Origin of the sequence: Kitasatospora sp. NPDC088861, assembly GCF_044750105.1 — a bacterium.
Taxonomy (GTDB): domain Bacteria; phylum Actinomycetota; class Actinomycetes; order Streptomycetales; family Streptomycetaceae; genus Kitasatospora.
On the sequence record NZ_JBIVJF010000013.1, the window covers coordinates 129664 to 185551 of the forward strand.

The 55888-nt window shown below is 73.1% G+C and carries 53 protein-coding genes (2 of these 53 running past the window's edge); 25 read left to right on the top strand and 28 right to left on the bottom strand.

Annotated features, from left to right (window positions below):
- The 8 genes from ACIP37_RS22405 to ACIP37_RS22440 form a co-directional block, all read right to left on the bottom strand.
- Window positions 1–52, bottom strand: partial view of an antibiotic biosynthesis monooxygenase gene (locus tag ACIP37_RS22405; protein WP_363630900.1) — the beginning only. Its footprint begins 302 nt before the window's first position; only the first 52 of its 354 coding nucleotides appear in the window; its start codon is at window positions 50–52; the stop codon falls past the left edge of the window.
- A gap of 80 nt (window positions 53–132) precedes the next feature.
- A complete protein-coding gene (locus tag ACIP37_RS22410; RefSeq protein WP_400809323.1) occupies window positions 133–1377 on the bottom strand; it encodes a beta-ketoacyl-[acyl-carrier-protein] synthase family protein in 1245 nt (414 codons plus the stop codon).
- Window positions 1374–1694 (bottom strand): phosphopantetheine-binding protein, encoded by a 321-nt coding sequence (locus ACIP37_RS22415; protein WP_400809326.1) that lies wholly within the window; start codon window positions 1692–1694, stop codon window positions 1374–1376. Before ACIP37_RS22415 ends, ACIP37_RS22410 begins: the two co-directional genes overlap by 4 nt.
- Window positions 1691–2827 (bottom strand): beta-ketoacyl-ACP synthase 3, encoded by a 1137-nt coding sequence (locus ACIP37_RS22420; protein ID WP_400809328.1) that lies wholly within the window; start codon window positions 2825–2827, stop codon window positions 1691–1693. Before ACIP37_RS22420 ends, ACIP37_RS22415 begins: the two co-directional genes overlap by 4 nt.
- Window positions 2824–3663, bottom strand: coding sequence for an SDR family NAD(P)-dependent oxidoreductase (locus tag ACIP37_RS22425; RefSeq protein WP_400327734.1), 840 nt, complete (start codon window positions 3661–3663; stop codon window positions 2824–2826). The genes ACIP37_RS22420 and ACIP37_RS22425 overlap by 4 nt, the downstream gene beginning before the upstream one ends.
- 29 nt (window positions 3664–3692) lie before the next feature.
- Window positions 3693–4790: a 3-oxoacyl-ACP synthase III family protein gene (locus tag ACIP37_RS22430; protein ID WP_400809332.1), complete on the bottom strand. Its 1098-nt coding sequence runs from the start codon at window positions 4788–4790 to the stop codon at window positions 3693–3695.
- Window positions 4791–4807: 17 nt separating this feature from the next.
- Complete coding sequence (locus ACIP37_RS22435; protein ID WP_400809334.1) at window positions 4808–6745, bottom strand: hypothetical protein; 1938 nt, start codon at window positions 6743–6745, stop codon at window positions 4808–4810.
- On the bottom strand, window positions 6742–7821 hold the full coding sequence (locus ACIP37_RS22440; protein ID WP_363581125.1) for an acyltransferase domain-containing protein: 1080 nt from the start codon (window positions 7819–7821) through the stop codon (window positions 6742–6744). Before ACIP37_RS22440 ends, ACIP37_RS22435 begins: the two co-directional genes overlap by 4 nt.
- 336 nt (window positions 7822–8157) lie before the next feature.
- Between ACIP37_RS22440 and ACIP37_RS22445 the strand changes: the two genes are divergently transcribed.
- Window positions 8158–9510, top strand: a complete 1353-nt coding sequence (locus ACIP37_RS22445) for a hypothetical protein (protein WP_363581123.1) — start codon at window positions 8158–8160, stop codon at window positions 9508–9510.
- Between the two features lie 38 nt (window positions 9511–9548).
- Here ACIP37_RS22445 and ACIP37_RS22450 read toward each other — a convergent pair whose 3' ends face one another.
- Window positions 9549–10610 (bottom strand): hypothetical protein, encoded by a 1062-nt coding sequence (locus tag ACIP37_RS22450; protein WP_400844353.1) that lies wholly within the window; start codon window positions 10608–10610, stop codon window positions 9549–9551.
- A gap of 632 nt (window positions 10611–11242) precedes the next feature.
- On the opposite strand from ACIP37_RS22450, the gene ACIP37_RS22455 reads away from it, so the two are divergent.
- Both ACIP37_RS22455 and ACIP37_RS22460 read left to right on the top strand, forming a co-directional pair.
- The gene (locus ACIP37_RS22455; protein ID WP_400809340.1) at window positions 11243–12553 is read left to right on the top strand and encodes an MFS transporter; all 1311 of its coding nucleotides are present in this window, start codon (window positions 11243–11245) and stop codon (window positions 12551–12553) included.
- A 51-nt stretch (window positions 12554–12604) separates the two neighbouring features.
- The gene (locus ACIP37_RS22460; protein WP_400809341.1) at window positions 12605–13348 is read left to right on the top strand and encodes a hypothetical protein; all 744 of its coding nucleotides are present in this window, start codon (window positions 12605–12607) and stop codon (window positions 13346–13348) included.
- Window positions 13349–13554: 206 nt separating this feature from the next.
- Here ACIP37_RS22460 and ACIP37_RS22465 read toward each other — a convergent pair whose 3' ends face one another.
- A complete protein-coding gene (locus ACIP37_RS22465) occupies window positions 13555–14472 on the bottom strand; it encodes a hypothetical protein (protein WP_400809344.1) in 918 nt (305 codons plus the stop codon).
- A gap of 294 nt (window positions 14473–14766) precedes the next feature.
- Between ACIP37_RS22465 and ACIP37_RS22470 the strand changes: the two genes are divergently transcribed.
- The 3 genes from ACIP37_RS22470 (at window position 14767) to ACIP37_RS22480 (ending at window position 16269) form a co-directional block, all read left to right on the top strand.
- Window positions 14767–15327 carry a hypothetical protein gene (locus ACIP37_RS22470; RefSeq protein ID WP_400809345.1) on the top strand — a complete coding sequence of 187 codons (561 nt, stop codon included), beginning with the start codon at window positions 14767–14769 and terminating at the stop codon, window positions 15325–15327.
- Between the two features lie 382 nt (window positions 15328–15709).
- Window positions 15710–16135 carry a hypothetical protein gene (locus ACIP37_RS22475; RefSeq protein ID WP_400809346.1) on the top strand — a complete coding sequence of 142 codons (426 nt, stop codon included), beginning with the start codon at window positions 15710–15712 and terminating at the stop codon, window positions 16133–16135.
- Window positions 16135–16269: a hypothetical protein gene (locus ACIP37_RS22480; protein ID WP_400809349.1), complete on the top strand. Its 135-nt coding sequence runs from the start codon at window positions 16135–16137 to the stop codon at window positions 16267–16269. The genes ACIP37_RS22475 and ACIP37_RS22480 overlap by 1 nt, the downstream gene beginning before the upstream one ends.
- 124 nt (window positions 16270–16393) lie before the next feature.
- Here the strand turns inward: ACIP37_RS22480 and ACIP37_RS22485 are convergent, their stop codons facing one another.
- Genes ACIP37_RS22485 through ACIP37_RS22515 form a run of 7 tightly spaced genes read right to left on the bottom strand, consistent with a single transcriptional unit; the run spans window position 16394 to window position 24677 of the window.
- Entirely contained in the window at window positions 16394–18646 is a 2253-nt protein-coding gene (locus ACIP37_RS22485) for an MMPL family transporter (protein WP_400809350.1), read from the bottom strand.
- Window positions 18618–19841: a beta-ketoacyl-[acyl-carrier-protein] synthase family protein gene (locus ACIP37_RS22490; protein ID WP_400809353.1), complete on the bottom strand. Its 1224-nt coding sequence runs from the start codon at window positions 19839–19841 to the stop codon at window positions 18618–18620. The genes ACIP37_RS22485 and ACIP37_RS22490 overlap by 29 nt, the downstream gene beginning before the upstream one ends.
- On the bottom strand, window positions 19838–20110 hold the full coding sequence (locus ACIP37_RS22495) for a phosphopantetheine-binding protein (RefSeq protein WP_350876141.1): 273 nt from the start codon (window positions 20108–20110) through the stop codon (window positions 19838–19840). Before ACIP37_RS22495 ends, ACIP37_RS22490 begins: the two co-directional genes overlap by 4 nt.
- Window positions 20111–20144: 34 nt before the next feature.
- Window positions 20145–21140: an NAD-dependent epimerase/dehydratase family protein gene (locus tag ACIP37_RS22500; protein WP_363581103.1), complete on the bottom strand. Its 996-nt coding sequence runs from the start codon at window positions 21138–21140 to the stop codon at window positions 20145–20147.
- On the bottom strand, window positions 21137–22837 hold the full coding sequence (locus ACIP37_RS22505; protein WP_400809355.1) for an AMP-binding protein: 1701 nt from the start codon (window positions 22835–22837) through the stop codon (window positions 21137–21139). Before ACIP37_RS22505 ends, ACIP37_RS22500 begins: the two co-directional genes overlap by 4 nt.
- Window positions 22834–23799, bottom strand: a complete 966-nt coding sequence (locus tag ACIP37_RS22510) for a 3-oxoacyl-ACP synthase III family protein (RefSeq protein ID WP_400809357.1) — start codon at window positions 23797–23799, stop codon at window positions 22834–22836. The genes ACIP37_RS22505 and ACIP37_RS22510 overlap by 4 nt, the downstream gene beginning before the upstream one ends.
- A gap of 53 nt (window positions 23800–23852) precedes the next feature.
- Complete coding sequence (locus ACIP37_RS22515; protein WP_363581097.1) at window positions 23853–24677, bottom strand: alpha/beta fold hydrolase; 825 nt, start codon at window positions 24675–24677, stop codon at window positions 23853–23855.
- A 418-nt stretch (window positions 24678–25095) separates the two neighbouring features.
- Between ACIP37_RS22515 and ACIP37_RS22520 the strand changes: the two genes are divergently transcribed.
- Both ACIP37_RS22520 and ACIP37_RS22525 read left to right on the top strand, forming a co-directional pair.
- The gene (locus ACIP37_RS22520) at window positions 25096–25770 is read left to right on the top strand and encodes a hypothetical protein (RefSeq protein WP_363581095.1); all 675 of its coding nucleotides are present in this window, start codon (window positions 25096–25098) and stop codon (window positions 25768–25770) included.
- 35 nt (window positions 25771–25805) lie between these two features.
- Window positions 25806–26495 (top strand): hypothetical protein, encoded by a 690-nt coding sequence (locus ACIP37_RS22525; RefSeq protein WP_400809360.1) that lies wholly within the window; start codon window positions 25806–25808, stop codon window positions 26493–26495.
- A 225-nt stretch (window positions 26496–26720) separates the two neighbouring features.
- Here ACIP37_RS22525 and ACIP37_RS22530 read toward each other — a convergent pair whose 3' ends face one another.
- Both ACIP37_RS22530 and ACIP37_RS22535 read right to left on the bottom strand, forming a co-directional pair.
- On the bottom strand, window positions 26721–27779 hold the full coding sequence (locus tag ACIP37_RS22530) for a DUF4190 domain-containing protein (RefSeq protein ID WP_400809363.1): 1059 nt from the start codon (window positions 27777–27779) through the stop codon (window positions 26721–26723).
- A 631-nt stretch (window positions 27780–28410) separates the two neighbouring features.
- Window positions 28411–29547 carry an FAD-dependent oxidoreductase gene (locus tag ACIP37_RS22535; protein ID WP_400809365.1) on the bottom strand — a complete coding sequence of 379 codons (1137 nt, stop codon included), beginning with the start codon at window positions 29545–29547 and terminating at the stop codon, window positions 28411–28413.
- A gap of 125 nt (window positions 29548–29672) precedes the next feature.
- On the opposite strand from ACIP37_RS22535, the gene ACIP37_RS22540 reads away from it, so the two are divergent.
- Window positions 29673–30266, top strand: coding sequence for a helix-turn-helix domain-containing protein (locus tag ACIP37_RS22540; RefSeq protein WP_363622051.1), 594 nt, complete (start codon window positions 29673–29675; stop codon window positions 30264–30266).
- A 22-nt stretch (window positions 30267–30288) separates the two neighbouring features.
- Here ACIP37_RS22540 and ACIP37_RS22545 read toward each other — a convergent pair whose 3' ends face one another.
- Entirely contained in the window at window positions 30289–31680 is a 1392-nt protein-coding gene (locus ACIP37_RS22545; protein WP_400809368.1) for a sporulation protein, read from the bottom strand.
- 334 nt (window positions 31681–32014) lie between these two features.
- Between ACIP37_RS22545 and ACIP37_RS22550 the strand changes: the two genes are divergently transcribed.
- The 5 genes from ACIP37_RS22550 (at window position 32015) to ACIP37_RS22570 (ending at window position 37117) form a co-directional block, all read left to right on the top strand.
- Window positions 32015–33328: a UDP-glucose dehydrogenase family protein gene (locus tag ACIP37_RS22550; RefSeq protein WP_400809370.1), complete on the top strand. Its 1314-nt coding sequence runs from the start codon at window positions 32015–32017 to the stop codon at window positions 33326–33328.
- Window positions 33329–33784: 456 nt separating this feature from the next.
- Window positions 33785–34174, top strand: a complete 390-nt coding sequence (locus ACIP37_RS22555; RefSeq protein WP_363630863.1) for a hypothetical protein — start codon at window positions 33785–33787, stop codon at window positions 34172–34174.
- Window positions 34175–34573: 399 nt separating this feature from the next.
- Entirely contained in the window at window positions 34574–35872 is a 1299-nt protein-coding gene (locus ACIP37_RS22560) for a glycosyltransferase 87 family protein (protein ID WP_400809373.1), read from the top strand.
- A 157-nt stretch (window positions 35873–36029) separates the two neighbouring features.
- Window positions 36030–36212: a hypothetical protein gene (locus ACIP37_RS22565; protein ID WP_363581077.1), complete on the top strand. Its 183-nt coding sequence runs from the start codon at window positions 36030–36032 to the stop codon at window positions 36210–36212.
- A gap of 332 nt (window positions 36213–36544) precedes the next feature.
- A complete protein-coding gene (locus ACIP37_RS22570; protein ID WP_400809375.1) occupies window positions 36545–37117 on the top strand; it encodes a hypothetical protein in 573 nt (190 codons plus the stop codon).
- 46 nt (window positions 37118–37163) lie between these two features.
- Here the strand turns inward: ACIP37_RS22570 and ACIP37_RS22575 are convergent, their stop codons facing one another.
- Entirely contained in the window at window positions 37164–37796 is a 633-nt protein-coding gene (locus ACIP37_RS22575) for a peptidase inhibitor family I36 protein (protein WP_363622059.1), read from the bottom strand.
- Between the two features lie 394 nt (window positions 37797–38190).
- Here ACIP37_RS22575 and ACIP37_RS22580 point away from each other — a divergent pair, with 394 nt between their 5' ends.
- From ACIP37_RS22580 to ACIP37_RS22590, 3 genes are all read left to right on the top strand, one after another.
- Complete coding sequence (locus tag ACIP37_RS22580) at window positions 38191–39324, top strand: DUF4185 domain-containing protein (protein ID WP_400809377.1); 1134 nt, start codon at window positions 38191–38193, stop codon at window positions 39322–39324.
- Between the two features lie 192 nt (window positions 39325–39516).
- A complete protein-coding gene (locus ACIP37_RS22585) occupies window positions 39517–39897 on the top strand; it encodes a VOC family protein (RefSeq protein WP_363581071.1) in 381 nt (126 codons plus the stop codon).
- 66 nt (window positions 39898–39963) lie between these two features.
- On the top strand, window positions 39964–40518 hold the full coding sequence (locus ACIP37_RS22590) for a hypothetical protein (RefSeq protein ID WP_400809380.1): 555 nt from the start codon (window positions 39964–39966) through the stop codon (window positions 40516–40518).
- A 251-nt stretch (window positions 40519–40769) separates the two neighbouring features.
- Here the strand turns inward: ACIP37_RS22590 and ACIP37_RS22595 are convergent, their stop codons facing one another.
- The 3 genes from ACIP37_RS22595 to ACIP37_RS22605 form a co-directional block, all read right to left on the bottom strand.
- On the bottom strand, window positions 40770–41540 hold the full coding sequence (locus tag ACIP37_RS22595; RefSeq protein ID WP_400844356.1) for a hypothetical protein: 771 nt from the start codon (window positions 41538–41540) through the stop codon (window positions 40770–40772).
- 248 nt (window positions 41541–41788) lie between these two features.
- Window positions 41789–42817, bottom strand: a complete 1029-nt coding sequence (locus tag ACIP37_RS22600) for an SDR family NAD(P)-dependent oxidoreductase (RefSeq protein ID WP_363622064.1) — start codon at window positions 42815–42817, stop codon at window positions 41789–41791.
- A gap of 74 nt (window positions 42818–42891) precedes the next feature.
- Window positions 42892–44109 (bottom strand): UDP-N-acetylglucosamine--N-acetylmuramyl-(pentapeptide) pyrophosphoryl-undecaprenol N-acetylglucosamine transferase, encoded by a 1218-nt coding sequence (locus tag ACIP37_RS22605; protein ID WP_400844359.1) that lies wholly within the window; start codon window positions 44107–44109, stop codon window positions 42892–42894.
- A gap of 181 nt (window positions 44110–44290) precedes the next feature.
- Between ACIP37_RS22605 and ACIP37_RS22610 the strand changes: the two genes are divergently transcribed.
- The gene (locus ACIP37_RS22610) at window positions 44291–44977 is read left to right on the top strand and encodes a response regulator transcription factor (RefSeq protein WP_400844362.1); all 687 of its coding nucleotides are present in this window, start codon (window positions 44291–44293) and stop codon (window positions 44975–44977) included.
- Entirely contained in the window at window positions 44974–46374 is a 1401-nt protein-coding gene (locus ACIP37_RS22615) for a sensor histidine kinase (RefSeq protein ID WP_400844365.1), read from the top strand. The genes ACIP37_RS22610 and ACIP37_RS22615 overlap by 4 nt, the downstream gene beginning before the upstream one ends.
- 93 nt (window positions 46375–46467) lie before the next feature.
- Here the strand turns inward: ACIP37_RS22615 and ACIP37_RS22620 are convergent, their stop codons facing one another.
- A complete protein-coding gene (locus ACIP37_RS22620) occupies window positions 46468–46893 on the bottom strand; it encodes a hypothetical protein (RefSeq protein ID WP_363581061.1) in 426 nt (141 codons plus the stop codon).
- Window positions 46894–47196: 303 nt separating this feature from the next.
- On the opposite strand from ACIP37_RS22620, the gene ACIP37_RS22625 reads away from it, so the two are divergent.
- Complete coding sequence (locus ACIP37_RS22625; RefSeq protein WP_400844368.1) at window positions 47197–48120, top strand: hypothetical protein; 924 nt, start codon at window positions 47197–47199, stop codon at window positions 48118–48120.
- A 283-nt stretch (window positions 48121–48403) separates the two neighbouring features.
- Window positions 48404–49075, top strand: a complete 672-nt coding sequence (locus ACIP37_RS22630; protein WP_400809389.1) for a hypothetical protein — start codon at window positions 48404–48406, stop codon at window positions 49073–49075.
- A 73-nt stretch (window positions 49076–49148) separates the two neighbouring features.
- Here ACIP37_RS22630 and ACIP37_RS22635 read toward each other — a convergent pair whose 3' ends face one another.
- Window positions 49149–49475: a nuclear transport factor 2 family protein gene (locus tag ACIP37_RS22635; RefSeq protein WP_363581055.1), complete on the bottom strand. Its 327-nt coding sequence runs from the start codon at window positions 49473–49475 to the stop codon at window positions 49149–49151.
- Between the two features lie 56 nt (window positions 49476–49531).
- Complete coding sequence (locus ACIP37_RS22640; protein ID WP_363581053.1) at window positions 49532–50716, bottom strand: M20 family metallopeptidase; 1185 nt, start codon at window positions 50714–50716, stop codon at window positions 49532–49534.
- A 150-nt stretch (window positions 50717–50866) separates the two neighbouring features.
- Between ACIP37_RS22640 and ACIP37_RS22645 the strand changes: the two genes are divergently transcribed.
- The 3 genes from ACIP37_RS22645 to ACIP37_RS22655 all read left to right on the top strand — a co-directional run bounded on the left by ACIP37_RS22645 (window position 50867) and on the right by ACIP37_RS22655 (window position 54035).
- Window positions 50867–51928 carry an Lrp/AsnC family transcriptional regulator gene (locus tag ACIP37_RS22645; protein WP_400809392.1) on the top strand — a complete coding sequence of 354 codons (1062 nt, stop codon included), beginning with the start codon at window positions 50867–50869 and terminating at the stop codon, window positions 51926–51928.
- A gap of 232 nt (window positions 51929–52160) precedes the next feature.
- Window positions 52161–53003: a hypothetical protein gene (locus ACIP37_RS22650; RefSeq protein WP_400844371.1), complete on the top strand. Its 843-nt coding sequence runs from the start codon at window positions 52161–52163 to the stop codon at window positions 53001–53003.
- A gap of 177 nt (window positions 53004–53180) precedes the next feature.
- Entirely contained in the window at window positions 53181–54035 is an 855-nt protein-coding gene (locus ACIP37_RS22655; RefSeq protein WP_363581047.1) for a PIG-L family deacetylase, read from the top strand.
- A gap of 177 nt (window positions 54036–54212) precedes the next feature.
- Here the strand turns inward: ACIP37_RS22655 and ACIP37_RS22660 are convergent, their stop codons facing one another.
- Window positions 54213–54968, bottom strand: a complete 756-nt coding sequence (locus ACIP37_RS22660) for an SDR family oxidoreductase (protein WP_363581045.1) — start codon at window positions 54966–54968, stop codon at window positions 54213–54215.
- A gap of 376 nt (window positions 54969–55344) precedes the next feature.
- Between ACIP37_RS22660 and ACIP37_RS22665 the strand changes: the two genes are divergently transcribed.
- On the top strand, window positions 55345–55888 hold the 5' portion of the coding sequence (locus tag ACIP37_RS22665; RefSeq protein ID WP_363630850.1) for an oxidoreductase. The gene runs 335 nt beyond the window's last position; only the first 544 of its 879 coding nucleotides appear in the window; the start codon lies at window positions 55345–55347; its stop codon lies beyond the right edge, outside the window.

Below are 55888 nucleotides of genomic sequence, written 5' to 3' on the forward strand. Positions count from 1 at the left end.
GGGGTTCATAGGCCTCGACGGGCACGACAGGTGCTTCGGGGTGATCACTCATGGCGCCACCGTAAGGCGGGATGCGCCGAACGATCCAGCTCTTTCCTGAACGGCGACGCGCATGACGTCCTCGTCCCGGTGTCAGCTCCCGGGGGTGGCGGCGGGGGCGAAGGCGAGGGCGGTGTTGTGGCCGCCGAATCCGGCCGAGGTGCTCAGTGCGAGGTGGAGGCGCTGGCGGCGGGGGCCGCCGTGGACCAGGTCGATCGCGCCGGTGTCCCGGTCGGGGACGGCGAACCCCGCGGTGGCGGGGACGAGTTGGTGCTGCACGGTGAGCACCGTCAGGGCGGCTTCGATGGCACCGGCGGCGCCCATCGTGTGGCCGAGCGCGCCCTTGGCGGAGGTGACGGACGGGGGGCGCCGGGCGAAGAGCCGGTCGATCAGGCGGGCCTCCGCGGAGTCGTTGAGCGGGGTGCTCGTGCCGTGGGCGTTGACGTGGTCGACGTCGTCGGGGCAGGCGCCGGCCTCGGCGAGGGCCAGCCGGACGGCCGCTTCGAGTCCGCGGGCTTCCGGGTGCGGTGCGACGGGGTGGTAGGCGTCGGTGGCGGTTCCGGTACCGACCAGCAGGGCTCTGGGCGCGGCCTGCCGCAACGTCGCGTCCGGCCGGCGTTCCAGGACGAGGAAGCCCGCTCCCTCGCCGATGACGAAGCCGTCGCGGTCCGCGTCGAACGGGCGGGAGGCGCGGGCGGGGTCGGTGTTGCGGGAGAGGGCCTTCATCCGGGCGAATCCGGCGACGCAGACCGGAGTGATCATGGCGTCGGTGCCGCCGGCCAGGGCGATGTCGCAGGCTCCGGTGTGGAGCAGCAGGGCTGCGGTGTGGATGGCGGCGGCCCCGGAGGCGCAGGCGGTGGCGGTGTGCAGCACCGGGCCCGTCGTGCCGAGCTCGATGGCGAGTTGAGCTGCTGCCATGTTCGGCAGGAAGGCGGGGAGCGCCAGTGCGGACACGGCGGAGGGGCCCAGGGTGCGGAGTCGTTCCGCCGCGTGTTCGTAGCTGCCGACTCCTCCGGCGGCGGAGCCGAGGACCAGGGCGACCCGGGCGCCGTCCCAGCGCGCGGGTTCGAGGCCCGCGTCGGCGACGGCCTCCCGCGCGGCGGCGATGGCGAAGCGGGTGGCGCGGTCCAGCCGCCAGGGCTGGCGACCGCCGACCAGCGCGGCGGAGTCGCCGGGGACCCGGCAGGAGAGGGCGACGGGGAGCCCGGCGAGCGCCGGGTCGGGTGCTGCCGTGCTGCGGGCGTCGAGGACGCCTCGCCAGGTCGGCTCCGCCCCGTGACCGGCCGGGGTGGCCAGGCCGATCCCGGTGACGGCGAGCGGTGGGCGGGACGCGGTCATGCGGCCGGGCCGGCCGGCTGCTCGGGGTCGACAAACGGGTCGGGCTCGACGGGCTCGACGGAGGCGACGGGCCGGACGGGCTGCGCGAGCAGGGCGTGGATGCGGTCGACGAGTTGGCCCACCGTCACGTCGGCGGCGGAGTCGAGGTCGTCGTCCAGGGCGACGCCCCAGTGGTCCTGGAGGGTGACGACGAGTTCGATCCGGGCGAGGGAGTCGAGGTCGAGGTCGTCGAGGGCGGCGTCGTCGCCGATCGTGTCGGAGGGGGTGTCGAACTTCTCGGTGAGCAGGGTGACCAGGTGCTCGCGGACGGGGTTCACGGTGGGCTGACCTCCTCGTGGTCGTGGCCGTGGTCGTGGCGCGGGGGCCGGGGTTCCGGGGCGGCCGTCCGTACGGGTGCGTCCGGCCACAGCAGGGTGGCGGAGGCCCAGGTGAGACCGCCGCCGAAGGCGGTGAGCAGGGTCGGGGCGCCCGGGCGGCAGGCCCCTCGGGCGGCGGCGTCGGCGAGGGCGAGCGGTACGGAGGCGCCCGCCGTGTTGCCGACGTCGCGGATGTTGCCGAAGCGGTGCCGTGGCGGGATGCCGAGGCGGTCGGCGACGGCGTCCAGGATCCGCTGGTTGGCCTGGTGCCCGATGAAGGCCTGGACTTCGCGGGCCTGCCAGCCGGTCGCGACCAGGGCGGCCCCGGCGGAGGCGGCCATCCGGCGTACGGCGTGGGCGTAGACCTGGCGCCCGCGCATCCGGAAGTAGCGGTCATCGCGCCCGGGGGCTTCGGTGGCGGGGAGTCGGGAGCCGCCTGCGGCCACGGTGATCAGGTCGCTCTCGCCGCCGTCGCTGCCCCAGTCGGTCTCCAGCAGGGCACCGGGTTCGGTGGTGTCCCCGGGGCGGAGCACCACTGCGGCGGCGGCGTCGCCGAAGAGCGGTGCGGTGTCGCGGTCGAAGGGGTCGACGATGGCCGAGTACTTCTCGGCCGCGACCACCAGGGGGGTGCGGCAGGCGCCGCTGCGGAGCAGGGCGGAGGCCGTGGCCAGGCCGTAGAGGAAGCCCGAGCAGACGGCCGCGAGGTCGAACGCGGGGACCGGTCCGAGGCCGAGGCGGTGGGCGACCTCCGGTGCGGTGGCCGGGCAGGGGCGGTCCGGCGTGGTGGTGGCCAGCAGGAGCAGGTCCGGGCGCAGGCCCGGGGAGCCGGTGGAGTCGATCGCGGCGCGCGCGGCGGCCGTGGCCAGGTCCCCGGTGCTGACGCCGGGTCCGGCCAGCCGCCGGCGGTGGATGCCGGTCCGGCCGGTGATCCACTCGTCGGTGGTGTCCAGGCCGCCCCGGGCGATGACCTGGGTGTTGGTCACCTCCCGGGGCGGGAGGCTGGAACCGAGGCCGGCGATCACCGCCGTGGCACGGCGACCGGGGGCGGAGGCGAGGGCGAGGGTGGGGGCGGGGACGGGGGGTGGGGAGGTCATGCCGCGGCGAACGGGGAGGGCGGCTTGGGGGTGCCCGCAAGGCCGCCGTCGGGGACCGAGAGGCCGCCGTCCAGGGCGATCGCCTGCCCGGTGAGGAAGCCGGAGGCGGGCGAGGCCAGGAACAGCGCCGCCGCGGCGACCTCCTCCAGTTCGGCCCAGCGCCCCATCGGCACGTGGGCCAGCAGCCAGTCGGTGAGCGCGGCGTTGGTGTGGACGGCGGCCGTCATGTCGGTGCGCACCCAGCCGGGGCACAGCGCGTTGACCCGGATCCCGCTGCGGGCCCAGCCGACCGCGAGGCTGCGGGCGAGGGAGACCTGGGCGGCCTTGGTCGCGGCGTAGACCTCCATCATGGGCGTGCCGACCAGACCCGCGACCGAGGACATCAGCACCAGGCTGGCGCCGTCCGACTGCGCCAGGTACGGGTGGGCGTGCCGGCAGATCGCGGCGGTGGCGTTGAGGTTGACCGCGACCACCTCGTCCCAGACGTGCTGCGGGAGGTGCTGCAGCGGTGCGAGGAGTGTGCTGCCGTCGGGGTTGGTGGGCAGGATGCCGGCGTTGTGGACGACGATGTCGAGGCCACCCAGCGCCTGGGCGGCCTGGTCGACGATGGCGGCCTGCCCGGTGTCGGCGAGGTCGCCGGGCACCAGGACGGGGGTGCCCCCGTAGCGGGCCACCTGGTCGGCGGTGTGCTTCAGCGCGGGCCCGGTGCGGGCGGAGAGGGCGAGCCGGGCCCCGGCCTGGGCGAGCGCGACGGCGACGGCCTGGCCGATGCCGCGCGAGGAGCCGGTCACCAGGGCGCGGCGGCCGTCGAGGCGGAAGCGGTTGAGGATGGTCATGGGGGTGTTCCTCCGGTTCCGGCGGGGCGTCAGTCGGTGGCGTTCCGGGCGGGGGTGTCCCGGGCGGTGCTGTCCTGGGCAGCCCCATCCCGGGCGGTGCTGTCCAGGTCACTGCTGGACCGGACGGGCGCGCGCAGGGAGCGGGCGCCCGTCCAGGTGAGCAGGGCGCTGCCCCAGGTCAGGCCGGCGCCGAAGACGCAGACGAGCACGCGGGCCCGGTCGGCCAGCAGGCCGCGGGCGGCGGCGTCGGCCAGCGCGAAGGGGGCGGAGGCCGCGCCGATGTTGCCCGTGAGGTCTCCGGTGATGTGCAGGCGTTCGGCCGGGATGCCGATCCGGTCCGCGACGGCGCGCAGGAGCAGCGGGTTGGGCTGGTGGGTGATGAAGGCGTCGATGTCCTTGAGGGCGAGGCCGTGGTCGGTGAGGGCCTGGTCGACGAGGCGGGGGAAGATCTCGGCGATGAAGTCGCGCACGACCCGGCCGTCCATGTGGATGTGGTGCAGCCCGGCGTTCAGGCTCTCGGGGCCGGCGGGTATCCGGCTGCCACCGGCGGGGATCAGCACGTGGTGCGCGCCGCGGCCGTCCGAGCCGAGGCGGAAGCCCTGGAAGCCGGCGTCGTCGTGGACGGGGCCCAGGACGGCCGCGGCGGCGCCGTCGGCGAAGAGGACGGCGGTGCCGCGGTGGGCGGGGTCGACGAACTTCGAGTAGGCCTCGACGCCGACGACCGCCGCGTACCGGGCGCCGGGGGTCGTGGCCAGCCAGGCGTGCGCGATCTTGGCCGCGAACAGCCAGCCGGAGCAGGCCGCGCTGACGTCGAGTGCGACGGCGTTGCCGGCGCCGGTGAGGGCCTGGACGCGGCAGGCGGTGGCCGGCCCGAGTTCGTCGGGGGTGGAGGTCGCCGCGACGACGAGGTCGAGCCGGTCCGGCGGGATGCCGGCGGCCTCGCAGGCGGCCAGTACGGCGGCCGCTGCCAGGTCCGAGGCAGCCTCGTCGGGTGCGGCCCGATGCCGTTCGACCACGCCGGTGCGCTCGGTGATCCAGGTGGCCGAGACACCGGCGGGCGGGCCGACCTCGTGGTTGCCCCGGACCTCGGCGGGCAGGTACGTGCCCATGCCCAGGACGCCGGTCATGGGGGGCTTCCTTCGGTTCACGACGTGCTCCCGGTGCGGTCGGAGGAGCCGGTGGAGGAACTGGCGGGGGCGCCGGCAGGGGCGCCGTGGGCGGCCAGGAGCGCGGCGGCGTAGTCGGGCTCGTCGAGGGCGGTGCGGGCGAGGCCCGCCCCGGGGTCGAGGGCGGCCACGATGTCCGGCAGGGCCTGACGCAACCGGTCGCACAGGGCGTCCATGGCGGCGGGCAGGGCGCGTACGGCCGAGGGGGTGAGCACGCCGGTCGCCAGCAGGGGGCCGGCCAGGCGCCGGGCCTGGCACAGGCCGTCGAGCGCGGCGAGGTCGGCCGCCTGCGGAACGGGCCACCCGTGCGCGGCGGTCCCCTCCACCGCGGCCTCGGCCGCGAGCCGGCGGGCCTGGACGTCCCCCAGCTCCAGGGCGTCCTCCAGCAGCGGGTTCCACAGCTCCAGGTCTCGCTGGAGCGAGCCGTGGAGCGCCTCGGTACGGGCCGACGCCGCGGCGGCGAGGTCGTCGGCGAGCCGGTCCTGCAGCGCGGTGACGACCGCGGGCCACCACGCCGCGTCGGTCGGGTCGGCCGAAGACGGGCCCGGGTCGGCCGGGAACCGGCCCGGACCGGCCCTCCGCCGATCGGGGCGTGCCCGCTCCTCGGCGAGGGCGCGGCCGGCGTCGAGCAGGATGAGGGTGTTGTCGCCGCCGGCGTTGTCGAAGGCGCGGGCGAAGCCGAGGTAGCCCGGCAGCCGGTTATGGTCGAAGAGGCCCGACACCCCGCAGCGGTGCTGGAGGGAGTCGACGAGCTCCGCCACGGCCCGGGTGCTGTGCGCCTTGTGGAGGGCGAGCGAGCGGTCGACCGCGGCCCAGGGGGAGAAGGTCATCGCCGTGCCCGGCCCGTCGGAGGGCTTCGCGGCGCGCAGCCCCGCCCACGTGGACAGGGCCGCCCGGGCCGTGCAGCGCAGGGAGAAGGCGGCGGCCAGCGCTCCGACGACGGCGTGCTGCTGGGTGCGGTACTCCAGGACCGGGCTCCCGGGCGCCAGCCGGCCGTGCGAGCGGCGGCCCGCGCTGAACCGCCAGGCCATCGCCGCGCTGCGGCCCGCCAGGCCCGCCATCGCGGACGGCAGGGTGGCCCACAGCCCCTGGCCGCAGCTCAGGGTCCGCTGGAGGCGCGCGTCGGCGCTCGGCTGCGGGTCGTGCAGCACGCCCGTGGCGTCGATCCCGGCCCCGTCCGCCAGCCAGCGGTCGTACGGGATTCGGGCGCCGTGGAACCGGACGAGGCCGTAGGGCAGCGGGAGCGCGCCCACCGGGAGCGGGCCGGAGACGGACACGCCCGGTGCCGGGCGGCCGTCGACCCCCGTGATGTCGACGAGGAAGGAGAACACTCCCCCGTCCCGGGCGCCGGTCAGCAGCCGTGCGCAGACCACCGCCTGCTGGGGCAGGCCGAGCGCCGCGACGGAGGAGAACTTCGCGGCCCGGTGGTCCGGGGTGTGCAGCGTGAACGCGCGGCGGGCCGGGTCGAACCGGGCCTCGGTGCGGATCCCGAGGTGGCTGCCGGCGTCGCCGATCTCGGTGACCAGGAAGGATCCCTTGGTGCGTGCGTGTGCGAGGGCGCCGTCCGGGTCCGCGGCCTTGCCGCCCAGGAGGACCAGCGAGCCGACGCACAGGGTGTAGTGGGAGAGGAAGGTCTGGTAGAGCGATGGATCCGCCAGCGCCGTCGCCTCGCTGAGCGCGGCCAGCAGTTCCGCGTCGGCGACCACGTCGACCGCCGGCGGCAGCGAGGCCGCCAGGCGGGCCAGCCGCCGGTGCGCGCTGACGTCCGTGCGCAGGGCTGCCGCCCCGTGTTCGGCCCGGTGGTCCGCCAGGAGCTGTCCGAACTCCGAGGCCCGCCGGGGAGGGAGCAGCGCCGAGAGGCGGGTCAGGACGTCGATCGCGCCGGCCTCCTCGCCAGGCTTCCGTTCGGTGTTCAAGAGTCCCCCCGTGCGGCCGTCGTGGTCGGGTGGTGGTGGTGCGACGTGCCCTCCCCCGGCGCGGCGGGAGGCGGGCAGGAGCACGGGGGCGGCAGCGGCGTCTGGGGGCCGGTCGGCCACTGGCCGTCGGCGACCGGCGCGAGCGCGTCCTGCCGCGGGTCGATCCTGCGCACGCTGTTCGTCAGCGTGCTGCCGGTGCCCGCCTCGACGACCAGCGAGGCGTCCGCCATCGACGCGCCGAACACCGCAGGCAGGTCGAAAGGCCTGACCAGGCACGCGGACAGCGCGCTCGGCAGATCGCTGTCCGCGCGGTAGAACCGGCCGGCCACCGCCGAGTACACCGGTCGGCGCGGCGGGGACAGGCGCAGCCGCCGGGCGAAGTGCGCGAACGCACCGGCCTCGTGGACGAGAGCCGGGTGGTGGCTCATGAACGGGAGCCGCAGCCGCTGCGCCCCCACGCCGTGCGCCGTCGCCGACCGTTCGACGACGGCGAGCCCGTCGAGCGGGCCGGAGACCACCGTCTCCCCGCCGTGGTTGACGCAGGCCACGACCACGCCCGTGCCCGGCCCGGCGGCCGCGAGCAGCCGGCGGGTTGTGGCCGGGCCCGCGCCCAGCAGTGTCATGCCGCCGCCGTGGCCGGTCAGCAACTGCCCGAGCCGGCAGGCCAGACGGGCCCCGTCGGCGACCGAGCAGCATCCGGCCGCGGTCAGCGCGGGGATCTCGCCGAAGCTGACCGCCAGGAGACGGTGCGCCCGGCAGCCGTCGGCTTCGAGTGCGCGGTGCACCGCCAACGACACACCGAACAGCGCGAGTTGTACGGTCCCGGCCGGCTCGGCGGCCAGCGCGCCGGCACTGAGCGGGGAGTCGCCCGTCAGGTGGGAGCCGCCACCGGAACGGGAGTCGCCGGTCAGGTGGGAGCCGCCTGCCAGCCGGGGGCCGATCGGCGCCACCCCGAACTCGGCGGCGACCACGTCGGCCTCCTCGAAGACCTCGGCGACCGCGCGTGCCAGCGACCCGACGCGGGGAAGCGTCCGCAACAGCGGGGTCAGACTGAAATCCCCCTGCCCGGGGAACATGTGAACGAACTTTCCGGTGGCCGTGGGACTCTGCGGACGCTGCGGGCCGGACATCACGGATTCCGCCTCCACCCTGGGGCACGTTCGAAGGAAACGCCCCGACGCCACCGATGGTGGAGGCTGCGGCCGCCCTCGCGGGCCCTTTTCGACGGCCGGCCCGTCAAGCTTTTCCGGGCGTCAACTTCCCGGGAATTACATCGAGTTGAGAATCCCATTCGGGCATCCCGGCGGCGCTGCGAGCGGATAGCATGGCGGGATGTGCGCAGCGCGACCGCGTACCGCGGAGGCCGGACCGGGCCGCCGTGAGCGCGGCGTCGACGACCCGCCGGGAGAGACATGGCCGTCCGCCGTGTGCCGAACGCCCGCCTTCGCGAACTCCTCGAAGAAGCCCGATGGACCGGAGAGCAACTGGCCCGGGCCGTCAATCAGATCGGCGCCGAATCCGGATGGGCCCGGGCCTACGGGCGCGCCTCGGTGCACCAGTGGCTCACCGGAGCCGTTCCCCGCAAGCCCGCCCCCCACCTGGTCTGCGCGGCGCTGGGCCGTCGGCTCCGACGGCCCGTCACCCTGGCCGACGCCGGATTCGGAGATCCGCCGCCGGACACCCCGGCGCCGGATTCCCCGGCGGTGCTCGCGCGGCTCGCGGCGGCGGCCGTCGCACCCGATCGCCACGGGAACCTCCTCTCCTACCAGCCGCCGCCCGCACCGCCCGCAAGCCCGACCGGCCTGGCCGAAGCCCTGACCGGAGGCCGGACCGAAGCCCCGACCGGCGCGTCGGTACCCGCGGGCGCGAAGGCGCCCCCGCCCCAGCCGGACGCGCTCGCCCTGCTGCTGCCCGTCTTCTCCGCGATCGACCGCGTCCACGGCGGAGGCCAGGCCCGCACCGCACTCGCCGCGTTCCTCGCGACCACGGCGGCGCCCATGCTCGCCGCACCCGCCCCGCCCGTCCGGCACTTCGGCATCCTCGGAGCCACCGCCCGACTGTGCTACCTGTGCGCCTTCATGCACATCGACGACGACCTCAACGGCCTCGCCGGCCAGTACTACCGCCTCGCCCTCGACCTGGCCCGGCACGCCGGCGACACGGCCGCCCAGGCGATGACCCTGCGCGCCATGGCCACCCAGGCCTACGAACTCGGCCACCGGCGCCAGAGCCTGCGCCTGGCGCAGGCCGCCGCCGACTGCCGCATCAGTTCCTCGGCGCCGCGGCTGCGCGCCTCCGTCCTGGGGCAGCTCGCCCTGTCCGAGGCCGCCCTCGGCGATCGGACGGCCGCGCTGCGCCACATCGGCGACGCCCGCGACCTCCTCACGAACGCCACGGGCCCGCCACCGCCGATCGGCGACTACCACCGCGCCTCGTGGGACCACCAGCGGGCCCTCGTCGGAGTCGAACTCGGCGACCCCGCCGGGGCGATCAAGCTCCTGGAGGTGTCCGCCGCCCGCAGGCCCCGGGGCGAGTCCCGCTCCCGTGCCGTCGTCCTCAGCAGACTGGCCGAGCGCCAGCTGGCGGCCGGACACATCGAAGCCGCCTGCGCCACCTGGCACGAGTTCCTCGACGTCTACCCGCTACTGGCCTCCCGCCGAGCCCACCTGGCCAGGGCGCGGATGCCCGGGCTCCTGCTCCCCCACCGCCGGCGGCCGGCCGCGGACCACCTCATCCAACGGGCCACCGCCCTGGGGCGTGCCTGACGATTCGCGCACGCGGCAGCGGCCGAGCCTTCTCCCCGTCAGGGCCGGCGCGGAGTCCGCGCGAGGACGTCGGTCGCGACCTCCGTGACCGTACGGTGGTAGGCCACACTCACCGGCCCCAGGCCGCCGATCGCCCCGACCACGGCGTCCGTCGCGTCGACAGCGCCCTCGGCAGCCCGCAGCGGGGCGATCACACCGACGGTCGCCGCCGCCGCGATCTCCTCCGGCCGCAGGGCGTTCAGACCGTTGAACGCCACGAACGCGCCGGAGCGGATCGTCGCCGCCAGGGTGCTGCCGGCGGAGACCAGCACCAGGTCGCTGGACTCCGCCACCGCACGGACGGCGCGCCGCCGGTCGGAGGAGCGGTAGCACCACTGATCGGGGTGCTGGCCTCGAAGCAGCGGGAACCGCGCGCGCAGCACCCCGAGGATCTCCGCGACCTCCTCGACCGGTGAGCACGGGTGCTGGACGAAGGACAGCCGCTCGGGATCGACGGACCGCAGGGCCTGCGCCCCGGCCACGTCGGGCACCCGGACCCGCCCCGCCTGCTGCACGGCGGGGTCAGCCGCCGGGGCGAAACCGCCACCGCCGAGCACGAGGACCGTGTCCCCGCGAACCTCGTACTGCCGGACGGCGGCCCACGTCGCGGCCGCCCGAGGGCACTCGGCCTGCCCGGCGCCCCCTGCGGACGGGGGAAGCCGGTTCAGGGGCTGGGACGGGACGACCGGGGTCGGCCCGCACGCGGGCGCCGACGCGCAGACGATCAGCCGCCTGGTCCGCACCGTGGCCGACCAGACGCGGACGGCCTCCGCCGCCACCGCCTCCTGGCGGGCCGGAGCGATCACGGCGATCCCCACCACGGCCCCGTCCAGGTCGATGTAGGTCGTGGCGAACAGCCGCCCACCCCGGCCCGCCGGCAGGATCCCGCCGGCACCGATCCGAACGGCGAACCCGCGCTCGTGGAGCCACCCGGCCACGAGCGGGGCCGCCGGGCAGGTCACCGGTCCGCGCGTCGGATGGACGTAGCCGGACAATACGGTGATCGGACCGCCAGGGCCCGATGCCACGTCGGACTGCTCCGTCAACCGGGACCGGTTCATGCCGGCTCCTCCCCAGGGTGGATGGCCACGTCGTTCGGCTCCGGCGAAGGTCGCGGATGCCGTTGGTGATCTTCCGAGTGTGCCCGGTGGAGCCGCGTCGGCGAGCTGCGGACAGCGCCGTGGACAGAGGTGTCGCCGGCGGGTGTCCGGCGGGCGCAGCCGGCAGCGCTCCGGCGGGGGCGGCGGGGGCTGGAGCGGGCGACGGGCCGGATGTGAAAGTCGGATTCTCCATGAATCCGACCCGCTGGTTCGCCGTATACGAATGGAAGTCGCATTGTCCGGACGGCCGGACGGCCGGAATCCACCCCACACCACAATGGTTCACCAGCGACAGGATTAACCTGAACGCCACATTCGGACAAGAGGCCGAGTCGACCAAGTGGGCCGCGAACACCCTTGCAGTGGAGACGAGTTGAACGAAGGGCCGACCGGTCGCGCCGGGCGCCCGGGCGAGTCTCCGGAGTTCGGGGCGCAGGTACGGTGCGCACGCGAATAGTCCAGCCCGCGGCGGCCTGCGTGGCGCGATGCCACCGGCGCTGGAATATTGCTAGAAGTGACGACAGTCACACGCAATGGAGTTCGATGTGCGCTTCGCGACGCGCGATGTCCGCCGCTCGGTCATCGTCAGCCTCATGGGTACCACGCTCGTCTGGTACGACTTCTTCCTCTACGTCAACGCTTCCGTGCTGGTCTTCAAACACCAGTTCTTCCCCTACCTCTCCCCCTTCGCGGCGACCCTCACCGGCATCGGCCTCTACGGGGCCGCGCTGGTGGCACGGCCGGTCGGCGGGGCGCTCTTCGGGCACCTCGGCGACCGCCACGGCAGGCGCCCCGCCCTGGTCGGCGCGCTGCTGCTGACCGGGGCCTCCACCGGCCTGGTCGGGCTGCTGCCCGGATACGGCCAGATCGGCTTCGCCTCCCCGCTCCTGCTGGTCACGCTGCGCCTGCTCCAGGGGCTCGGCCTGGGCGGTGCGTGGGGAGCCGCCACCGTCGTCGCGCACGAGTGCGCCGAACCGGGGCGCCGGGGGCTGGTGTCGAGCTGGGCCCAGATCGGCGCACCGGCGGGCAACCTGCTGGCGTTCGGGGCCATGACGGCGGTCTCCGGTGCGCTGACACCCGCACAGTTCATGACCTGGGGCTGGCGACTGCCCTTCCTGCTCTCCGCCGTGCTGGTGGTGGTGGGGCTGTGGGCCCGGGCCCGGATCGAGGAGACCCCCGCCTTCCGGACGCTCACCCTCACCGGGGCCCGCAGCAGACGGCCGGTCGTCGAACTGATCGCCCGGCACCGCAGGCAGCTGCTCGTCACCACGGCGATCACCGCCGGAGCCGACGTCGTGCTCTTCGGCTTCTCGTTCAACTACGTCCTGACCCTGCTGCGCGTCGCCGGCCTGTCGCTCAACGCCCTGATCGCGCTCTCGCTCCTCGCCCCGCTCGCGCTGATCGCCCTGATCCCGTTCTTCGGCGCGCTGTCCGACCGCTACGGGAGACGACGGGTCTGCCTGGCCGGGACCATCACCATGGCACTCTGGGCCGCCGCGTTCGCGCCCCTGCTCCGCTTCGGCTCTCCCCCGGTCCTGGTGCTCGCCTACCTGCTGTCGCTGGTGGGATTCGCCGCGATGTACGCCCCCCAGGCGGCCCTGGTCTCCGAGCTCTTCCCGAGCCGCGTGCGCCTCAGCGGAGCCGCCGTCGGCTACCAACTGGGCGGACTCCTCGGCGGCACCCTCGCCACCTACCTGACCGCCGAGGCCGCCGACTGGTTCAAGTCCCCGGCCGTGACCCCGCTCTACGTCCTCGCCGTCCTGGTGGTCAGCGGTACGGCGCTCCTCACCCTCGCGCGCCACGGCGAGGACGACGGCTCCCCCGCAGCGGCCGGGCCGTCGGGCTCCGGGCTCCCCACCCCGTCGAGCCGTCCCCCAGCACCGGCCCCCGGACTCCCCGGGTGATCCGGCCCGCAGCACCACCGGGTTCCCCCACCCCGAGAAAGGCACGACCCCATGAAACACCCCATCGGTATCGCGGCCGCCGCCCTCACAGCCGGCACCCTGGTCGGCGGACTGCTCGTGTACGACACCTCCGCCGCCGGAGTGCCCCAGGTCATCACCTGTGAGGACAGCTTCACGATGACCTTCAGCTCCGGCCTCACGCTCGTCCCCCAGGACAACATCACGGCCACCCTCGGCAACCCCAAACTGCTCAACTGCACCGGTGACGCCCCCATCACCCAGGCCGACTACGTGGGGACAGGCCTCGGCAACGGCGTGACCTGCGCGGCCGGCAACTACCAGAACGCGCCCGGCACCCTGCAGCGCGTCACCTGGGAGACCGCGAACGGCCAGCCCACCACGGAGGACCCGGGCACCACCGACTTCACCTGGGACATGCAGCCGATCCAGGACCTGCTCAAGTCGAGCAACCCCCTCAGCGGCGGCATCACCGCGGGCCGCTACAAGGGCGCCACCTGGACGGTGGTCCTCGACCCGGTCAAGTCCGACATCGACCTCACGGCCTGCAACACCCCGACCGGCCTGAAGTCGATGACGCTGGACGGGACGGTCACCATCACGCTGCCCACCGGCACGCAGTCCCCCACACCGACACCGACCTCCACATCCAGCCCGACCTCCACCGCCACCCCCACGCCCACCCCCACCCCTACGCCTACGCCCACGGTCACCCCCACCGCCACCCCCACGGCCAGGCCCATGCCCGTCCCCTTCGTCCCCGCGCAGGACGCCTGATCCCGAACGGGCGCCCCACCGCCGCGCTCCCGCAAACCCCGCCCCTCGCTGCGGAGCGAGCGGTGCCCGGCAGGCTCGGGCCGGGCGGGACGAGTCTCCTGGACACGGCGGCCTGACGAAGTGCCGGGCCCCGACGCCGATCAAGCCGGCGTCGGGGCCCGGCCCGCTGGTCCAGGGCCTGTCCGGCAAGATCCGCCAGACAGGCCCTAATAGACGAGGGTGATGCAGCCGCTGCCGCCCTCGGTGCCCGCGGTGCCGTCCTCGCCGGGGGTCTGGGGGTCGTCGAAGTTGCCGACGTAGTCCTGGCCGTCGCCGCCGTCCCCGCCGTCCCCGCCGTCGCCGGTGCCCACGGGGCAGGCGGCCGGCACAGGAGCCCCCGCTGCACCGCCTTCGCCGCCCACGCCGCCCGTGCTGCCGGGGACGGTCTCGCCGACGGTGGCCGGTGTCACGTCGACGCCTTCCTCACCACCGGCGCCGAGGTCACCGTCGGATCCGCCTGTGCCGCTGGGCCCTCCGCCCTTGCAGGCGGAGGCGGGGACGCTCCCTCCGCCGTGGCCTCCCTCGCCCCGGGCGCCTCCGAGCACGCTGCCCGCGCCCCCGCCCCCGGGCCGTGACCCGCCGTCCACGGCTGCCAGGACGGCTGCGCCGCCGGTGAGAGTGGACCGGCCCCCGGCGCCCCCGGCACCGCCGTCGGCACCCGGGTCGGCCTCCTCACCGCTGGCGCCTCCCGCCCCACCGGCTCCGCCGGTGCCGACGGTGAGGGTCAGCACGTCGCCGGGGGTGACGGCCAGGGTGCAGGTGACCCGGGCGCCTCCCCCGCCGCCGCCTCCCGCCCCGCCCCCGCCGCCGCTCTTGAAGAGGCCGGTGCCACCTCCCCCGCCCCCGCCGCCTCCCCCGGAACCCGCCGCGACGAGGGTGACGGTGATGCCGGTGACACCGTCCGGGACGGTGAACGTGGCGTCGGTGGTGAAGGTCCGGGTGGTCGCGTCCCGGGCGGGCGCGGTGACGCCGGCCGGCAGGACCAGCGCCCCCGCGAGGCATCCGGAACCGAGGGCGGCACGCACCCTCCGGGGGCGGGCAGGCCTCACACGGGCTCCGGCCGTCACCCCATGGTCGTAGCTCATGCTCAAACAGTGCTGCGGCCGCGGTTCTCCCGCGACACCGGAGGGGAGATCGGGTGACCCGGCCCGCCCTCAGCGGGGCGCCGGCAACGGCCACCGGGCCCGCCCGCCCCGCTGCGCCCCGGGCTCGCGCACGTAGACGAACAGCCGAACGGCAGCAAGGCTTCTCGGTCGACTGGGTACGCCTGTCCGGATGAGACACGGAGTGCGCCGGCAGCGCGCATGTACCGGTTGATCGAGTACCGGGGATTCTTGGCGCCAAGGCACGACACCGACGAACAGGAAGAAGAGCACACGATGAGGCGTCTGATGGTGGCGGCGACCGCGGGCGGGTTGCTGGCCGTAGCGATCCCGGGGGCGGCCGGGTCCGCGCACGCGACGGAGGTACTGAAGGACCTGACCTGCTCAGGGCCGGTGACGCTGACGTTCAAGAACCCGGTGACCGACGCGGCGGCATCGAACTCGTACACGGTCGAAGGCAGCCTCGACGACTGTTACAGCGCCGCCGGAACCAACTCGAACGTCGACCACGGCACGATCTCCTCGGTCGGCACCGGGACGTTCTCCTGCGTGTCCTACCATCCCTTCTCCGGAACGGCGACCTTCACCTGGTACGACGTCAACAACAGGAACCTCGGCCGCACCACCGTCTCCTTCCAGGGCGGGGAGAAGGGCAACTCGGGTGGCAGCGAGGTGACCAACGACGAGACCGGCATCACGGACGTGACCAGCACCCTCCTGCCCCTCAACAGCTACCAGGGCAGCTTCGACCTGTCCGGCATCACCGGCTCCTGCGACACCGGAGTGACCGCCCTGACCGGGAAACACGAGGTGGACTTCAGCCTCGCCTCGCTCTGAGCGCACAGCACGCGCTCCCGCGCCCCCGGGCAACATCCGACGCCCGGGGGCGCGCCATTCCTGTGGCCACTGCTCGGAAGGCGTGCACCGTTGCCGCGTCGACTCCGGCACGGTGGCGGACCGGATGCCGTCAAGCGCGTTGACCGCCCTGCGACATGACCACATGTCAGAGTACGAACCACTGGGCTGGAAGCCCGCTTCACCGCTACGTGCCGATGGAGGCGCAGACATGGTCGATGGAATCCGCGAAGAGGACGAGTCCGGCGGGCCGGGGGCAGCACCGGTGGCACGCCGAAGCCTTCTCAGGGCCGCAGGACTGGGTGCCGCCGTGGTGGGCCTGGGCGCAGCCGTGCCCGCAGCAGCCGCAGCCGAGGACCGGTCCGTGGCCCCCGCAGGTGCCGCCCGTCGGCCGGACGCGCTCAACAGCGTGAACCTGTACTGCTCGGCGGACGCGGGCACCTACATGGGCGGCGGGACGGCCACCGTGCAGGTCACGATCGGCAACTTCAGCGGCACCGCGGCCACCGGACCGGTGTCGCTGAAGGTCATCACCCCGTTCTACGCCAACGTCGCGACGCTGCCGTCCGTCAGCGACGGCACCTCCCGAGAGCCCCGCGAACTTCACCTTCTCCATCCCCTTCTACACCCAGATCCCCACCACCGGCCGCCCACCCGGCCTCACCACGCTCTACGAGAACAACGACCCGCCGCCCCCTCCGTCTACCGGCTCTCCTACCGGCTCTCCGTCCCCCGGGGCTCGGCGCCCTCGGACCGCAGACCCCCGCCACCATCGGCATCCCCTACCTGATGCAGAGCGGCGGCCCGAGGGAGTACACCGTCTCCTCCGCCATGATCACCCCCACCGGCGGCGACACCCAGGGCGACCTCTCCATCGCCCACCACCACTTCGGCATGGTCTCCGTCATCAACACCCCCGTGTAGCCCGGTCGGATCACCGGTACTGCTCCTGGTGTCCTGCGCCGGATCTCCGGCGCAGGACACCAGTGCTCCGAGCCCGCTCCGCACGCCTCCCAGCGCCAGGCCCGCCCGGAACCCACTCGTACGCTCACTCCACCGCTTCCAGGCCCGGCAACGGCCCCGGACGGGGACCGCCCGGCGCCGCCGGCCGCCGCAAGCGCGGTGTCCACCAGTTGAGTTCGCCGAGCAGGCGCATGGTGGCGGGAACCAGCAGCATGCGTACCACGGTGGCATCGACGGCCACGGCCACCAGGACACCGAGGGCGATCTCCTTCACGGTGACGACGGGGCTGGTCGCGAAGGCCGCGGCGACCAGCACGATCAGGGCCGCCGCGGCCGAGATCAGCCCGCCGGTGCGCCCGAGGCCGGTCACCACGGCGCTCGCGTTGTCCATGCCGCCGCGGTGGAGCTCGCGGATCTGCGCGATCAGGAAGAGTTCGTAGTCGACGGAGAGCGCGAAGACGAACATCAGCATGATGGCGGCCTCCAACGCGCCGACGTACCCGGTGGGTTGAAGGCCGAGCAGCCGGGCGCCGTGGCCGTCCTGGACGGTCCAGGTGACGGCGGAGTAGGCGATGCCGAGGGACATCGTCGTGGTGATGACGGCCTTGACCGGGACCAGCAGCGACCGGAACGCCAGGAAGAGCAGGCCGAGCGTGACCACCAGCAGGTACCCGACCAGTGCCGGGAGCCTGGCCTTCAGGGTGTCCAGGACGTCGACGTTGGCCGCGGCCGGTCCGCCGACCAGGACCAGGCCGCCGTCGGGCGGGTCGAGCGCCCGCACGGCGCGCACCAGTTGCTCGGCGGCGGGAGCGTCCGGAGCCGCGTCGGTGGCGACGGTCAGCAGCGCGCTGTGTGCGGTGCCGACCCGCAGCCGGACGTCCTGGGCACCCGGCAGTCCGGCGAGCCGCTCCTGCCAGCGGGCCAGTTCGGCCTTGCCCGGCTCGCCGCCGATGTCGTCCCGCAGGTGGGCGACGACCTGGAGTTGGTCGAGCGCGGCCGCCGGGAAGTCCTCGTGCAGCAGTTCCTGGGCCCTGCGGCTGGCCGCCCCGGCGGGCAGGGTCCGCTGGTCGCTCGCCGCGAGGTGCAGCCCGACGACCGGGGCGCTCAGCACGGCGATCACCGCGACGGCGGCGGTGAGCCAGGCCCACGGGTGGGTGACGGCGCTCCGGCCCAGCCGGTACCAGAACCCCGTCTCCTGGTCCGCCGCCCAGGCCCGTCCGAGACCGGCCCGCCCGAAGCCCGGCAGCCGGACGCACCCGGCCTCGACGCCCGGGCCGAGCACGGCCAGTACGGCGGGCAGCATGGTGAGGCTGACGGCGCCGGCCAGCGCGACGGTGACGGCGGCGCCGATGCCGAGGGAGCGGGTGATGGGGAACGGAAGCAGGGTCAGGCCCAGGACGGCGAGCGAGATGGCCGTCGCGGAGTAGAGCACGGTGTGCCCGGCGGTGGCCATGGTCGCGGCCACGGCCCGGTGCGGGTCGCCCCGGTGGCGCAGCTCGCGCCGGAAGCGGACGACGACGAACAGGGCGTAGTCGACGGACAGCCCGAGAGCGATCATGACGACGACGTTGCGGGTGACGTAGCTGACCGGTACCAGTGGGGAGAGGAGCCGCAGCACCGCGAAGGACATCGCGAGGCTCGCGCCGGCCACGGCCAGCGGCAGCAGGGCCGCGGCGAGGCTGCCGAAGAAGAGCAGGAGCAGCAGGAACAGCAGGGGGAAGACGTAGAGTTCGGCCCGGGTGAGGTCGTCGTCGACGGTCCGGTCCAGGTCGGCCTCGAGCGGGACCTGCCCGGCGTAGGCGACGGTCAGTCCGTCGGCGTGCAGCAACCGGCGCAGCCGCTCGTAGGAGGCGGTCTTGGCCTGGTCGCCGGTGCCGGCCAGTCCGACGACCACGCAGGCCGCGTGCCCGTCGGTGGAGAGGAGTTCCCGCTTGCCGGTGTTCCAGTAGTGCTGGGCACCCGTCAGCACGGATCTGGGCACGGTGGCGAGCGCGGACCGCACGGCTTCGCCGAACTCCAGGTCGTCCACGGTGAGGGTTTCGCTGCGGAAGACCACGATCGTGCTGGTCCCGCCCGCGTTGTAGTGGTGTTCGATGACTTCGAGCGCCCGGCCGGACTCGGCCCCGGGGTTGGTGAAGCCGCCGTGGGACAGTCGCGCGGGCAGCCCGGCCCCGACGACCGCGGCGACGGCCAGTAGCAGGGCGGTGGTCCACAGCACCGCCCAGCGGTGGCGGGCGACGAGTGCGCCGAGCCTGGCCCCGCTGCCGTCGGGCGGCGCCGGGGTGGTTCGGACCGTGCCCGCCCGGGGGTCAGTCCCGGCGCAGGGCGAGGACGACATTGTGGCCTCCGAAGCCGAAGGAGTGGCTGAGCGCCGCGTCGATGCGCTGCCGGCGCGCCGTCCCGGTGACGCAGTCGATGTCGAACTCGGCGGTGTCGGGGGTGAGGTTGGCGATCGGTGGCACCAGTGCGCGTTCGATGGTCAGCACGGTGAGCGCCGCCTCGATCGCTCCGGCCGCGCCGAGGCTGTGGCCGAGCACGCCCTTGGGGGCGGTGACGCTGGGCCGGTGCGGCAGGGTGCGGGCGATCAGGCCGGCCTCGGCGGCGTCGTTGAGCGGGGTGGAGGTGCCGTGGGCGTTGACGTGGCCGATGTCGCCGGCGCCCAGGCCCGCGCTGCGCAGCGCCGTACGCAGCGCCTGTTCCGCACCGGCGGCGCCTTGGGGCGGCGCGGTCGGGTGGTGGGCGTCGTTGCTGGCGCCGTGTCCGGCGAGCACGGCGCGCGCCCGGGCACCGCGCGCCTTCGCGTCCGCGGCGCGCTCCAGGACGAGCACGGCGGCGCCCTCGGCCAGGACGAAGCCGTCCCGGTCGGCGGCGAACGGCCGGGAGGCGCCCGGCACGTCGTGCCCGCGCGCCGACAGGGTGCCCATCCGGTGGAACCCGGTCGCCACCAGCGGGCTGAGGGCGGCTTCGGCGCCACCGGCCAGGACGATGTCGCAGGACCCGGCGACCAGCAGGTCGTGGGCGATGGCCAGCGCCGTGGCACCGGAAGCGCAGGCGGTGGCGCAGGCGAGCGTGGGACCACGCGCGCCGAACTCCTGGGCCACCTCGCCCACGGCCATGTTTCCGATGACCATCGGGATCACCGTCGGCGAGACGTGGGCCGGCCCGCGCTGATGGAGTCGGCGCAGCTGGTCCTCCCAGTGCGGCGCGCCGCCGAAGCCCACCCCGAGCACGACGGCGACCCGGGCGCCGTCCCACCCACCGGTGTCCAGTCCCGCGTTCTGGACGGCCTCCCGGGCCGCGAGCAGCGCGAGCTTGCTGAACCGTCCGATCCGCCATGCCTTCTTGCGCCCGACCGCCGTGTCCAGGTCCATGGCGGGGATGCGGCAGGAGAACGTCACCGGGGCGGCGTCGAGGTCGGGGTCCGGTGACGCGGTGGGTGTGCCGGCGCAGACCCGCTGCCAGGTCTCCTCGGCGCCGAACCCGGCCGGGGTGACGAGCCCCAGGCCGGTGACGGCGATCTCGGGGCGGTTCACGCGACGGGTTCGGTCGCGTCGCCGAGTCGGGCCTGGACGATCCGGGCGACGTCGATGAGCGTGCTCTGCCGGTCGGCGTCCTCCTGGCTGATCAGGATGCCGAACTCGTCCTGGAGCACGAAGGCGAACTCGGCCAGCGCGAGCGAGTCGACGTCCATCTCCTCGAACGTGGCGTCGGGGCTGATGACGTCGGCGGATACGCCGAACCGCTCGACGAGCAGGGTCTGGGCGGTGTCGCAGACGTCGTCCACGGAGAGCGTCGTGTCCATCGTGGTTCCTTTCCGGAGTGTGAGGGGGGCGGGCTCAGCCGCCGGTGGTGCGGTGGTGACGGGTCAGTTCGGCCATGGCCTGGTCGAAGGTGGTGGGCGGCTCGAAGCCGAGGTCGCGCCGGGCCGCCGTGAGGTCGAACCAGTGCGGCCGGGTGAGCTGGTGGAGCAGGAACCGGCTGAGGCCGTGGTCGGTGTGGCGGCGGAGCACCGTCGTGGTGGCGTCGGCCAGTACGGCGGCGGCCAGGGCGACGGGGTAGGGCACTGGGCGCCAGCTCGCGCGGCGTCCGGCCGCGGTGAGGAGCCTGGCCACCACCTCGCGCAGCGGCCGCGGTTCGCCCTGGGCGATGAAGTAGGCCCGCCCTGCCGCCGGGTGGCCCGGTCGCAGCCGGTCCAGCGCGAGCAGGTGGGCGTGGGCCGCGGTGGCGAGGTGGCAGGTGTCGACGAGGTTGGTGCCGCGGCCCGGCATCAGCAGTCGCCCGGTTTCGGTCGCCCGCAGCAGGGCGGGCAGGAAGTGCGGGTCGCCGGGCCCCCAGATCAGGTGGGGCCGCAGCACCGTGGTCGCCAGGTCCGGGCCGTTGGCGGCGAGGACGGCCGCCTCCGCCTCGGCCTTGGTGCGGGGGTAGGCGGCCGAGTGGCTCCGGGGCCCGGGCAGGGACTCGTCCGCTCCCGTGACGCCCTCGGGGGTGAAGGCCACGCTCGCGGTGGAGGTATAGACCAGTTGGCGAATGCCGAGGGCGCGGCAGGCGGTCAGCACGTGCCGGGTGCCGTCGACGTTGACCGCGCGGTACGGCCGCTCGGGGCCCCGGACGCCGGCCAGGGCCGCGTTGTGGATCACCGCCTCGCACCCGTCGAGGGCTCGCCGGACCGTATCCGGGTCGGCGATGTCGCCCAGGTGCTGACGGACCCCGAGGCGCTCCAGCTCCGGACTCCAGCGGCGGTTCAGCGAGACCGCCACGTCGCCGCGCCCGGCGAGGCGGCGGCACAGCTCCAGGCCGAGGAAGCCGCTGCCCCCGGTGACCAGGATCCTCATCGCCCGCCTCCCAGCACGCCGCCCGGGCGTCGTCGGCGCAGCCGGCGGCGGGCCCAGCGGGCGAGGCGGTCACGGTCGACGCGCGAGTTGTGCCTCGGGTCGGTGGGCAGCCGGTGGTGGAGCAGGACGGTGGAAACCCGGTGGCCGCCCGGCACCGCCGACAGGGCGTGCCGAAGCCCCTGGAGGACGGCCGTCGCCGAGTTGGCCCCCGATGGCGCCAACTCCACGCACAGCACCGGCCGTTGACGGCCTGCGGGCCCGAGGCCGATCAGCGCGGTGCGGCCGATGCCGGGCACCGCGTCGGCGATCCGCTCGACCACGGCGGTGTCGAGCGCGAACCCGGCTCCGTGCACCCGGTGCGCGGAGCGCCCGAGGAACCACAGCCGGCCGCTCTCGTCGAGCCAGCCGAGATCGCCGGTGCGGTGCAGTACGTCCTCCCCGGTGCCGACCTTGGCGGCCGCGTTCGCTCCCGGGCGGGCATGGTAGGCCCGGCTGACCTGCGGGCCGCCGACCGTGATCTCCCCGTAACTCCCTTGCGGCACTGTCCGGTTGTACGACACGGGGCCGACCGGCACCAGGACGTGGGCCGCGATGCCGGGCACCGGGCGGCCCAGGCAGACCCCGCGGTGGGCGTGCAGCGGTTCCGCGTGCGCGGCGGCCAGTTCGGCGCTGTCGATCACGCTGACCGGCAGGCATTCGGTGGCGCCGTACGCGCTGAGCAGCGTCGCCTCCTCCGGCAGCGCCCGGCGCAGCGCACGCACCAGCCGTTCGGACGGCGGGGCGCCGAAGGAACAGGCCAGCCGCACCGGGGCGAGCGACAGCCGGCCGTGCTCGCACTCCCCGGCCAGGGCCCGCAGCACCGCCGGGGAGGCACACACCACCGAGGTGAAGTGTTCGGTGACGGCGCGCGCCAGGTCGGCGCCCCGGGTGCGGGCCGGTCTGAGGTGGTCGATGGCCGGGACGACGGTGGTGGCGCCGGTGGCGGGCCCGAACAGGGCGAAGGGCAGGAACCCGGCGAGCAGCACCTCGCCCGGGCCCAGCCCCAGCAGCCCGGTGAGGGAGCGGACCTGGGCGGCCAGCTGCCGGTGCTCGTACTCCACGCCCTTGGGCACTCCGGTGGAGCCGGAGGTGAAGGCGATCAGCGCGAGCGAGGCGGCGGGCGGCGGGCTCGGCCATGACGGTTCCGGCCGCTCCGTCTCCAGCTCCGTCTCCAGCTCCGGCCGACGCGCGCACCACGCGCGCCACGCGCGGCCCGTGAGCAGTGAGACGGTGACGTGCGGGCGGGCCCAGCCGAGCAGCAGCCGGGCCAGCTGGGCGAGCGGGTCGCCGATGAACACCTCGGGCCGCGTCTCGTCCAGACAGGCCCGCAGCGCCGGACGGGGCAGCGCCGGGTCGATCAGCACCGGCACCGCACCGAGGGCGAGCAGCCCGTACACGGTGGTCACCAGGTCGTACGGGTCGCGGGCCATCACCACGGCCTTCTGCCCGGCGCCGACGCCCGCCTCGCGCAGTTCGCGGATGCGCGCCCGGCAGGCGGCCTCCAGCGTCGCGAAGTCGACGGTGTGCCACCGGCCGCGCGGAGCGGGCCAGACGAGCGCGGTGCGGTCCGGCTGCAGGCCGGCCCAGCCGGCCAGGTGGGCGGCGAGCGTCTCCGGCCAGGCGTCCCGTTCCTCGGTCGCCCCGGGGACCGCGCTCACCACCGCAGGGCCATGACGCCGAGGCTGGTGCCGCTGGCCAGGCCGAGGATCCCCACCAGATCGCCCTCGTGCAGCCGGCCCCGCTCCTGCGCGAGGACCAGCTGCAGCGGGATGGTGGCGGTGGCGACGTTGCCGTAGTCGGGGAAGGTGGGGATCACGGCCTCGGCGGGGATGCCGGCGGATGAGCAGAGGTCGCGGGTCATGGCCGCCGAGGGCTGGTGGACGCAGAACAGCGCACAGTCGGCCACGGAATCGATCAGTTCGCCCGCGGCCTTGAAGGCCTGTCCCCGCAGCTCCGCGAAGGAGGCCGTCAACGCGGCGTCGTCGACCTCCAACTCGTGCATCCGGCCGGTGGCGTACGGGCTGCGCAGTACCGCGCTCGGCCACGCGGCCGGATTGGCGAAGAAGCGGCTGCCGAGGATGCCGGGCCGTTCGCTCGCCTCCACCAGCACGGCCGCCCCCATGTCGCCCAGCGTGAGACTGGCCAGCGCCGATGCGAGCCGACCGCGGTCCGGAATGCGCCAGCGGGTCATCCGGCTGGGCACCTCCCCGGTGACCACCAGCACCCGCCGGTAGGAGCCGAGCCTGATCAGCGCATCCACGCTCTCCAAGGCGCTGAGCACGCCGTTGCAGGCGTTCATCAGATCGAAGACCGGTGCCGTGACACCGAGCTTGGCGGCCACCACGTTCGCGGTCGCCGGCTCGTCGAGGTCCTTGCTGATCCCGGTGTAGACGAGCAGGTCGACCGCCTCGGGCGGGAGGCCGGCGTCGCGCAGGGCGGCGGCGCCCGCCCGGGCCGCCAGGTCCGAGGGCATTTCCTCCGGCGCCGCCACGCACCGCTCGCGCAGCCCGAACATGTGCTCCAGCAGTCCCGCCGGCAGCGCGGCCCCGGGGCTCTGCCGGCGCAGCTCCTCCTCGATCTCGCGGGAACTCTGGCGGGCCTCGGGGACATGGACCCGCACGAGACTGATCCTGCTGTGGGGCGAGGGCATGGGCACCTTTCCGTGATGGTTCGTCATCGTGTGGACAGGAAGCGCCGAAGCGGCCTGATCAGGGAATCGCCGGCGTCCTCCAGGACGAAGTGGCCCGCGTCGGCGAAGGCGTGCACCTCGGCGTGCGGGAGTCTGCGCCGCCACTCCCGCAGGACGAGCGGGGTGAACACCGGGTCCCGCAGGCCCCAGCCGATGAACACCGGCAGCCCGGCGAGGTCGGCGCTGTCGTCACCGGGATCGACCAGGGACCAGGCGGGGTCCGCGCCGCTGCGCGGGATCTGCCGCAGGAAGTCCCGTACCGCGCGGCGCTGCCACGCGCCGCGGTACGGCCGCAGGTAGGCGGAGCGGACCTCGGCGGGCAGCGGCCGGACCACTCCGGCGCGCAGCGCCGCCCGGGGGAAGACGTTCAGCAGGTGCGCCGCCTCGCCGAGCGGTCGGACGTCGCGCAGCAGGGCCAGCGAGCGCGGCAGCCGGTAGCCCTCGGGCCAGCGGAAACCCACGCTGTTCAGCACGACCAGCTTCGTGACCAACCCGGGATGCCGCCTCGCCCACGCCAGGCCGATCGGCCCTCCCCAGTCGTGTACCGCCAGGGTCCAGCCCGCCGACGGCGCCCGGCCCTGCTCGATCAGGTGGGCCGCCAGCGCGTCGAGGTGCTCCAGCCGCTCCGCGAGCGGAATCGGACCGGCACCGGTCCTGCGCTGAGAGAGCCCCATGCCCAACTGGTCCGGCACGATGCAACGGAAGTCCTCGGCCAGCGCGGTGATAAGACGCCGCCACAGATATCCCCACGTCGGGTTTCCGTGCAGCATGAGCACGACGTCGCCGGATCCGTGGTCGACGTAGTGCAATCCGGATTCCGCCTCGCGCCGCCAGTGCTCCGCACCCGGAAAACCGGGCAGCCGATCCACGGCCGGAATCCGGGGGCCGCCGGGCGGAAGAGGTGGACTGGGCGGCATTGATGTCTCCCCTCATCCGTCGGGCGACCCGGCGGGCCGACTCTGAAAAGGTCTGCCGCAGAACGTAGCCCGACACCGGCGGAAGACCCGGCAGGCACACGCCGCTATCCCTCGACTGCCGGACATTAAAGGTCGTTCACGATCTTCAGTAGCAAAAAGGAAGCTCCATAGGAGCCCGAGGGCGCACTGCGGCAGTCGGGTCAATGTCGCACCGCAAAGACGAATCCGGCTCCGCCCGGATCGCACAGCGCCCCACTGGCGGTGATTCTGACAGCAGCAGTTCGTATACATAAACAGAAGGAGAGCAACTATGGGCGCTCAGCCCACCGCCCCGGGCACGCCGTCGGGGCCGCACACCAGAAATCTCTCGGTCCGGCGGTGGCGTCTCGCCACCGTTCCGCTCGCCCTGGTCGCCACGGCCGCCGGTGCCGGCCTGCTCTTCCAGCAGGCCGCCCCCACCCGGGCCGCCGCCAGCGAGTCCACCGGCCACCGCGACACTCTCCTGACCAAGCTCACCTGCTCCGGGCAGGCCGTCGGCACCAGCAGCGCGCCGATCACGAACACCGCCGGGACCGTGTCCCTCTCCTGGGTCGGCACGTTCGACGAGTGTTTCGCCGAGAACGGCGGGCCCACGGACGTACTGTCGGCGACGTTGACCTTCGCCGGCACCGGCACGCTCTCGTGTTCCTCCCCCAGTACGTTCAGCGGCACCGAGACCATCACCTGGTACAGCGGACTGAACCAGACCGGCAGCGTCGTCGGAACCTCCACCGTGACCACCAACGGCGCACAGGACGTCGAAGGCGACCCCGCGCGCGGGGACATCCTCAACTCGAGCGACGGCACGGTGTCCCTCGGCAGCAAGGTCCTGCCGCTCGCCGGCGTCCTCGCGACCTTCGAGCCCACCAGCGACATCAGCCACTGCTCCAACGGCCTGAGCAGCCTCACCGCGAAGCACGACGCCCAGTTCTCCGAACTCCTCTGACCCTCAGCCGCCCGACTTCACAGAACAGGAACACCATGCCCTTGCACTCCTGGGACTCCGACCCCGTGCCGACGCGTGAAGCAGCGCCGTCCAGGCCCCGCCGGTGGCGCCTGGCCGCCGTCCCGCTCGCCCTGGCCGCCGTGGCCGCCACCTCGGCCGTGCTCCTCCAGCAGCCCGCCCCCGCCTCGGCCGCCGACACGCCGGTCGTGACCGACGGGGCCAACGGGGTCGCCGAAACCCGGGCCAACCCGCTGCTCCGGGTCCTGTGCGCCGCAGAGGGTACGGTCAACAGCACCACGCCGATCACGGACACCCCCGCCGCGGTCGACCTGTCCATGAACAACGGCACCATCACCAGGTGCCTGACGAAGAACGGCGGCCCCAACCTGTCCGCCGGATCGATCACCCTCACCGGGTCGGCGACCCTCGCCTGCAAGCAGCTCGGCCAGCTCACCGGCACCATCGTCGTCGACTGGGCCGACGCGAACGGCAACCCGGCCGGCACCTCCACCATCAACGCCGCGGGCATGCAGGACGTCGAGGGCGACCCCTCGAAGAACGAGATCTCCAACAGCCTCAACGGCACGGTGTCCCTCAACAGCTCCGTCCTGCCCGGCGCCACCGTCACCGGCACCCTCTTCCCGGGGGCCGACATCACGGACTGCAGCAGCGGAACCATCTCCAGCCTCCCGGGAAGTCGCATGGTCATGCGCTTCAACCTCTGAGGCTCCCTCGACACCCGGCCGGGGCGCGGCACGTGCCGCGCCCCGGCCTCGGATCATCCGGATCAGGAGTCCCGCCCGAAGCAGTCGCCGATCACCGCCGGACGCCCGGCCCGACGCTCTCGACGCCGTTGGTGGACGGGGTGAAACGAGCCAGGTGACGGCGGTGGCAGGGTGGTGGCAGGTCATGCCTCCTGCGCAACAGGCTTCGGGGGGAGCGGCCCCGGGTCAGCTCGGAGAGCCGGACCAGATGACGTCCTTGCGCAGCCGCCCGAGACCGTAGTCGAACTGGACGGAGAACCGGTCGGCCGCGCTGCCCGGCAGGGCGTACGCCGTCAGACCGGTGGCCTCCTCGCCCGGGGCCAGCGAGCCCTTGAGGATCTTCATCCGTCCGCTTCCGTCGATCAGCGTGAAGACGAGGTTGCCCTTGGCGTCCCTGATGGTGGGCAGCCCCGACCCGTTGAGCGAGACCTCCTCCGACCCGGTGTTGACGACGGTGATGCGGACCTGGATGATCTTGGCGTTCTTGGGGGTGTCCGACACGCTGTCACTCGGAACGTAGGGCGTCGGCGCGGCCATCGTGACCTTCAGGCCGTCCCCGTACGTGTAGGACTGGCCGAACGACAGACGCCGGGCCCTCTCGTCCGCGGCCGCCTTCTCCTGCTCGGCCTCGAACCTCTTCCGCTCGGCCCCGATCCGCTCCCGCTCCTTCGCCGCCCGCTCGTTGGCGGCCTGAGTCGCGGCATCGGCGCGAGCGCGCGCGGCGTTCTCATCCGCCCGCCGCTCCTCGTCGGCCGCCTGCACCCGCGTCACGACGAACACCCCGGCGCCGACCGAGACCAGCAGACCGGAAATGCCCAGGATCACACCCGCGAGCGCCATCGCCCGGTTGGTCGCCAGGCCCTTGCGGACGTAGCCCAGCCCGATGGCACCGAAGACCACGGCGAGCAGGGCCGGCAGCCAGGACAGCCAGAAGAAGATGACGGCCAGGCTGAGGACGCCACCGACGATCCCGAGCACCATGGCCGCGGTGCCCAGCCCGTTGCGAGGCTGCGGCGCCGGCATCGGATACGCGTACGGCGGCCAGTACGGGACGTTCGGAGCCGCGACTGGGGGCGCGGCGGGGGGCGCAGCAGGGGCGGGGGTGGCGGTCGGGGCAGGCACCGTGGCCTCGCCCTGAACCCGGGCCTCGTCCTCACCCTGACCCGGGCTCGGTGCCGCCCATGCGTTGGTGTCGGCCGGCTCCTCGGCGGACTGCGGGCTGTCAGGCGGGGCAGGAACGGTCATGCAAAATCCTTCAAGCGCTTGAGACGATGAGCGGCTGTTCAGCCTCGACGCCAAAGGATCACCTGATCCCCCGACGACAGCGACCGGATTTCCGCGAAGCGATCACCACCCCAGGCCGGACCCGCACGTCGACACCCCGGGACGGGACACCGACAGGGTCGGCGGGTGATCAACATACAGGTGCCCGGTGACAGCTCCGACGTCGCGGTCCAAGCTCAAACCAGGAACGGCCGAGCCACCTGAAAGGGCAACACCCGCCATGGCCGTCAGGACCGCACTCCTCACCGGGACCAGCCGCCCGGCCGGACTCGGCTTCGCCGTCGCCCGCGAGCTCGCCGAACAGGGCTACCACGTCATCCTCACCGCCCGTGACCACTCCACGGCGGAGTCGCCGGCCGCCCGACCGCGCCGGGACGGGCACGCGGCCCGAGCGACAACGTGCACCCAATCCCCAGTCTCAGTCGCTTCAGTCCCTGCCGCTGCCCTGACCTGCGTGAATACGCAGCGACCAAAGGGCCCGGACAGCCCGTGGAAGCCGACAGTCGCTCGACCCGCCCCGGACGACTCCAGCTGTGAGCGCCCGAACAGCCGGTGCCTGAGCTGAGACAGTCAGAGCCCGAGTGGAGTCGGTTCAGGGGGCCGTCGCGGGAACGAGGTGGTCGAGTCCCTGCGCGCTGCCCGTCGCGGCCTTGATCGAGCGCGGCAGCATGATGCTCTCGTAGGCGCGGACGGCGTCGTCGACGCTGGGTTCGGTGGCGAGGGCGTGGGCGAGGTCGGAACCGTCGAGCATGGCGAGATTGGCACCCAGTCCGACCGGGGGCATCAGGTGCGCGGCATCGCCGAGCAGCGTGACGCCGGGGACGTGCTGCCAGGTGTGCGAGGCGGGCAGGACGAACAGGGGCCGGTTGACGAGCCCGCTGTCGCTGTCGCGCAGGACGTGGCGCAGGCTCTCGTCCCAGCCGTCGAACGCCCTCAGCAGGTGCGTCCGCACGGCCCGCTGGTCGCCGAGGTCGATACCGGCGGCCGTGTGCCAGTCCTCCGGCACGCGCAGCGCGATGTAGGCGCGGATGTGGCCGTTGCTGTTGCGCTGGGCGACCAGGGACCTGCCGACGCCCTTCGCCAGCATCGATCCGCTGCCGACCAGCCGCGCGAGGTCGGGGTGACGGGTGTCGCAGTGGTCGAATCCGGTCTCGACGAAGGTGACACCGGTGTAGCCCGGTACGGCGGGCGACAGGGCCGGGCGGACGCGCGACCAGGCGCCGTCGGCACCGACCACCAAGTCGAAGTCCTCGGCGGTACCGTCGCCGAAGCACAGCCGGCAGGTGCCGTCCGCCAGCGGGGTGACCCCGCTGACGGCGCGGTCCCATCGCACCGTGCCCTCGGCGATCGACTCCAGGAGCAGGCCGCGCAGTTGGCCCCGGTCGATCTCCGGCCGGCCGCCGTCGGCGGAAGGCCCCTGCTGCGCCAGGAGCGCGGCGGTGGCGAAGTCGAGCACGCGCCACGCGTCTCCTTCGGGGCGGGCGAGGGCGTGGAACCGGTCGAGGAGCCCCGCCGCGCGCAGGGCGGCCTGGCCGGTGTCGGCGTGCAGGTCGAGGGTGCCGCCCTGCGGGCGGGCGCCGGCGGATGCCTCGCGTTCGAAGACGGTGACGGAGCGACCGTGCTGCTGCAGGACCCGGGCGCAGGTGAGGCCGCCGAGGCCGGCGCCGACGATCGCGATGCGGGGACGGCGGGGATCACGGGGATTGCGGGGATTGCGGGCAGAGTTCATGGGAGTGCCCCTCGGGAGGTGGGTGGGCCGTTGGGAGGCCCGGCACCACCAAGAAATCACACTCGCTAAATAAGCGCAACGACTAAACTTTTGCAGCGGATGCACTATGTCGGTATGGTGGGCACGTGACCGAACCGACCGGGCGCCGCGAGCGCAAGAAGGCCCAGACCCGCCAGTCCCTGGCCGACGCCGCACTCGACCTCTTCCTCGAACACGGCTACGACCAGGTCGGCGTCAAGGACGTCGCCGAGGCCGCCGACGTCTCGGTGACCACCCTGTTCAAGCACTTCTCCGGCAAGGAAGCCCTGGTCTTCGACCAGGAGGACGACATCGAAGCAGCACTCGTCGCCGCCGTACGCGAACGCACCCCCGGCACGTCGATCCCGCAGGCGCTGCGCGAGCACCTCCTGCTGACGCAGACCCAGTTCGCCGTCCACACCGCGGACCCGCGGTTCGCCGACTTCACGCGCATGGTGCAGGAGACCCCCGCGCTGCGCGACTACGCCCACCGCATGTGGACGCGCCACGAAACCGCCCTGGCACGAGCCATCGCCGAGGCCGTCAACGCCCCCGAGGACGACGTCAGCTGCGCCGCCCTCGCCCGTTTCGCCCTTGAGAGCCGCAGCCTCATCCTGCGGCACGCCGAACCGCGCCGAGCCGCCGACGAGGCCTTCGCCCTGCTCGAACACGGCTGGGCAGCCTCCCACCCGGGCACCTGACCCGGCCGCGCGGCCTCTCGCCCTATGCCGCGACGCCGAGTTCCCTGCCGGTCCGCCGGAGGAACTCGACGACCCGCGGCTCGCGACGCCAAGGGGTGAGCGCGGTGTTGAACTCGCGGACGTAGTCCTTGGCCCGGCTGGACTGGACACGGGCGAGGATGTCGACGGCCTGGTGGCCGAGCGCGAGGCCCTGGTCCAGGTCCTTGCTCTGGAGGTGGGCGGTTCCGACGATGGCCAGCCGCATCCCGACCGAGCGGGTGAACACCCCGGGCGGCATGGCGGCGGCCTGCGCGTTCCACGCGAGGGCGGCCTCGGGGTGCTTCAGGTCGCGGAAGATCTCGGCGGCGTCGGCCGAGAGCCGCGCGTGGTGGTAGAAGTCGATCCACGCCGGCTCCTCGGCGCCGTCGCGGGCCTGGTCGAGCAGGCTCTCGGAGGCGGCGAGCGCGGCGGAGGCGGCCCGGGCGTCGCCGTCCCGGGCGTGGGCCCGGGCCTCGATGAGCTTGGTGAACGCGAGCACCCTGGGGGCTGCCCGGCCCTTGGCCCGCTCGAAGGCGCCCTGGGTCATGTCGATGGCCTCGCCGGCGAATCCCCTCAGCAGGGTCTGCATGGCCATCGTGGTCAGGACATAGCAGCCGAGCTGGACGTCGCCGCCGGCCCGGGCCAGGCGGAGGGCCTGGATGAAGTGCCGTTGAGCGACCTCGTGTTGGCCGACGTCGAAGGCGGTCCAGCCCGCCAGGCGGGACAACTCGGCCGTCGCGGAGAACAGTTGGCGGCCGACCTCGTCGCCGAAGGAGCCGTTCAGGAGCGGGACCTCGCGTTCCCGGAGGCAGGCGGTGACGGAGTCGGCCTTCCAGTTCCCGCCGCCGTATCTGGAGTCCCAGCGCCGGGCGTCGTCTGCGGCGTCCCGCAGTTCGGCGAGGTCGGCGGCGCCGACCCGGCCGCGGCCGCGGTGGGCGGCGGTGTCGTCGGCGGGGGTGACCAGCCAGCGGGTGACCGGGGTGGTGAACGCGGAGACGGCGAAGCCCGCACCGGTGAGGAAGTCTCGGCGGTTCACGCTGCTCCAGAACGAAGTGGCCGTGCGCACGGCCTCGGCGGGGTCCCTCGGGAAATCCCACCCCATCGCGGCGTCCGGTGTCCCGGCATCGGCCATACCGATCTCGCCGAGTTCCACGGGCCGGCCGAGCCGCTCGCCGATCGCCCGGGCCAGCAGCTTCGGCACGGGCCAGTCCGGCACCATGCCGCGCGCCGTCCAGTTCACAACGGAGGTGTGCGTGTAGGTCGTGGTCAGCCCGGCTTCGTGGGCGAGCTGGTTCACCCGGTGGGCCAGCGATTTGTGGCTGGCGCCCTCGCACTTGTCGATCATCCGGGCCAGTGCGTCGTTCGGCGGCTTGGTCCGGCGGGTGGTCGGCGCCACAACGTCCCCCTCAGTCGGTCCCCGCACGGGCACGGGGAAGTCGTACGCGGCCGGCCACGAGAAGTCGCGTGTCCGGCACCCGAGGCCGGATCACCGAAGGTAGGGCATCCGTCGCTCATGGTGAATCGGATGCACGATGTGTGAGCCCCCCTGCGAGCCCTCCCCGCACCGGCTGCCAGGCGGTTGCCTGGTGCTCCGGGCCTCCGCCGGGACCTGCGGAAACCTCCTCCCGTCGGGGCCACCACCGATTCACGCTCAGGGGTGACAACCGGATGCGCGGAATCGCAGGACCGGCCGGCGCGGACGCCGCCCGCCCCTTCGGAAGGACACGTTCGTGAAACTCACCGTGATCGGCTGCGGCTACCTCGGCGCGACCCACGCCGCCGCGATGGCCGAGCTCGGCCACCAGGTCCTCGGCATGGACACCGACACCGACAAGGTCGACGCGCTGAACAAGGGCCAGGCCCCGTTCGTCGAGCGCGGCCTGGACGACCTGCTCGCCGAGCACACCGCCACCGGACGGCTCCGTTTCACCGCCTCCTACGCGGAGGCCGCCGACTTCGCCGACGTCCACTTCCTGGGCGTCGGCACCCCGCAGCGGGACGGCAGCGGCGCCTACGACCTCACCCACCTCCACACCGCCGTCCGGCGCCTGGCCCCCCGGCTCGGCGACGGCGCGGTCATCATCGGCAAATCGACCGTCCCGGTCGGCACGGCCGCAGAGCTGCGGCAGACCCTGGACGAGCACCTCCGCGCCGGGGTGAGCGTCGGCCTGGCCTGGTCGCCGGAGTTCCTGCGCGAGTCGTTCGCCCTCCTGGACACCCTGGAGCCGAACCGGATCGTGCTCGGCGTCGAGGACGGTGACACCGGCAGCGAGGCAGCCTTCCGGCAGGTCTACGCCGACATCCTGGCCGCCGGCTCCCCGCTGATCGTCACCGGCATCGCGACGGCCGAGCTGATCAAGGGCGCCGCGAACGCCTTCCTCGCCACCAAGATCTCTTTCATCAACGCGATGGCCGAGCTCTGCGAGCTGGCCGGCGCCGACGTCCGGCAGATCGTCCTCGCCCTGGGCTACGACCACCGGATCGGCGCCGAGGGCATGCGGCCCGGCCTCGGGTTCGGCGGCGGCTGCCTGCCCAAGGACCTGGCCGGGTTCACCTACCGCGCCGAAGAGCTCGGCGCCGACACCGGCCTGCTCCGCCAGGTCGCGGCGATCAACCGGCGCCGGCGCGAGCACACCGTCGAACTCGCCCGCGAAGTCCTCGGCAACGCCGTGACCGGCCAGCGGATCGCGGTCTGGGGCGCCGCGTTCAAGGCCCACACCGACGACATCCGCGACTCCCCGGCCCTGGCCGTCGCCGACGCCCTCCAGCGGGCCGGCGCCGAGGTCACCGTCCACGACCCCGCCGCCATGGACAACGCCCGCAGGGCCTACCCCCGGCTCGACTACGCCGACGACCCCACCCAGGCCGTCACCGGCGCCGAACTGCTGCTGCACCTGACCGACTGGCCCCAGTACTCCGACGCCGACCCGGCCGACCTCGCCCGACACGTCGCCGTCCCCCAGGTCATCGACGCCCGCGGCACCCTCGACGCCGCTCGCTGGCGTGCGGCCGGCTGGACCTTCCGCGCCCTCGGCCGCCCCTGAGCAGCTCGGACGACCCGCACGGAGCCCCGGCAGCCACGTGTATCCCGTCCGACTCTCGCGAACCTGCCTTTTGAGCACGGCCGCAAGCACCGCCCCACCCCATGGCCATCACTCACAGCCGACGGCCATGGCGGGCCGACGCCGCACCCGGCAGGATGGGCCCGTGCCGAAGAACCCACCGAAATCGATGCAGCACCACCTGCGTCGGTGCCTGAAGGGCCACGCCCGTGAACGCCGGCCCCACGTGAACGCCGTCACGGTCCGCCTCCGAGCCGGATTCGCCTACGTAGCAGCCGAATTGCCCACCCAGGAGCCCCAGCCTCCGTGGTGCCGGTGCTTCACCACCGGACTGCCCACCGGTTCCCCCGAAGAGGCACTCGGCTGCGCCTGCGGTGTGCACCCGGGCGACCCCGCCGGTCCGCCCCCGTTCGACACGGCAGCCCGGACGACGCGGGCATGATTCCTCTCCCTGCGCTGCCCCCGGGGGCCACGTGGCGCGGCACCGGCACAGGTGTCTTCTACTACGCGGCCCGGGTCGAAGGGCACTGGTGGGTCCTGCGACTCAACGACTTTCCCGAGCATCCCCTCTACACCTTGTTCATCGACGCACGGGTCATCGGTGACGTGGCCGATGATCCGGCCGTCTGGCAGCAGTCGCCGCCTTCTGCGACGCTCCCCGTTCTCTCCGCGCCGGAGCGCACGGAGGTACTCCACCTCATGGCCGGTCTCGGCCCCTACGGCGCCGAGGCCGGCGCCCCGTGCACAAGCGACTGGTGCACCTGCAGCATCCTCACCGACGAATACGCGGCCCAGCTCAACACCCCTCCACCGACTTCTGCGGAGTAGCAGTAGGAGGATCGGCGGCCGCAGGCGCTGTGGGCCGGCGTCGAAGGGTCCGCCCCGGGGCCGGTGTCGTCCGTGCCGCCCGGGTCGGCTCTTCTCCGTGTCCTGACGATCCGGGGCCAGCAGAGTGCCCGTGGACACGGGCGCCTATGATCGGCCGGGGGCGGATCCGCCCGTTCGCGCACCACCCGCCGGATGCCACCGTCGGGGCCGGCTCACGGGAACGGATCACGGGAACGGGCCACGGGGGCGGACCAAGGGGTGGGGCACAGAGGGCTTTCGGGTCCGGCTGCCGCCTGCGGACGGGGCTCCCCCGCGGAGGGCCGCGGTACCGGCCTCGCCGTCCGACCCACGACACGCACCCCGGCCGGCCCACCGCACCGCCGACCCGAATGGAGACCGATGTCCGAGATAACCGCCGAGGAGCCGCGTCAGAGCACGGCCGACCCGACGGTCCTGATTCTGGCCGCGATGGCGGCGGTGATGGCCGCACTCTCGGTCCGCATCCTGATGCTGGACAACGAGTCGACGGACTTCTACTACTTCCTCGGGCCCTGGTACCAGTACATCGCGAACAACGGCGGGTTCCACGCTCTCAGCGGCACCGGCTTCTCGGACTACAACGTCCCCTACCTGTACCTGATGGCCGCGCTCACCTACCTTCCGGTGGCCGCGCTGACGGGTATCAAGTGCGTCTCGATCCTGTTCGACCTGGCACTGGCGTACTACACGTTCCGCATCGTCTCCCTGCGGTCGCCGCAGCAGCCCTGGCGGGCCCTCGGCGCGGCGGTGATCGTCCTCTTCCTCCCCACGGTCGTGACCAACAGCGGCTGGTGGGGCCAGGCCGACGCGATCTTCACGACCTTCCTGGTCGGCGGCGTCTACCACATCCTGCGCGACCGGCCGTGGTGGGCCTGCTCGTTCTTCGGGATCGCGCTGGCGTTCAAGCTCCAGGCGGTCTTCCTGTTCCCGCTCCTGCTCGTCCTGGTGCTGGCGCGACGGATCCCGTGGCGAAGCCTGCTGGCCCTTCCGGCGGTGTACGTGGCGCTCGACATCCCCGCCGTCCTGCTCGGCTCCGACCCCTGGCAGCTGCTGACGGTGTACGCCCGGCAGCCGGACACGTACAAGGACCTCACGCTCAACGCGCCGTCGGTCTACCAGTTCGTCTCGGTGCCGTTCGAGGAGCAGGACGCCGTACGGCACGCAGGTGTGCTGGTCGCGGGCGCGCTGGTGCTGGTGCTGATCGGGCTGGCGGTCTGGGCCATCCACCGCGCCGGCGGGGCGGCGGCGCTGAAGGCCAGGGACGGGCGGGAGGCACCGGCGGTACGGGAGGGGCGGCCCGAGCTCACGGACACGGGGATCCTGCTGCTGGCCGCCGTCTTCGCGATCGCGGTGCCGTTCCTGCTGCCGTCCATGCACGAGCGCTACTTCTACGTCGCGGACGTGATCAGCGTGATCATCGCCTTCCAGCTGCCCCGGCGGCTCTGGTACGTGCCGGTCCTGGTCCAGCTGTCGTCCTTCGGCAGTTACCTCAAGTTCATCGCCCCCAGCGTGTCGCCGTACCTGTCGATGCCGGCCCACGGCGCGCTGATGCTGCTGGCGCTGATAGCCGTACTCCGGGCCACCATCGGGGAGTTCCGGCGCTCGTGGACTCCGGGCGACCTCGAACCGGCCGCAGGGGCGGCGGCGCTGACCGCGTAGGTTCGCCGGATCGCCCGGTCACACGGCTTCGGACAGTGACCTTCCTCCCTCCCACGGCATGATGGCCACCTCTCGCGTCAACCACGCTTGACGCGAGAGGTGGCCATCATGCCGTGGCGGCACGGGAGTTGACCACGGGCGCTCTACCCTTGGGGCCATGAAACAGCAGTACGTCACCATGGTCCTCGCAGGCCTCCTGATCGGAATCCTCGCGTTCGGCGCCGGCTGGTACACGGCCCGCGCCCGGGAGACCGCTCCGGCCCCGACCTACATCACGGTCACGCCGGAGCCGGTCACCGCGGGCACGATCTCCCCTCCCGCCTCGGAAAGTGTTCGGTAACCGATCAACATCGTGGCGTGATGCGCTGGCGGCGATCTTCGCGGCGGGGTGTCCGCGAAGATCACCGCCATGTGTGTCCCTTCGTGCAGACCTTCCTATGACTCGTCGTGGGCGGACGCCCAGTGGGCGGTGATCGAAGCGCCGCTGCCGGTGCGCGATCCGCGGCGGGGCCGCCGGCTGCTGTGATGCGGAAGGAACCGGCCAGCACTGGCCGCGCCTGGCGCCCACGCGGCGACGGCTCCCGCGATCTTCGACTCGCCGCACCAGGACGACGAGGCGATCGGGCTCGCCGGTTCGATCCTGGAGCACAAGGCCTCCGGGCGACCGGTCTCGTGCTGGTGACCCGGGGCGAGAACGGCGGGCTCGCCCAGTACATGAATCAGGGCGCATGCCAGAGCCTGGGCAACAACTGCTCCGCCCCTGGGCACTACCACCCCCTCGGCTGGGCCGAGACCTGGCCGACCCCTGAGGTCGTCGTCGGCCGTACGGCCGAGTTCAAGCTCTCCGCCAAGGCCCTGGGCGTCGACAAGGTCATCAACTTCGACCTCTCCGACGAGGCGAACGGCGACTTCGACGGCTTCGTGCAGAAGGTCATCGCCAAGGTCCGCTCGCTCGCCAAGCAGTACCCGGGCGCCTCGCACAAGTTCGCCGCGGGCCGACTCGACGGGAACCGCACGCACAAGGCATGCAGCGACGCCGCCTCCTCCTACGTCCTCGACATCCCGGACGCCCACATGGCGAAGAAGCGTGCCTCGATCCTCGCCTCCAACACATGGGACCCCAAGCGGAACCTCTACGCCCTCGGCTACCGCAGCGTGCCCGTCTGGATGGAACAGTCGCACTCCGACCCGCGGGAGTTCGTCCACACGCTCCCCTCGGACTACAAGCCGGGGCCGGTGGCGTAGCCGAGTAGCCGGTCGGGGCCACGAGCTCAGCCGGCGCGCGGTAGGGCTACTGACGAACGGCCCAGAAACGGTCGGCCATGTTGTCGAAGCCGACCGACGCGGACAGGGACTCCGGCGGCTCCTTCCAGAGCATCTGCCACTGGCCGTCGCCCGGGTCGTTGTCCACGATCACCTCCAGGCCGCGGGCGGTGTTGACCCAGCTGCTGGTCTGGTCGCGGAACCCGTAGTCGGCGAAGTACACCGGCCTGTCCTCGTGGAAGAGGTTGAACTGCAGCCTCCTACCGCCCCAGTTCTTGTCGGCGTAGAAGCAGTAGTAGGAGGGTTCGCTGGTCGGGGCCGGGCACTTCTTCCAGTCCGCGCCCCTGGCGGACCGACGGTGGTGGTCCCCGCTCCACGGCGGAGCCTGCGCCTCGCCCGGCAGCGGCAGGACCACCACCGCCCCGTCCGGGTACGTGATCTCGTTGGCGGCGGTCTGCTTACCGTCCTTGCTCGCGGCGAGTTGGGCGTCCACCGCCTGCTGCAGCAGGTCGCGGTCACCGCGGGCCAGGTTTCTGATGGCGGGCCGCGCGTCCTCACCCGTACTGGGCGCGGCTGCGGCCCGCGCCCCGAGGGGCGCAGCCAGGAGCACGAAGGCCACGACCCCACGAACGAGGAGACTGCGGACTTGAGAGTGCGTCATATTCCAACGGTAGCGATACGCATACGATATGTGATGCTCGCGTCTCGATCAGGGGGCGTGAAACGGCACGCACGCGCTGATCGATCGAAACCTGCGCCCGGGAGAGCACTTGCTGCTCACCGCGCCCGTCCGGGATCGTCCGGGATCGGGTCACGGAGCGGCCGGTGGTGGGCGGGCCGTCCGGCTGTGGACGTTCGGCCCCACCTCCCGTCGGCTGGTCCACGTCCGGATGCGGAACTTCCGTGTGGCATAGCCAATTTGGGTGAAGGTTTGCCCACCGGTCGACGGGAGGGCGACGGGGCGCCGTAGCCTCGGTGGCGACCCGTCGCCGCCGAGGTGCGCGATCCGTTCGGAGCCACGGGAATTCGTCGACTCGGAAAGGCCATCGACAGAAATGACACTCTCATCGGGCTCATCGGGCGGGACCGACGCGACGGCCGGCGGGCCCTCCCGCCGGAAGCTCCTCAAGATCGGCATCGGCGTCGCCGTGGGGGCGGGGGCCATCGGCTCGGGTGCCCCAGCGGCGGTCGCCGGCGGCCCGAACGACCCTCCGAGCCCGACGGTCGCGACCAAGGTGAAGAACCTCAGCGGACCGGTCGAGACCGGGCCGTTCGCCTCGCCGTGGACCGACCTCGGCATCCCGGTGCTGTGTCCGGACGGCACCATGCTCTTCGTCTGCGGCGACACCTTCGACGGCGCCCAGGTGGGCGCCGCCGACTGGCGTGCCCCGGTCGGTCTGCGCTCCAGCAGCGCCGACCTGAACAACCTGCGCATCGACGGCAGCGTCGGCGGCAGCCACGCCAACAGCCTGGTCGACGAGCCGCACAACCCGGTCGGCGACAAGGCCACGACGGCGATCCCGTCCGACGTGTTCGTCGTCGACGGCGTGATGTACATGCACCTCATGCGCGGCGTCATCTACGACACCCACCACACCGACTTCTGGCGCTCCACCGACAACGGTGAGACCTGGCAGTACCTGTGCCAGTGGCCGGGCGACCTGTACGGCGGCCAGTTCCAGCAGAAGACGTACGCCGTGGCCGACGACGGCTACTGCTACGTCCTGTCCACGGTCTTCAACCGCGACGTGGAATCGGGAATGCTGCTGCACCGGGTACGGAAGGAGAGCCTCGGCAATCCGGACGCCTACGAGCCGTGGGGCTACGCCGACGGCGGGTGGCGGTGGAACGCGCCCGCCCCGACGACCGTCTTCGGCACCCGCAAGTGGGGCGAGATGTGCTTCCGCGCGATGGACGGCAAGTACGTCCTCACGTGGCTGAACATGGACCAGTTGTCGATCAGGGCGATGGTCTTCGCCCTTCCGACCTCGGACCTGACCACGACGCTGGAGCAGGCCATGATCCTCCCCTGCGCCCCGGGCCAGGAGGTCGCCAACCTCGTCGCCAGCCCGTACGGCGGTTTCGTCATCCCCGGCTCGACGTTCGGCAACTTCCACATCGTCGTCAGCCAGTGGTACGACCCGACGAACTACCGGATCATGCAGTACCGGATCAACATGCTGTCCTGAGCCCGCTCCGGCTTCGGGCCCGATGCCGCCGGCCCCGCGTCGGCCCGGCGTCGGCCCGGTGTCGGCCCGGAAATCATGTCGACCGCGCTCGCCTCGTCCGGTACGGTCGCGGGGTTGTTTTCGCTGCCGGGAGCCCGTGCGGTTCGCATGCGGTCTCCCCGGCGGTTCCCCGGCTGAGAGCAGGTATTCGTCATGGCGTGTCGTATCGGTGAGCTGGTGCTCGGTTGCCGCGACCCCGAGGTGCTGGCACGGTTCTGGTGCGAGGTCCTGGACTTCGTCGTACTCGGTCGCGAGGACGACGGCTCGATGGAGATCGGGCCGCGCGAAGGGTTCGGCGGTGCGCAGCCGACGATCTTCCTCAGCCGTCGGGACGAGCCCGAGAAGGGCAAGTCCCGCCTGCACATCGACGTGAATCCCACCGACCGCGATCAGGACGCCGAGCTCGAACGCCTTCTGGCGCTCGGCGCGCGCCCGGCCGACATCGGCCAGACCGGGCAGGAGCAGTGGCATGTCCTGACCGACCCCGAAGGCAATGAGTTCTGCCTGCTCAAGGCCCGCATCGACCCGCTCTGATGCCCATTCTGACGTGGCAAAAGGACTGTGCAGAGACGTTCAACCGAGAAGGTCAGGGACGAACCCGTGAAACGTACGCCGGTGAAGGTGAAGCCGCGAACGGGCAGCGCTCGGAACCTGCTGGTGATCCCCGCCGCAGCGCTACTCGCTTCTGGCTGCACGTCGGCACCGGAGACGAGCTCCGCCGGGCAAGGTGAGGACCGCCGCCTGACCGCCGCCGCGACGACCCCGGCGCAGGTGCGGACGGACGTCGAGCCGTTGAAGCGTCGCTTCCCGCAGCTGGGCGAGCTGTCCGCGACGAAGTGGGTCGGCCGGGTGCTGACGAAGAACTCGGTGCCGGAGATTCCCGGTCCGACCGACGTGAGCCTGGACGGGGTGGCGCAGGTCGATCCGGCGACGCTGACGGCGATCACGGGCAGCGGGACGTGGCGGGAGGGCTCCATCGGGTGCGGTGTCCCGCAGGAGATCGCACCCAAGGTCGGGGACACGACGGTGTGGCTCCACAGTGAGGCCTTCGACAAGTCGGTCACACAGACCCAGTACACGGGGAGCTTCTACTTCGACAAGCAGACCAACCGCGTGTATTTCTGCACGGTGAACCCGAAGGAACGAACCAGCTGATTCCGCCGCCCGGTGGTTCGCTGCTCGCAGGCCATCGGATGCGAGGGCTTCGAGGGGCGGGTGCCCCGGCGGCAGACGATCCACGCGCGTCCGGTGACGAGCGCGGGAGGGAACGGCCGATCCCCCGGAGCCATCGGGCGACGGAGCCGACACCCGTCCCCCGTGTCCTGCGACAGCACTCCAACGCCCCGCTCGCCACCCCGAACGGACACGGTGAGTGTGGCCGAGCCACCCGAGCCGTGGGCCGGCTGTCAGACGCAGCGGGCTTGCAGGTCCGCGGCGGAGTACCGCTTGCTGATCCTGCGCCCGGAGTCGTCGCGCAGGAAGAAGTACCACTGCTGATCCCTGTGGTGCCAGATCTTGTCCCGGACGGTGCCGCAGTGGGGGGTGCGGTTACGGTCATCGAGCACCACCTGCGCTCGTTGGCCGTCGTGGAAGGCGGGCGCGGGTATCTCGGCACCGCCCGGACTCAGCACGGCTGCGCGCGCCCGGTCGGTGAGCTGGTCCGCTTCCAGAGCCGAGTGAAGAACCGACCGGGCACACGACCGATCGTGGACGGTACCGAACGGAACCAGCTCATGGAGCTCGAAACGGCGGCTCGGCTCGGCACTGAGCCTGGCGGACGCGTGCAGGAGCATCGGCACCTCGGCCCAGCCCCCGGGCGGAAGCTCCCGATACACCTCACCCGAGGCACCCATGGCGGCCAGAACGTCGGGCGGGACCAGAGGATGACGGACGTAGGCCTCGACAACCGCCAGACGCAGGTGCGCGGCAGGGATTCGCCGGCACAAGGCCACCAGGTCGCCGGGTCTGGTGATCAGGTTGATGAACGTGTGGTCGACGAACCGCTGGGCATCGAGGTGCTGCTCGCCACGTGCGTGGATGATGTCGACGGCGTCGGCGAACGCTGCGGGGAAGAGGTCTTCGTACGCCCATAGCCGGTAGGCGTTCAGTCGGTCGGCGAGCAGCCGGTAGCGTTGCTGGGCCGACAACGACATCAATCCATGGACGTCGATGTCCACTCACCTTCTCCCATCGCGGTCCGTGCCGGCGCTCGCAGTGTAGGACACCCTTTCACCGCACGATCAGTGTCGGCAGCCAACACCTGAGGGAAGGCGGCACGTTCATCGAACGCGCGGCGGTCCTTGAGGTGCCGGTTTCCGGGGTCGTTGGGTCGGCGCCGGTGGTGGGGCTTGGCGCCGGAGCCGACGGGTGGGCTCCGGCACCAAGGCCCCTTCCCCAGGGGGAAGTTGGCCGCAAAGTGGCGGCGTCAGACCTGGTAGCGGTCCGGGGCGAGGAGGTGCAGGTGTTCGGCGACCCAGTCGGAGGTGTGGCGCAGGCCCTCGTCCAGGCCGACCCGGGGCTGCCAGCCGGCCAGGTCGCGCGCCTTGCGGTTGTCGGAGAGCAGCCGTTCGACCTCGCTGCCGCCGGGGCGCAGCCGGGTCGGGTCGACGACGATGTCGGCGTCCCGGCCGGAGGCGACGATCAGGGCCTTGGCCAGGTCGCCGATGGACACCTCGCTGCCGGTGCCGAGGTTGACGGTCTCGCCGAGCGTGCGGTCGGCGCGGGCGATGGCCAGGAAGCCCTCCGCGGTGTCGGTGGCGTAGGTGAAGTCCCGGGTGGGGGTGGTCGAGCCGAGCCTGATCTCCCGTGCACCGGAGTGGAGTTGGGCCAGGATGGTGGGGATGACGGCGCGGGCGGACTGGCGCGGGCCGTAGGTGTTGAACGGGCGGACGACGGCGACCGGCAGTTCGAAGGCGTGCCAGTAGGAGAGTGCCATCATGTCCGCGCCGATCTTCGAGGCGGAGTACGGGGACTGCGGCTGGAGCGGGTGGTGCTCGTCGATGGGTGCGGTGATCGCGGTCCCGTACACCTCGCTGGTGGACGTGTGCACCAGGCGGGCGCCGTGCCGCAGGCAGGCGGCGGCGACGTTCTGGGTGCCCACGACGTTGGTCTGCACGTAGGCCTCGGGGGCCTGGTAGCTGTAGGGGATGCCGATGAGCGCGGCGAGGTGGAAGACGGTGTCGCAGCCGGCGACGGCGTCCAGGACCCGGCCGGCGTCGCGGACGTCTCCGGCGAGCATCTCGACGGGGCTGTCGGGGTCGGCCAGGTAGTGGGCGAGGTATCCGCGCTCGGCGTACGGCTTGTAGTGGACCAGGGCCCGGACGCGGGCGCCGCGGGCGACCAGCAGGTCGACGAGGGTGCTGCCGATGAAGCCTTCGGCGCCGGTGACCAGGACGGTCCGGCCGGTCCAGTCCTGGTGGGCGGCGGGGGTGTTCGGGTGGGCGGGGCGGTTCATGGTGGTCCTCCGGTGGTTCGGGGCGGGTGGTCGGCGGTCAGCAGTCAGGTGGTCGGCGGTCAGGTGGTCGGCGGTCAGCGGTCGTACGGGCCGGGGAGGGGGGCCGGGACGGCGGGCGGCGCGGGCGCCGGGGTCCGGCCGATGACGCGCAGCACCTTGGCGGCCAGCAGGTCGGCGGCGCGCGCGTGGTCGCCCGGTTCGGCGGCCTGCGCCATCGCGGCGAGCCGGGCCGGGTCGGCGAGCAGCGGTTCCACCAGGGCGGCCAGCCGTTCGCCGGTGCACTCGCCGTCCGGCAGCAGCAGGCCGGCGCCGGCGTCGGAGAGGACGCGCGCGTTGTGGGTCTGGTGGTCGTGCGGCGCGTGCGGGTAAGGCACCAGCACGGCGGGCATCCGGAGGCTGGAGAGTTCGGCGACGGTGGCCGCGCCGGCCCGGCACACCATGAGGTCGGCGGCCGCGTAGGCGAGGTCCATCCGGTCCAGGTAGGCGACGGCGTGCGCCACCGGGTTGCCGTCCAGCGCGGCCCGGACCTGTGCCAGCGCGGCCGGGCCGGTCTTGATCAGCAGCCGCCGGTCGGTGCGGTGGCGCCAGCGTCCGGCCAGTTCGACGGCGGCCGCGGTCAGGCGGGCGGCGCCGAGGCTGCCGCCGTTGAAGACCAGCAGCCGGACGCCCTCCGGGACGGCGAAGTGCCGACGGGCCTCGGCCCGCAGCGCCGCCCGGTCGAGCTGGGCGACGGCGCCGACCAGCGGCATCCCGACGGTCTGCGCCGAGCGGCCGGCGGGCAGGTGCTCGCGGGTGCGGTCGAAGGCGAGCGCGATGTGCGGGGTGAGCCGGGCGGCGAAGCGGTTGGCCCGCCCGGGCACCGCGTTCGACTCGTGCACCACGCTCGGCAGCCCGGCCATCTTGGCACCGACGATCACCGGCGCGCTCGGGTAGCCGCCCATGCCGACCGCGACCTGCGCGCCCTGGGCCCGCAGGATCTCCCGGCAGTCCCGGCCGGAGCGCAGCAGCGCCGCGGGCAGCAGGTAGCGGCGCGCGCCGAGGGAGGCGTCGAAGGGGATCATGTCGACGGTGTGCAGCCGGTAGCCGGCCTGCGGGATGAGGGTGGTCTCCAGTCCGCGTTCGGTGCCGACGAAGGAGATCACGGCCCGCGGGTCGGCTCTGCGCAGCGCCTCGGCCAGCGCGAGGCCCGGGTAGATGTGTCCGCCGGTGCCGCCGGCGCCGATCACCACCGACAGGGGGCGGGCCGGATCGTGGTTGGCATGGTTGCCGTGGTTGCCGTGTTCTGTCCGCATGCCGTCGAGCTTGCTGAGGCCGCCTAAGAGACTTCTCAGAGTCGTTCTGCGGGGCGAGGACGACGGACGCGCCCAGGCGCGACCGGCGGCACAGAGGTGGCAACGCCCGGCAGAGGACCCCGTGGCCGCCGCGAGGACGAGCTAAGAGGCTTCTCAGATTCGTTCTGAGAGGGTTGTCCGCATGAGCAACGGGCAGAGAGTGCTGGTCGTCGACGACGATCCGGAGGTGCGGGCCGCCGTCGAGGACGGGCTGGCCGTCGAGGGCTACCAGGTGCGCGGCGCCGCCGACGGGCTGGCGGCGCTGAACGAGGTGTCCGGCTGGCAGCCCGACGCGATGGTCCTCGACCTGATGATGCCCGTGCTCGACGGGCTGGCCGTCTGCCGCCGGCTGCGGGCCCTGGGCGACCGGCTCCCGATCCTGGTGCTGACCGCGCGCGACTCGGTGAGCGACCGCGTCGACGGCCTCGACGCGGGAGCCGACGACTACCTGGTCAAGCCGTTCGCCCTGGACGAGCTGACCGCCCGGCTGCGCGCCCTGCTGCGGCGCACCGCCCCGGCCGCCGAGGAGCCCGGCTACCGCTTCGCCGACCTGGAGGTCGACCCGGCCACCCGGACCGGGAGCAGGGCCGGACGGCCGGTGGAGTTCTCGCGCACCGAGTTCGCGCTGCTGGAGGTGCTGCTGCGCCACCCCGGCCAGGTGCTCCCGCGCGAGGTGATCATGGAGCGGGTGTGGGGCGCCGACTTCGGCCCCGACTCCAACTCCCTCGCCGTCTACGTCGGCTACCTGCGCCGCAAGCTGGAGGCCGGCGGCGAACCCCGGCTGGTGCACACGGTGCACGGGGTCGGCTACCGGCTGGACCGGGCTTGAGGGCGCACGCGCGCTGGCGGCGCCGGCGCCCGCTGCGCACCCGGCTGGCCCTCGCCTGCACGGCAGCGGTCGCCGTGGTGGCGCTCGGGATCAGCGCGGCCGCGTTCAGCATCGTCCGCTACGAGCTCAACCACCAGCTCGACCAGCACCTCACCCAGCAGGCCACCCTGGTGCAGCAGCAGCACCGCGACCAGGGGCCGCAGGTCGTCTACGGCGAGTGCAACTTCCTGGCCGCCCCGGCCTGCGCCCAGATCGTCTCCGCCGACCCCGGCAAGGCGCCGAACGAGCCGTACCTGCTGCCCGTCACGCCGACCACCCGCCAGGTCGCCGACCGGCAGCGGGCCGGCTACTTCACCGACCTCACCATCGGCGGCCACCCGGCCCGGATGCTCACCACACCGATGATCGCGGCGCCGCCCGGCGCCCGGCAGGCCGTCCAGGTCGCGCTGCGCGCCGACAGCGTCCAGGAGGGAGTGCGGCAGGCCGGCGCGCTGATGGCGGCCGTCGCGGCGGCGGGCCTGCTGCTGGCCGCCGTACTCGGGCGCACCGTGGCCCGCACCGCCCTCGCCCCGGTCGCCCGGCTGACCCGCACCGCCGAACGGATCGCCGACACCCGGGACGCGGGGCTGCGGATCGAACTGCCGCCCGGGCGCCGCGAGGACGAACTGACCAGGCTGGCGGGCAGCTTCAACACCATGCTGGGCGAACTCGAGCAGTCCGTGGCCGCCCAGCGCAGGCTCGTCGCCGACGCCTCGCACGAGCTGCGCACCCCGCTGACGGCGCTGCGCACCAACGCCGAACTGCTGGCCCGCGCCGACCGGTTGACCGAGGGACAGCGGGAGCGGGCGGCGTCCGCGCTGCACCGCCAGCTGCGCGAGGTGACCGGGATGGTGAACGACCTCATCGAGCTGGCCCGCGACGAGGAGCCGCAGCCGCTGCTCGAACAGGTCGCGGTCGGCCGGCTCGTCGGGCACTGCGTCGACACCGCGCGCGGCCACTGGCCGGCGATCGCCTTCACCCTCGACGACGACGCGGAGGGTGCCGCGGGCCACGGCGCCGCAGAGCGCACCGTCCCCGGCGTGCCGGCCCGGCTGGCCCGGCTGGTCTCCAACCTCCTCGACAACGCGGCCAAGTTCAGCCCGCCGGGCGCCACGGTCGAGGTCCGGCTCACCGCCGGGCTGGAACTGACCGTCCGCGACCACGGCCCCGGCATCGCGCCCGAGGACCTGCCGTACGTCTTCGACCGCTTCTACCGGGCCTCCGCCGCCCGCGCCCTGCCCGGCTCCGGGCTCGGGCTCGCCATGGCGCGGCAGATCGCCCACGCGCACGGCGCCACCCTCACCGCCGAGGCCGCCCCCGGCGGCGGGGCGCTGTTCCGCCTGCGGCTGCCGGGCTGAGCGGGCCGCGACGGTTCGGCGGCGCGGCGGCCAGGCGGCCCGGAGGAGGAGCGGCGGCGCGGCCCCATCGGCGGCTGGTCCGCGCCGCCGGTCTTAGCGGACCTCCACCGTCACCGGATCCGAGGTCCTCTCGCGAACGGGGTGGCGGTCGTCCAGGCCGGTCAGGCCGAACAGCACCGCGCGGTATTCCAGGACGCCGCCGTGTGCTGCCTTGACCTGCGCGGCGACCTCCGCTTCGGTGCCCGTCTCGACCACGGCGCCGCAGGTCATCCGCTCCCACGTCGACCCGCTGCCGCGGCCCTCCAGGCACACCTGCACGTAGGCGGCACCGTCGTCGTCCCCGTGCCCCGTGACCGTGAAGGTCGTGCCGACCCGCGCCGTGTGCGGAGCCACGACCTCCACCTCGCCCTTGGCGAACGCGGGCCCGGCGGCCAGGGCCACCGAGGCCAGACCCAGCGCACCGATCACGGCGGCCCGGCCGCCCCACGCCTTCGTCCCGGTCCTCTTCGTCCTGCTCATGAACCAACCTCCTCTGGAACGCCCCCACATGGGGGACCGCGCCTTGCGCAGGCGCCCGGGTGTGCCCACCGATTATCGGCGCCGGCCTCCGCCCCGGCCGGGTTGCGACGCGGCCCGGCGTGGTCGGGACGGGACGGTGGACTGCGGGATCGTCGGGCGGGTCGCTTCGGGAGTGGGCGGCTGCCGGGCCGGCACCACGGAGGGGCTGACCGTGGCCCCGGTTCTGCCCTTTCGTCCCTCGTCCAATCGCTCCCGCCGCCCCTAGACTCGGCGGGCGGGGGCGGCTGGAAGGACGGGGAGGGCGTGCGCGAGACACGGAGAACCGCGGAGCGGCAGACGGCGGCGCCGGCCGCCGCCGAGCGCGGGGCGCGCCTCACGGGCCTGGCCGCGCTTCAGCGGCGGGTGGGGAACGCGGCGGTGACACGCCAGGTGCAGCGCCAGAAGGGCGGCCTGGACGAGCACTACGCCACGAGGCCCACCGAGCACCCCGAGTGGGGGCCGTACCAGGAGCTGACGAAGGCCGCGGGCATCCCCCAACCCCAGGCCGACGCCGCCTGGCAACTGCTGCTCGGCGGGGTCGACTCGCAGGGCACGCTGAACGACGAGGCCATGGCGAAGACGAGCGACCGCCAGGAGCAGCGCGAGCTCCGGGCGTCGAACTCCTGGTACCAGGAGTTCGTCAAGCTCGTGGCCGAGCACCTGGAGATCGAGACGCCCACCATGGCCCTGTGGGCGGGCGGCATCGAGACCAGTGACTACGCGTACCGGAAGGGCCACACGCCCCTGGGGCGGACCCGGATCGGCAGTGTGCTCAACGTCCTGGAGCTGCACCCGGACTGGAAGCTGACGGGGCCGATGTGGAGCGTCCTGTCCAAGGCCTTCGTGTCCCGCGCGACCGGCCCCGTGCACATCTTCGTACGGGCCTACGCTCCGGAGAGCATCCTCATCAGGCTGGAGGTCCCGGAACTACGGCTGGTCCAGCGGCTGAACCCGGACGTGAAGCTGATCTGGCACCCCGTGTACACCGCTCCCGGCGGGCAGATGAGGGAGATCTCGAAGGACTGCCGACTCGTCGACAACGCGGAGTACGACGGGCGGGACAAGTGCGTGAGCGCCCTCGTCCAGTACCTCAGGATGTTCCACGACGACGGCAACACCGAGGCCGCCCCCGCCCACAAGAGCATGGAGCGGCTGCTCGTCGCGAACGGCCACAAGGACGGCGTCTGAGACTGCCTCCCGGGCAGGCGGGCCCTGCCTGCCCGGGCGGTGCGGCTACCGGACGACCACGGTGTCGGGGACGCGGTTCGGCCCGCCGGGGGTGAGGGCACCCGCCGGGGCGAGGGCATGGCGTGGGCGCCCTGCGCGGGTGAGCCGTCAACTGTCCGGCGGACAGGGCCCATCGGTTTCTGGGACAGGATCGGGATACTTCCCGCACCTGCCTGTGAACGACCCCCGCCTACGGTGATCACACCCGGTGAACCTCACCGGTCGAACGACATCGGGAGACCTCATGCGCACGCGCCGCCTCGCCCTCACCGCCGCCGCCGTCGCGGCGCTCGCCGCCACCGCGACGGCCTGCGGGCCGGACAACAGCGACACGGGCTCCACCGCCGCCAGCCCCGCGGCCACCGCCGCCGCGCCCACCAGGGCCGCAACCGCATCCACCGGGGCCTCGCCGACGAAAGCCGCCGCCGCGCCCACGTCGCCCTCGACGCCGAAGTCGTCCTCCACGCCGAAGTCGCCCGACGCGGCCTCCTCCCCCGCCGCCGACAAGACCGGCTACGGCCAGGCCTGCGGCGCCAACGACCTGGTCCTCGGCGCGAAGGCCGAATCCCAGGCCGGCGGCTACCTCCTGATCACGGCCAAGGCCAAGCCGGGCATCACCTGCACGCTCCCCGGCACCCACCCCACCATCGCGTTCGGCTCGCGCGGCATCGAGGCCGCCAACGCCGAACAGGCCGCCGGCGAACCGATCACCCTGAGCGGCGCCAAGGTCGCGTACGCGGGCATCATGACGAAGACCACCAAGGACAACCAGGCGGTCCAGTTCACCGACGTCATCGTGGGCATCGGCAACGCCGACCCCAACCCGGCCAGCATCCTCGTCGGCGACACGCCGGTCGACAAGCCGATCGTCACCAACTGGCACACCGTCGCGAAGGACGCCGTCCCCGGCCTCTGACGGCCGTTCACCGACGGGGCGCGGACCGGCCGTACGACGGCGACCACCGTACGGGCCTGCGCTGTTGCGCTGTTCAGCCCAGGAAGTCGACGCGGTCGATGAGGCCTTCGCGCACCCGGTAGGCCACCAGGACGCGGACCGGCTCGTCGGCCAGGCCGTGGGCGACTTCGTGGTCGACCACCCAGTCGCCTTCGCTGAGCCGCCCCACGATCTCCGCCCGGCAGCGGCCCTTGGCGAACTGTCCGGCGTACCTGTCGCGCAGAGCCTGCCGGCCCTGAAGTCGGGTGCCGTCGGCCCGGTGGATCGTGATGTCCTCGGCATAGGTGGCGACGAAGGCGTCGATGTCGTGGCTGTTGTAGGCGGCGAGCTGCTGCTCGACCACCTCGCGCGGTTCGGTCATGTGATTGGTCGTTCCTTCCTCGGTGTACGGGTTACGTGTTACGGGTTCAACCGGGCTCAGGCCGCGAGACGGCGGGTGGCGAGTTCGGCGTAGAGCGCGGCCCCGTCGGGGAGCACCGCGTCGTCGAACTCCGCGTAGGGCGAGTGGTTGACCGGCAGGTCGTCGGGGTCGGTCCCCTTCGGGGCGGCGCCGAGCCACACGAACGATCCCGGCACGGCGTCCAGGACCCGGGAGAAGTCCTCCGACCCGGTCATCGGGTTCGGCATCGACTGGAAGCGCTCCTCGCCGAAGACCTCCCGGACGGTGTCCGCCAGGAAGTCGGTCTCGGCCCCGTCGGTCACGGTCACCGGGTACTGGGGAAGGTACTCGACCTCGGCCCGCAGGCCGTGGGCGGCCGCGATGGCCCTGACCAGCTCCACCGTGGTGTCGGCGGCCTTGGACTGCGCCTCGGCGGAGAAGGTGCGCACGGTCGCCTCGAAGTAGGCGGTCTCGGGGATGATGTTGCGCTGGGTACCGGCCTGGATCAGCCCGACGGTGACCACCACCGGATCGAACACGTCGAAGCGGCGGGTCACCATGGTCTGCAGGGCGGTGACCATCTCGCAGGCCGCCGGGATGGGGTCCTTGGCCCGGTGCGGTACCGAGCCGTGGCCGCCCGCACCGTGGACGGTGACGTTCAGCGCAGTGGAAGCGGCCATGATCGGCCCGCGCCGGGAGCCGAACTCCCCGTGCCGCATGGCCGACGACACGTGCAGGGCGTAGGCGGCGACCGGGCGCCTGCCTGCCGCGTCGAGGACGCCCTCGGCCAGCATGGCTCCGGCTCCGTCCCACCCCTCCTCGCCCGGCTGGAACATGAAGACCACGTCGCCGTGGAGCTGTTCCCGCCGTGCGGCCAGCAGGTGTGCGGCACCCGCGAGCATGGTGGTGTGCAGATCGTGTCCGCAGGCGTGCATGGCCCCGTTGTCGGCGGCGAACGGCAGCGGGGCCTTCTCGGCGACCGGCAGGCCGTCCATGTCGCCGCGCAGCAGCACCGCCGGCCCCGGTCGGCCGCCGCGCAGCACCGCGGTGACCGAGCTCAGCGCGGAGCCCTGGCTCACCTCCAGCGGCAGTCCGTCCAGGGCCCGCAGCACCCGCTCCTGGGTGCGCGGCAGGGTCAGTCCCAGCTCCGGGAACCGGTGCAGGTCGTGGCGCAGCCGGACCAGGTCCGGGGCCAGAGCGAGAGCGTCGTCGTGCAGGGACACGGGCACCTCCGTCGATCCCGCGCGTGGCGGGAACTTGTGCAGAGCGATCTTGTTCCGTGATTCTGGATCTCTCGGCGGGATTTTCCCGCGATTTCGCAGGATCACGCCACCAGGAGGCCCTTCGATGAACGAATCCACCGGCAGCCGGCCGTGACCGGCGCCGAGGTGACCGGCGCCGAGGTGACGGTGGACGAGCTGGACCTCGCCCTGGTGAACGCGCTGCAACTGCGGCCCCGCGCACCCTGGTCCCTGCTCGGCCAGACGCTCGGGATCAGCCCGGTCACCGCCGCCCGCCGCTGGCACCGGCTCTCGCAGGCCGGGATCGCCTGGGTGACCGCCTACGGCCTGCCGCACCCCGAGGACCGCGGGTGCGTCGCTTACCTCGACCTCGACTGCGCTCCCGACCGGCTCCGGCAGATCGCCGACGAACTGGCCGAGGACCCGCACGTGATGAGCATCGAGCACCTCGCCCAGGGCTGCGACCTCGTCGTCACCGTGGCCTTCACCGACCTGGCGATGGTCTCCCGGTACACCGCCGAACGGCTCGGCCCACTCCCCGGGGTCAACGCCGTCCGCGTCCACCTGGCGACCGGCTTCTACGCCGAGGGGATCCGCTGGCGACTGGACTCGCTGGACCCCGCCCAGCGCGTGGAACTGCACGACGATCACCCGGCGGGCTACGGGACGCCGTCCGGCGCACGAGCTGAAGTCCGGCAAGAAGACCGGGAGTTGCTCATCAGACTGGGCGTCGACGGCCGCCTCGGCCAAGCCGAGCTGGCCGCCGCCACCGGGCTCAGCCCGTCCACGCTGCGCCGGCGCCTCGACCGGCTGGCCGCCTCCGACGCGATCCGCTTCCGCTGCGAGATCGCCGCCCGCGACGCCGGCCGGCCGGTCCTGGCGACCTTCCGGGCCAACCTCCCCCCGGACCGGCTCGACGAGGTCGGACCCCAGCTCGCCAGACTCCCCGAGGTCCGGCTGTGCGTGTCCGTCACCGGCCCTCACAACCTCCTGCTCTCCGTCTGGCAGCGCTCCCTCGCCGACGTCCAGCGGCTGGAAACCGCTCTCGCCCGCAGGTTCCCCGACCTGCGGGTGGCCGAGCGCCGCGTGTCGCTGCGCACCGTGAAGCGGATGGGCCGGATCCTCGACGCGGACGGACGCGCGGTCCGCGCCGTTCCGCTGGACATCTGGCGGGACCCGGTCCCGGTCTCCTGACGGCCGTTCAGCCGTTCAGTCGTTCGGACCGGTCGGCGCCGCAACGCGCCGTCGCCAGGAGCCGCCAGGAGCCGCGGGCCGCCTCGCGCAGGCCCGGCGGCCCGCCCGCGTGTTCCGGCCATTTCCGGGTGTAGGCGCCCGTACCGGTCGCCCTGGTGGGCAGGATGGCCGACGGCCCGCTCCACTGCCCGGCGCCGGGCTCCGCAGACCGATCGGAAGGCAGGGACCAACCATGCCCAGGAGCGCACGGCGACGCACGGCGGCGGCGACCGTCTGCGCCGCACTCATCGGCGCAGTCGGCCTCCTCGCACCATCCGCCCAGGCCCAGGCACGGACCCAGGCACCGGCCCCGGTACAGGCACCGGCGACCGCGTCGTCGACGGCGGACCGGCCCCGGGACACCACCACGCCCCCGGGCACCGAGGGGCAGTCCACCACGGTCACCCGTCCCGACGGCACCCAGGCACGGTTCGCGGTCTTCTCGACCGACTACGCCACCGGACAGACCATCTGGTACCAGACGCAGTCCGCCCCCGGCGGCCCGTTCGACGCCTGGAGCCAGGTCAACGGCATGAACCTCAACTTCCAGAACCAGGTGCTCACCGCCGCCGCGGACGCCGACGGCGCCCTGGAGGTGTTCACCATCGGGTACCAGTCGTCGGTCCTGGTCCGGATGCACCAGGCCGGCCCAGACGGGCCGTGGTCGGCACCCGAGCCCTTCGGCCCCGCCGGGGCGGGCGTGCCGAGGTTCTTCGGGGCGCCGGTGGCCTTCCAGCGGGCGGACGGCACGCTGGCCTTCTTCGAGGTCTACCAGGGCTCAAGCAGCCCGCAGTTGTACGTCAACGAGCAGAGCGCCCCCGGTGTCTGGGGCTCCTGGACCGCCCTGGGATCCGGTCCGCTGCCGTCCGGGGTCGCCACCCCCTCCTCCATCACCGAGTCGGCCGACGGGACGTTGACGGTGGTCGCGCACATGTGGAACGCCTCCTCGTGGTTCGCCCAGATCTCCGAGCAGGCCCCGGGCGGCGCCTGGGGCCCCTGGAAGGACTGCCGACCCGGCAACTGCACCACCGGCTGACCTCGCCGGCCACACCCCGGAAGCCCCGCGAGGCGGCCGGGAGGCCGAGCGCACCGCCCGGCGGCACCGCCCCGCCGACCTGCCCGGCGGCCTCGACCACCCCCGGGCCCGAGCCGCCCGAGGCGCTGGCGCAGACTGGGAGGCGGACCACACCCGACCGACCGGAGGACGACACCCATGGCCGACCGGCCCCTGACGCTGATGGCAGTGCACGCCCACCCCGACGACGAGGCCACCTCGACCGGCGGCGTCCTCGCCCGCTACGCCGCCGAGGGCATCCGCACCGTCCTCGTCACCTGTACGGACGGCGCCTGCGGCGACGGCCCCGGCGGCGCCAAGCCGGGCGAGGAGGGCCACGACCCCGCCGCCGTCGCCGAACTGCGCCGCCAGGAACTCGAAGCCAGCTGCCGGGTCCTCGGGGTCGACCACCTCGAACTGCTCGGCTACGGCGACTCCGGGATGATGGGCTGGCCCGCCAACGACGCCCCGGGATCGTTCTGGAGCACCCCCGTCGCCGACGGCGCTGCCCGGCTCGCCGACCTGATGCTCCACTACCGGCCCGACGTCGTCGTGACCTACGACGAGAACGGCTTCTACGGCCACCCCGACCACATCCAGGCCAACCGCATCACCATGGCCGCCCTCACCCAGGCCGCCCTGACGCCCAAGGTGTACTGGACCACGGCGCCGCACTCGATGATGCAGCGCTTCGGCGAGCTCATGCGCGAGTTCGGCGCCGACGGGAACGACGGGGGCGACGGGGACAACCCGGAGCCCACCGGGGAGGCCGTGGAGCTGCCCCCGATCGGGCTGCCCGACGAGGAGATCACCACCTGGGTGGACGCCACCGCCTTCGGCGGGCAGAAGTACGACGCGCTGCTCGCGCACGCCAGCCAGGGCGAGAACATCTTCTTCCTGAAGATGGGCCGGGAGCGGTTCACCGAGCTGATGGGCGTGGAGACGTTCGTCCGGGTCCTCGACACCACCGGCGCGGCGCTGCCCGAGAAGGACCTGTTCACCGGCCTGCGCTGAGCCGCAGGCTGAGCCGCAGGGCAGGCCCGGGCCCCGGACGAAACGATGCAGGCCACGCCCGGAAGGGCGTGGCCGCTTCCACTCGGGGGCAGTCGGCAAGGGCCCAGACCTGGACCGGAGCCCTGGCTGCCGGTACCCGTGCCCGCGCCGGTGACCGAACCGGTGCGGGCCGTCGGATCAGCGGGTGGTGTAGCCGCCGTTGGCGAACACGGTCTGCCCGTTGATCCACCAGCCGTCGGTGAGCAGGAACTTCACGAGCGGGGCGATGTCCTCGATCCTGGTGAGCTCCCCGTTCATGGAGGACGACTTGTGGTAGGCGACGGAGTCGTCGGTCTCGGCCGGGTAGAAGAACGAGGTGTCCATCGGGCCGGGGGCGACGTTGTTGACGGAGATGTTGCGGCCGAACAGTTCCTTGGACAGGGCGCGGGTGAAGTGCTCGACGGGGGACTTGCTACCGGCGTAGACGGAGTACAGGCCGGTGTAGGCGGCCAGCAGCGAGGTCACGATCGTGACGATCTTCCCGCCGTCCTCCAGACGCTTGGCCGCCTCGCGCATCATGAAGTACGCCGCCTTGGTGTTGACGGCGAACATCCTGTCGAACTCTTCCTCCGTGGTCTCCGTCATGGGCTTCTTGATGACCATGCCGGCCGTGTTGACCATGCAATCGACCTTGCCGAAGGCACGCACCGCGGTGTCGAACAGCGTCTCCACCTCGGCGACCCCGCTCAGGTCGCCCTGATGGACGATGGCGTCGCCGCCGAGCTTCTTCACGTCGGCCGCCGTCTGCTCGGCTTTGTCGCGGGAGGAATCGCTGTTGTAGTGCACAACGATCCTGGCACCGTCCCGGGCGCACTCCTTGGCGATGAGGCTGCCGAGGTTCTTCGATGCGCCTGCGATGACGACGACCTTGTCCTTGAGCGTATGGCCGGGCATGGAACTCTCCTCATCGGGAGCCGGAGGAAGGGGAGGGAAGGGGGGAAGCCGGGCAGGCCCGCCGGCCCGGACGGGTGTGCCTGGCGTCTCGCCGCCACCACCACGCTCACGCTATGGCGGCGTGCCAGGGCCCGCATGTCGAGGTCCCGCGGCTTGCGCCCGTGGCGATCGGCACTCACCACCACGCACGGGGGAAAGGCCCACGGCTTGGTGCCGGCCCGCATCACGCCACGGGCGGGTGTCCCTGCCACGCCCAGGAACACCGGGGTGCCGCCCCGCCCACCCCCGCTCCCCCAGAGTTAGGAATCACGCCGGGCTGTCCACGAGCATCCGATTCGTCGCCCCCGGCCTCAGCGAAACCGGCGAAAGGCACGACATGACCAGCAGCGCTCCCGGCGGCACCCTCACCCTGGCCCCCGACCTCACCCTCAGCCGGATGGGCTACGGCGCCATGCAGTTGGCCGGCCCCGGCGTCCTCGGTCCCCCCAAGGACCGCGACCAGGCCTTGGCGGTCCTGCGCGAAGCCGTCGAGCTGGGCATCACCCACATCGACACCAGCGACTACTACGGGCCGTTCGTCGTCAACGCACTCATCAAGGAAGCCCTGCACCCCTACCCGGCCGGACTGCACATCGTCACCAAGGTCGGCGCCCGCCGCAACGAGACCGGCGACTGGATCCCCTCGCAGGAACCCGCGGACCTCAAGGCCCAGGTCCACGACAACCTCCGGCACCTCGGCCTGGAGGCCCTGGACGTCGTCAACCTGCGCCTGGACTCGGTGGAAAACATCTCCGACGCGCCCATCGCCGAGCGGTTCGGCGCCTTGGCCGACCTGCGCCGTCAGGGGCTGATCCGCCACCTGGGCATCAGCGGCGTCTCCGACGCCCAGCTCACCGAGGCGCAGGCCATCGCCCCGGTCG

Bases quoted from the DNA above. Each gene is read 5' to 3' on its own strand.
- ACIP37_RS22410 (WP_400809323.1), bottom strand. From the start codon at position 1,377: ATGACCGCGTCCCGCCCACCGCTCGCCGTCACCGGGATCGGCCTGGCC.
- ACIP37_RS22420 (WP_400809328.1), bottom strand. From the start codon at position 2,827: ATGACCTCCCCACCCCCCGTCCCCGCCCCCACCCTCGCCCTCGCCTCC.
- ACIP37_RS22425 (WP_400327734.1), bottom strand. From the start codon at position 3,663: ATGACCATCCTCAACCGCTTCCGCCTCGACGGCCGCCGCGCCCTGGTG.
- ACIP37_RS22430 (WP_400809332.1), bottom strand. From the start codon at position 4,790: ATGACCGGCGTCCTGGGCATGGGCACGTACCTGCCCGCCGAGGTCCGG.
- ACIP37_RS22440 (WP_363581125.1), bottom strand. From the start codon at position 7,821: ATGTTCCCCGGGCAGGGGGATTTCAGTCTGACCCCGCTGTTGCGGACG.
- ACIP37_RS22445 (WP_363581123.1), top strand. From the start codon at position 8,158: ATGGCCGTCCGCCGTGTGCCGAACGCCCGCCTTCGCGAACTCCTCGAA.
- ACIP37_RS22450 (WP_400844353.1), bottom strand. From the start codon at position 10,610: ATGAACCGGTCCCGGTTGACGGAGCAGTCCGACGTGGCATCGGGCCCT.
- ACIP37_RS22455 (WP_400809340.1), top strand. From the start codon at position 11,243: ATGGGTACCACGCTCGTCTGGTACGACTTCTTCCTCTACGTCAACGCT.
- ACIP37_RS22460 (WP_400809341.1), top strand. From the start codon at position 12,605: ATGAAACACCCCATCGGTATCGCGGCCGCCGCCCTCACAGCCGGCACC.
- ACIP37_RS22465 (WP_400809344.1), bottom strand. From the start codon at position 14,472: ATGAGCTACGACCATGGGGTGACGGCCGGAGCCCGTGTGAGGCCTGCC.
- ACIP37_RS22470 (WP_400809345.1), top strand. From the start codon at position 14,767: ATGAGGCGTCTGATGGTGGCGGCGACCGCGGGCGGGTTGCTGGCCGTA.
- ACIP37_RS22480 (WP_400809349.1), top strand. From the start codon at position 16,135: ATGCAGAGCGGCGGCCCGAGGGAGTACACCGTCTCCTCCGCCATGATC.
- ACIP37_RS22485 (WP_400809350.1), bottom strand. From the start codon at position 18,646: ATGTCGTCCTCGCCCTGCGCCGGGACTGACCCCCGGGCGGGCACGGTC.
- ACIP37_RS22495 (WP_350876141.1), bottom strand. From the start codon at position 20,110: ATGGACACGACGCTCTCCGTGGACGACGTCTGCGACACCGCCCAGACC.
- ACIP37_RS22500 (WP_363581103.1), bottom strand. From the start codon at position 21,140: ATGAGGATCCTGGTCACCGGGGGCAGCGGCTTCCTCGGCCTGGAGCTG.
- ACIP37_RS22520 (WP_363581095.1), top strand. From the start codon at position 25,096: ATGGGCGCTCAGCCCACCGCCCCGGGCACGCCGTCGGGGCCGCACACC.
- ACIP37_RS22525 (WP_400809360.1), top strand. From the start codon at position 25,806: ATGCCCTTGCACTCCTGGGACTCCGACCCCGTGCCGACGCGTGAAGCA.
- ACIP37_RS22530 (WP_400809363.1), bottom strand. From the start codon at position 27,779: ATGACCGTTCCTGCCCCGCCTGACAGCCCGCAGTCCGCCGAGGAGCCG.
- ACIP37_RS22535 (WP_400809365.1), bottom strand. From the start codon at position 29,547: ATGAACTCTGCCCGCAATCCCCGCAATCCCCGTGATCCCCGCCGTCCC.
- ACIP37_RS22555 (WP_363630863.1), top strand. From the start codon at position 33,785: ATGATTCCTCTCCCTGCGCTGCCCCCGGGGGCCACGTGGCGCGGCACC.
- ACIP37_RS22560 (WP_400809373.1), top strand. From the start codon at position 34,574: ATGTCCGAGATAACCGCCGAGGAGCCGCGTCAGAGCACGGCCGACCCG.
- ACIP37_RS22565 (WP_363581077.1), top strand. From the start codon at position 36,030: ATGAAACAGCAGTACGTCACCATGGTCCTCGCAGGCCTCCTGATCGGA.
- ACIP37_RS22575 (WP_363622059.1), bottom strand. From the start codon at position 37,796: ATGACGCACTCTCAAGTCCGCAGTCTCCTCGTTCGTGGGGTCGTGGCC.
- ACIP37_RS22580 (WP_400809377.1), top strand. From the start codon at position 38,191: ATGACACTCTCATCGGGCTCATCGGGCGGGACCGACGCGACGGCCGGC.
- ACIP37_RS22585 (WP_363581071.1), top strand. From the start codon at position 39,517: ATGGCGTGTCGTATCGGTGAGCTGGTGCTCGGTTGCCGCGACCCCGAG.
- ACIP37_RS22600 (WP_363622064.1), bottom strand. From the start codon at position 42,817: ATGAACCGCCCCGCCCACCCGAACACCCCCGCCGCCCACCAGGACTGG.
- ACIP37_RS22605 (WP_400844359.1), bottom strand. From the start codon at position 44,109: ATGCGGACAGAACACGGCAACCACGGCAACCATGCCAACCACGATCCG.
- ACIP37_RS22610 (WP_400844362.1), top strand. From the start codon at position 44,291: ATGAGCAACGGGCAGAGAGTGCTGGTCGTCGACGACGATCCGGAGGTG.
- ACIP37_RS22620 (WP_363581061.1), bottom strand. From the start codon at position 46,893: ATGAGCAGGACGAAGAGGACCGGGACGAAGGCGTGGGGCGGCCGGGCC.
- ACIP37_RS22630 (WP_400809389.1), top strand. From the start codon at position 48,404: ATGCGCACGCGCCGCCTCGCCCTCACCGCCGCCGCCGTCGCGGCGCTC.
- ACIP37_RS22635 (WP_363581055.1), bottom strand. From the start codon at position 49,475: ATGACCGAACCGCGCGAGGTGGTCGAGCAGCAGCTCGCCGCCTACAAC.
- ACIP37_RS22650 (WP_400844371.1), top strand. From the start codon at position 52,161: ATGCCCAGGAGCGCACGGCGACGCACGGCGGCGGCGACCGTCTGCGCC.
- ACIP37_RS22655 (WP_363581047.1), top strand. From the start codon at position 53,181: ATGGCCGACCGGCCCCTGACGCTGATGGCAGTGCACGCCCACCCCGAC.
- ACIP37_RS22660 (WP_363581045.1), bottom strand. From the start codon at position 54,968: ATGCCCGGCCATACGCTCAAGGACAAGGTCGTCGTCATCGCAGGCGCA.